A 45,194-nucleotide genomic window follows, 5' to 3' on the forward strand; every position below is an offset into this window, starting at 1 on the left:
TCCTCTGCGGAGCTCATCTTGGCAATATCTTCATAGAATATACTAAAGTTATTTGCATTCTGTGCTTTGCTGGAAAGTGCAGATTTTAGTGATGGACTCAATGCCAACAAACAATAAAATACTGCTGTCACAAGTGAAATTACAGATATTGCTGCGCATACCTTGGAGCAAGCCAATAGTAACGGATTAATTAACACGGTTGTATCAATATAAGAAAAAATCTTATCCGCGATATATACGAATGCAGCAGCTACAAATGCAAGTACAGTGCCAAATGTACCTATCTTTGAATCCGCACTTGCAATCCATCCATTCACAAGATCCAGGTTGTACCTGCTTAGCTCTGATTGATCGTTAATCTTCTGGATATCTGACATAGTCGATGGATCATGTTGTGTGTCTCTTTTTTTCTTTTCTGTACTCATTAATTCCCCTTTCTCCATGAGCATAAGAAATCAATTCCAAAGACTCCGATTGACCGCACTGATATTTCTCATATGCGGTCAACATATTATCTGCCGTTTTGACACACTCCAAAATCACATTTTTAAACTGTGAAAAAGACTCAGGCACTCCCACACAAAGCAATAGCGAACCATCTTGGCTAACACCATTAAAATGTTGATCTTTATCAGGAATCTTCTTTCGATCAATCCATTTTCCACCATAAACCAGACATCCTTTTTTATGATAATCATAAGGGATGATCACATGAAGCCGTCTGCTGTATCTTCCCAGAAAATCAACTTCGTTAGCCCCTGTCTGATTAATGACATCTGCTCTGACGGCAGTAATATCAAGTTCGATTGGAGAAGCAGATTTTGTCGGGAGTAGTATTCTCTTTGTAAAAGGATACTGTTCCTTTAATTCATTTATATCTGACACGACCGCCCTATAATACTCATTGAAGTCTACAGTGCGTTCAATCATGTGCTTTCCATGCTCCGTTATAATTTTTCTTGTTATTATCTTTTTGCAATTTAGCCTCTCGAGCTCTTCTCAAAAAGTCTGCATATCCATTTTCAGTAAAATACAGCCCATCAGTTTTAGGTCTAAACAGCTTTGCAAGTAATGGTCTCTCTGTGTGAATCCTGTCATAGATTTCTTTGGAAATTACAACTTGATTTTTCTCAGCATATACATCTTCGTTCTCATCTGCCTGAATAACCGTACGTCCTAATAAAATGTTATCTTTGGAACTACGTGCACCGATTTTCGTTGCAAACAAACGCCCACATGCTTGACCAACACCAATTGATACCTGGAATTCCTTGACCTTATCAACCATTTTCATTCCAGCTATAACAGCATCAGAGGCGCAGGAATAATCATTGTAATCATGAAATAACGCCATCTCACGATCACCCTGGAATTGTACATGAATACCTTTGCGCTCATTTACAATCTGATACATAGACATGAGGATATTCTGGGTTTTATGAGCCATTTCATCAAGATTTGCATCATCAGCATCAAATTGAGAAGTAAAATCTCTTATGTCAGCAAATACTGGTATTCCTTGTATCTTTTTACACTCAGTCTTTGATAAGTTTTCAAAAGACACCGGCTTAATTGCACGTCTAAACTGTATGTCCTGAAGATTAACACGCTGCGCTATCTCAGCAGCTCTGCTCAAATCTTTATCAAACGTATAGCTTGTAGACAGAGTACTAATTAACGCGTCAAAGTAATACGTCTGCTCATACTTTTTGACCACCTTTGATTCCACTTTGTGGAACATTGATTTCCGACGTTCCGGCAATTCATCAAATATCGATTCAGAAATCGTAATGTGCCCTACGGGAGCAAGCCCCTGAAGCTTTGCTGCATAATTACATGCAAAACCGATAGTGGTCAATTCTTCGACTTGTTCAGCCTTGAACGTAAATTCAAAAAAGCTACCGTAACAAGCACCCGCCTGAATCTGAAAACGGACTAACGTCTTATATTTACTTATGTTTTGGGACATGTAATAAACAAGTCTTTGACTATACTGCGTTATGGCTAATACAATTTCAAAGCACCTTATAATATCACTACTTGTCACATACATATGCAGCCGAGAGCCGGTAATCTTTTCTATGACAACCTCATTTTGATAATGTTTCTGACCATACCCTTCAACCGCTGAAAAGAATGTATCCAAAGCTTGAATACTGTGTCTGATCTCTCCTGTTTTTGCTTCCTCTTGCTCAATAACGTCATCAAGATTCTTAATGTTGATGTAGAAGTGAATTCCTTCGTTCCTTTCCAAAAATTTCCCTCCTTCGCACTATATATAGTATCTCTAACTCATAACAGTATTATATCATGTGCTTTGTGACTTGTAAGGCATTTCGTGTTGATTTTACAATCGATGAGTCCCGTATTTATCACTTACCGGAACCTATCGGTATTTTAAAACTCCTAGTATTTTTTAAAAGGATTTACTACCATTAGAAATTTTGAACAAGTAGAAAAATCGCTTGTTTGTCTGATAAAATCCGGAAATCTTTTTACCTATCTTGAAAGAGGCTGATGAATACCCAAGTCCTTATCCGGCGACAAATAATCGTATAGAAGGCGATGTAAATGCACAGCTTCGAGCGATGCTCAGGAACCATCGTAGATTATCTGTTGAAAGACGAATAAAAGCGGTTTCCTGGTGGTGTTACCTGCACTCACCGAAACCGCTTTTATTCTCAGAAATATCAAGGTTATGCCGACCGATAAAAGTATTTCTACTGTCTATAATAGCATGAATTTACAACAAAAACTGGCAGATTCAATCCCAGCCTGGGGTGATGCCATAATATGGGATGAATTCCATAATTCTGGATTTAGCTCCGTCATGACTGGGATTGATCATCACCACGTTCGTCACAGCCCCTTTCATCTCAAATAATCTATCCTATCTCTTTAGCTTTAAATATGAATCACTGCTCTCACCTTAAGAACCATCCGATTCCAATATCCAAGCCACGAGTCAAAATGACGATCTATAAACCTTTCAATATGCGGCTCAATATACTTACCTCTTAAGAAGTCTATCGCACTGCATACAATAAAGACGCCTAAAATCTTCGCTGCCCAAAATAATAAATAATAATCACTCGTTATATAATTCAGATTTGGGAATATATGATCCCATATGATACGTCTCATGAAGAAGTCATTATCATGAATCAAGTACACGCCAAGCACAGTTCCCGCTAACACGTTTATATACTTATTATAACGCATCTTCATTGTCGTAAATGTCAGGAACATTATAGTTGCAAGTGGTATGCCCACAACTTCTCCAAAATAGAGTGACGTTTTACTTATAATGAAATCAGGCCTGTTAAGAATATCTCCCATAACTTCCAATGAGCCTTTGCCAAGAAAAATGAGAATTAAAGCAAAAATCAATATACTCCTGTATTTTTTATGATAAATGCTCTTTATTTTATCCTGATAATGCAGCCGTAAATAGGCGCCAATAGAATAAACAAGAAAAAAGAACATCAATCTATTGCTATTTATAAAATTATTCATTCCGATAACAGGAAGTATTGCATATACGGTAAACAATATCAGCAAGAAGGAAAGATACCTGTCTTTGCTCAGGGAAGTCAAAAAACTATTAATGAACGGGATGAACAACGTGAAAAGTATATAGCAAGACACAAACCAGTCTAGACCATAAAAAATTGGAATTAGATTCATCTTTACGATATCCTTTGAGACCATCTCTGGAAATTCGATTTTAGCAAAAAGCAAGATAAGCCAAGAATAGAAAAACATCGTAGATAATAGCAGTAGAATCCTCTTGATATTAACTTTTTTATGAACCATGAAATAGCCGGTAATCAACATAAAAAGAGAAATTCCAACCCCTTCACAATCTAAGAGTTTAACAGTCATGACCTGCCAGCTAAAAATATGCTCCATTAATCCGGACGACTGTTTCAAAGGGGAAAGAATTAATCCGTGAGCACAAAAATGATGTGCAATAATAATCAATATAGCTATGATTCTTAATAATTCTATAGATGAATTCCTGACATGTGTATTTACTGCTTTATTCATGGATGAAAATACCTCAGAAAATTAATGTAGTAAGTTCTCAGATGTCTCAATAGCTGTGATAGCCTTCCATACCAATTTGAGCCTTATTGCTTTACCAATAAGCTCATGCTATCACATTTCTATACGTATAAACAATGGTTATATATCATTTTAGCAGCTTAAATGTATTCATACATTTCACGCAAATCTTATTTGTCCCAAATCCTACTCATGCTATACTGAAAAAAGAAATCATCCGCCAGAAAGGAATTACATCATGAACATCCAGATCTTCGGAACCAAGAAATGCTTTGACACAAAGAAAGCCATCCGCTACTTCAAAGAAAGAAACATAAAAGCTCAATTCATTGACCTGAAAGAAAAAGACCTCAGTATGGGAGAACTAAGGAGTATCAAACAAGCCGTCGGAGGCATCGACAACCTCATCGATCCCGATGCCAAAGACAAAGACGCTCTCGCCCTCATCAAGTACATCAGCGAAGACGCCAAGGACATCAACCTCATAGAAAATCCCCAGATCCTGAAAACTCCCATCGTAAGAAACGGCAAACAAGCCACCGTTGGCTACCAGCCAGATATTTGGAAAAACTGGAAATAACAAAAAAGGGGCTGTGACAAAATTCACTAAAATGCTGCTTTTTCCTTTTCTCGAACGAAGCTATATAAGTTTAAAACAAATGAGAACTGATTTCTTTTGTTGTTTCGCAGAGCTGTCTCCGTAGGAGAAAGTGCCCAGCCCATCATTTTTCTGATGCTGGGCGAAAGTGGTGCAGTTTATGAAAAGGCGAAGCATCATCGCTCAGGGTGTTGACCTTGCGCCGAAGGAGAAGGTCCTGGCGAAGCCGGGGAATACAGTAGTTCTCGAGCAAAGCTATATAAGTTCAAAACAAATAAGAACTGATTTCTTTTGTTTCTCATCGCCGAGCTTCCCCCAACGGAGGGAAGTGCCCGAAGGGCGATAGGGGTGCAGTTTATGAAAAGGCGAAGCATCATCGCTCAGGGTGTTGACCTTGCGCCGAAGGAGAAGGTCCTGGTGAAGCCGGGGAATACAGTAGTTCTCGAGCAAAGCTATATAAGTTCAAAACAAATAAGAACTGATTTCTTTTGTTTCTCATCGCCGAGCTTCCCCCAACGGAGGGAAGTGCCCGAAGGGCGATAGGGGTGCAGTTTCTAAAAAGGCGAAGCATCCTTTGAGGTTTTCAGATATAACCAATAAATACATTTGCTAGATAATCCTTTAATGGAATATTCCAATCGCAAAAGTGGCAGTGACGAAATGTTTACGCATTCCATCACTGCCACTTTTCATATTCCAAACCATTCATAAAAGAAAAATTAATACAAAAGGCCAAAGGCTAGCACCCGACACTATCAACACAATCACAAAAGGAATACAAATTATAAAGAAAAGTATAGAAAAAAGTACTTCGTACCATCTCGGTTGTTCTTCTATGAACCATGACAACATAGTAACGATTAAAACGAACGCGATAGGAACTAAGATATAAATCATGACCAAGGTTGGATAGAAAAGATCACTGATAAACTCTCTAATGACCATAAAGGACCCAATCCAAAGAGCAAAAAAGCCAAGAACGTACTTCATCCGCTCCACCCTCTCAAATAATCCCGATCAGCTTCCCTTCTATTTTTATTATAGGGTTAAATTCGGTGGGGAGCAATGAGACGGAATCAATACTGATGGTAAGAAATTGATAACAAAAGGGGAATAATTAAGACTGATTACACTCTTTCAAAATACTACTAATATTCCACAATGGAATCAGTAGAATTCCAATGTTTATCAAAATGATCAGCAGCATCATTCTGCACAAAGCATTCCTTTAAAAGATCTTTAATATTTTCTATTGTATAAAGTCCTGAATCCATAAAAATGTCATTCCGCGAATGTGAATTAACATTCAACATTTTTTTCAATCCATCCACTTTCTCCAAGAAATCTTCCTCTTTAATCCGATTAAAGTTAGTATAAGTTTCTATTATACATCGAGCTATATTCATCAAAAGATAACTCTTATTATCAGGCAACGTTTCACATAAAAAGCGAAAATCCCCCCATAGTGCATCATAATTGGTCCTAATATCATCATCAGGTTTTTTTATAATTTTTATGGTTGTACCTTCAGTACCTGGTAAGAACCTTATCCTTTGCCTGCTTCCATAGCCTCTATATCCATAATTCAAATCAATGTAAAAATGTGCATTATGTGTCATTACAACTAGCACATCTTTGGATTCTTGGGCTTTTATGAATCCAATCAATGAGTTAAGTTCTTCCATAATCAGGAACTGAAAGAAATCATCGTTCGAAGTTACAGGATCATCGAAAACAATAACCCTCTTTTGGTTAATATTATCTTTAATAATATTTCTGAGTTCTTCAATAAAATATAAAATAGCAATTACATTATGTTCTCCTGTGGATAACTGTGTTATATCACGAATTACATTAGTACTTTTATCACGAATATTATAATAGCCTTCCCCATTTGCAACAGATTGATCTTCAATATGCACCAATTCGAAATTAACTATGGTTGAAAGCTTTTTATTGATATGCTCTGCTAATATTTTCTCATTTTTCGTTTTAGCTTCTAAATTTTTGATATCATCCTCCTTTTGTTCTATCTTCTTTTCTAATTCGTCCCTCTCTTTCTTCTTCTTTTCTATCGGCTTATGCTTTTCCTCCCTTAAGGCTCTCGCAATATTAAGCTCTTCCTCTTTTTCTTTATAATGAGACTCCTTTAATTTGTCATAAACGTAATCTAATCTTAATTTTTCTTTTGCCAGCTCGATATCCTTGTTAAGGTCAGAAGCATTATTTTCTCTTACTAAGCTATTATATCTTTTCACGAGATTCGTTAAATCACTGGGAATGCCAGCATCGATGTCAATCATTGGTTTATAGATATCTCGTTCTTTTTCCTGAACTCCTGCCCGCAAGTTCTCCAAAAAATTTTCATACTCTTTTACCAGAGTGTTAATTGCATTACATAGTCTCAATGCTTCATTACTATACTTTGGATAGAACTCTTGGCTTTTAACCTGTATTTGCTCCAATACCTTGATTTTCCGATTAATATCATTCTCAATCCCGCTTATTTCAGCCTGAAATGCCCTTACATCATCCGCATCAAAATAACTTTTTAACTCACCTATTGTCGCTTCTTCAATTACATGCCCACAAAAGGCACAAACATCTCCCGCCTTATGTAATTCTAGTCCTTTCCTTGCAAATTCTCTTTTTTCACTACAATCGATTCTTTGAATCACTATCTGCTCTTGCACAAATTTTTCCCTAAGTTTATTAACTTTGTCAAGCAGCTCTTTTCCATTTATAGAAATTTGAATTATCTCTGAAGCCTGTCGTTTTCCTGTCTTCGCGGTTTCCTGATATTGCTTTTTCTCGTCATCACTTAAATGTGCAGCACGTTTAATATCTTTTTCAAAATCTTTTTTGTTATATATGAGTGATGCGATACGAGGGTTATCAAGTTCCTTGATAGATTTAGCTGATTCAGTGTAGATTTTATCGATATTACGCTCCTTCCGCTCAACATCATTGTTTGCATCATTCCATTCAGTCCATAAGTTTTGGCTCCCATCTCTTGGATCAACTATGGCTCTGTTAATCTCTTCTATTTTCTTTTGTAGATTTTGTATTTCTGAGTTGAGTAACTCAACCTTTTTATCGATTTCAGTATTTTCTTCACCAAGAACAACTGCATTTAATTTTTGGTTATCCCCCAGAATCCCTTCATAACCGTCAAATATACGACAATTAGAACCATCAGGATTATCAAAATAACACTTAATATATTCAGCAAGTGTACTTTTCCCTGTACCATTAGGGCCATATATAAAATTAACAGGTTTAAAAGAAATTTGATCATCAAGAAATATCCTTCGTTCTGATTGATTTAATGGGATAGTTAATAATTCTTCCGTTTCATTACTTGAATGATTCTTACTATTCCTCTTCGTCATAATTATTTCTCCTTAACACCGAATCATCTATCAATACTATACCTACCAAATGCTAACACTGAAGATACCCAACATTTATACAATCATGTTTTACAAAGCAGCATCTGAAATTCCTTTAGTTTATGACAAATAAAAACTACTTAAGCATAGAGACAATGACACTTCTGCTGAAATCCTGCTCTATAAAATTCATCTGGTCGCCCACCATCAAAGCTCTAAGCAAAAAATCCAAAGAATTAAGTATCTAACAAATAACACATAGTTCTCCCGGACATAGGAAACATTTACGTCCTCCTTCCTAATCATCAAAACTCGTATTCTTTGACCCACATAAAATCCGCGCAGAACAAGCTTATACAATTATTCTATCATCTTTTTATTTCTTATTCCTTGAAACAAGGATTAAGCCATCAAAAAAAGAAGTCCACCTTCAGACTTCATTTGAAGATGGACTTCTTTTTTCCTAATCTTACTTATATTTCAATAAATATTGCTTAACACTCACCTGTCCAAAATATTATATTACCTTAATATTATATTACCTTTCACTAATCACGTCATTTTCTCCATACTTCTTCCTCATTTCAGTGATAAATGTCCTTATTGCAAGGAATATAAATGAAGCAGCAAGAACAATGATCACACGTCTAAATGAAGTCTGCCATACATGATTAGTCTGCCAGAATTTGCGAACTATCCAGTCTAAATAATGGAATAAGAAAATTAAGAGGGAATGAATCCCCAAAATCTGAGTTGTCATTCTAACGAAAAAATTTGCAGCAAGCCCTTTAGAAATACAGCATACCACAAAAGAGCCACAAACAGCCTCAATAACAGTCAATAAGATGAAAGGGTATTGCCTAGTAGCCATCTCTATATAAAAGTGCAAATGAATACAAGTGACCCAGAAAATAGCTGCGAAAAGAAAGAGCGGAGTTTCCCATTTTTCAAAGAAATCAACATTCTCTCTCCATAGATATCCTAAATAAATGAAAAGAACAGCGACAAATGTTACATCCATATTTTGAGGAAGCCATTTCCCCTTTAAGCCAAGTGCTATTCCAAGAAGCCCCAATGATAGGCATAAATACCTAGCATATTTCCCCGGAAATAAGACATGAATGATATCAATAATTACTTTTGCCCAAAATAGAGAAACCAAAAACCATACCGCGCCGATTCCCGGGTGCGTTTTTACTGTTACACCAGATGCCCACCAAAGTTTTTCGGCTGTATTAAAAGCATCTGTTGCAAGAGCCTCTGCACTAATGTTCCCCCCCCATATGAATTCAAAACATAAATTAATTAATATAACAATTATGCTTGGTATAATTAGGTGCCTCAATCCCTTAATAAAATGTCTTTTGAAATCTCCCCTTGTTTCTGCAATCTTGAGAGTATAACCTGACAACAAGAAAAATAGAGGCATATGAAAAGAAAAGATTATGTTGCGTGAATTACTTCCGAATGGCACTGTATGCCCAATAATGACCAAGATAATTGCTATCCCCTTGGCCACATCTTCCCAAGCAATTCGCCTCGGATCAATTCTAAATATCGCCTTTACACACTCCATCAATGAATTCCTTCCCCTTAATTGCTTGCCTAGAACAAATTTTCTCAAAAGAGCCTCTGATTATATCGTCAAAATATCCTCCGTTTTAATACGCTCCCTTCCCTTTTAATACGATTCCTACTGTTCTCCAAAGAAGGACGATATCAAGCCACGGTTCCCAGTTATGGACGTACCAAACGTCCATTTGGACTCGTTCGGGATAGCTGATATCGCTTCTGCCGCTGACCTGCCAGAGCCCTGTAATGCCTGGACGAACCATATAATATTCCGCAATATACTGCTCATATCGAGGAACTTCTTTTTCCGTGATGGGTCTTGGCCCTACAAGACTCATATCACCTTTGATGACATTGATAAGCTGAGGCAGTTCATCAAGACTTGTCTTGCGAAGGAAATTTCCGATTTTTGTGATGCGGGGATCGTCTTTTAACTTATAGTATTCATTAAACTCTTTTCTCGCTTCCGGATTTTCTGCCAGAACTTTCTGAAGAACCTCATCTGCATTGACGACCATACTGCGGAATTTATAGACACTGATTGCTTTATGATTCTTTCCCACTCGCTGGCTTCTATAAACAGCAGGCCCTTTAGAATCTATTTTGACCGCTATGGCAATACCTGCTAAAACAGGCAAAAGCACAATGATGCCAATAATAGAAAGAACTACATCCAGCACTCTTTTAATCAATTGGTTAGAACGAAGTGCCAAGTTATTCTTAATTCGAAGAACCATGACCTTCTGGTCGAAGAAAGACTCTACGCTGACGTTAGTCATCGGGACACCGACAAGATTCGGAACGACACCGATACTTTCCGTAATGGACTGTGCACGGAAAATCAAATCGGAAAGCTGATTCTGAGGGAGCCCCGGTGCAGCTATCAGTACAGATTTGACGCCTGTATTCTGGACAACCTTCTCCAGATCATCAAAACCGCCGAGAATGGGATGTGATTTTACATACTCCGTTTTCGGCGTATGATCTTCCAAAAAGCCTACGATACGGTAACGCATCCCTGCATCTTTTTCAAGTTCCTGGACGACAACATCTGCTGTTTCCCCCGCTCCGACAATAAGGACAGGCGTCTGGAAGAAACTCATCTTCTTCATCATTTTGCTTATGATGACACGAATAACGCAGAGAAGGCTATATGCAAGAACTCCATAAAGGATGACGAATAAACGGGAAACATCTCCGGAAACGTGTGTAAAGAACATAAGAACGACAGCAAAGACTATACCGCCCAAAGAAGCAAAAATCAGCTTTTTCGTTATTTCATACGTCAGGTATCTCCATGAATAAAGACCCTCATAAAAAATAAACGCCATGAATACTAAAGGCACCCATACATAAAGATAAGCAGGCGATACATGGAATACCGTTCTTGTTATTAGCTCATTTCTAATAAAAAGCGATAAAACACCTGCCAAAACAAGAGCCATATAATCTCCTGCCATGAAAAGAAGTCCCTGGATAAAGATGCTTCCTGTCTGTTTACCTAATTTTACTGATTCCATACCACACTGAACTTTTGAATCCATATGATCCCCCAGATCAAATTTGTTTCGTTTTAAAATACAAATATAACAATTATAAGTATATCATAGCCAAAATAACATAGCATTATGCTAAAACTACACACTAAAAATTATATAAGCCTCTAGTCTTCCTCTCTCACGATATAGAGCTGCCTCTTCTTTGTTTCCAGATAAATCTTTGCAATATAAAGTCCAATGACACCAAGACTCATGAGGACAAGACCACCAAGGAGCGTAATAATGCAGACAAGAGATGGCCAACCTGCCACTGGATCGCCTTCAATCAATGCGCGAATGAAAATCAGAATAAGCGCCAGGAAAGATACCCCGCACATAGCGATTCCAAGGACAGACGACAGGTACAGAGGAATCGTTGTATAAGCAAGAATCCCATCAACCGAATATTGGAAAAGCTTCCAAAAAGACCATTTCGTATGGCCAGCGCTTCTTTCAATATTCTCATAGGAAAGCCATTTCGTCTTAAAGCCAACCCAACTGAAGATCCCTTTAGAAAAGCGGTTATATTCCCCGTCCGACACGATAGCATTCACCATCTGGCGAGACATCATACGAAAGTCTCTTGCTCCATCGACAATCTGCGTTTTAGAAAGTTTATTGATGATCTTATAAAATTGCCTGGCAAAGAAAGAGCGGATAGCAGGCTCTCCCTTCCTGGTTGTTCTCTTCGTCGCTACGCAGTCATAATCCTCGATTGGATCATGCAAGAGCCGCCACATATCCGGAAGAAGGGCTGGAGGGTCCTGAAGATCCACATCCATCGTCGCCACGTAATCCCCCTTAGCCATAGAAAGCCCTGCATAAAGTCCTGCTTCTTTTCCGAAGTTTCTGGAAAAAGAAACATAATGAACCCGGGAATCCTTCCTATGAAGATCACGAAAAATCTCTATGGTCCGGTCCGTACTTCCGTCATCAATAAAACAGAACTCCAGCTCCGCATCGATCTCATCCTCATACCGTATGACTTCATCATAAAAAGTCTGAATCGTAGCCTCCTCATTAAAACAAGGCACCACCAATGATAACAACTGCATGGCCATTCTCCTATATTTCCAAATCAGGATAAGCGCTCCTATAAACACTTCCTAATCAATCAATAAACTATTTTCATAAGTCATGTATTTATTATAAATGCACTTCACCATACTGTCATTCTGAAAAGTGAAATAAAAGGAGATTGAATTAGATCTACTTTGATAATATCGACAAGAATGAGTGCGGAAGGTTTTGACCTGCCCCAGCGGGGAAGAATGCTCCATGCAAAAGCCGCACTCTTTCGAGTGCGGCTGTGGTTCAATCATTTTTATTTCAGTATAGATTTCAGGAATGCTTTTGTTCTCTCACTCTTTGGGTGTTCGAAGACTTGCTCGTGAGTAATTCATATCACTCACTGACTGTAAAAAACTGATTACTCACACGTTGATAATTTCCCTCTTAATCATAAGAGGCATTTGTATATTATCAGGAATTTTTCCACTTAAAGAGGCAAAATGTCTGAAACTACTCATCACTACTTAATCTGCTATTATACAGACCATTTATTATTTTCAGGTATTCACTAGCTATGTGAGAACTACTATATTCCGAGGCAAACTTTTCCGCAGTAGCATCCAATTCTTCTTTAGAAGCTGGATTTTCAAAATAGTGTTCAATAGCTTTTGCTAATGCATCTGCATCATCTGCAGGTGCATAATATCTCAACAACCCAAAGCTTACATCTTTCAAACACATCCCTTCGCTGCTAAGAACCGGAGCTTTCATTAATCCTGCCTCTATATTCCCCCTGCCAAATCCCTCAAACATTGATGTATTTACGAACAACTCTGCCATTGAATAATATTTATACAGTTCTTCATCACTTATGTGTTGTAATATTTTTATTCTATTATCAAGACCTCTTTCTTGAATATATTGCTTTAGTACAGTAGGATCCCCATATCCGATTAAAACAAGATCATGTTCTATTTTATCTTTCAATCTGTCAAATGCTTTAACTAATGTAATTTGATTTTTCCAAGGGAAAAAGCTATTGACAGACAAAATTATTTTTCTTTTCTTCACATGCTCAGGTATAGCAGAAACTTCAACCGGATTTCCTATGATATGCAGTCGTTCTTCCTTAATATCTTTGTATGTGTTCTTGATGTCCTCTTTTACGAATTTAGATATAGCTACAATTGCATCCGCCTTACTTAGCGAATAGCCAATACGTTTTTTCATGATATTTCTTCTTAAGCAACTAAAAGCCTCTGGATGCCAATTAAAAGGAAGATCATGCACTACCAAAACATTTTGAGCCTCTGCACACGTTGCGGTTGAAACCTTCGTATAAGGTACTATATATACATCTAAATGAAGTTGTTCCAAAATCTTAGGTAAAAAGTAAAACTCTCGACTTAGTTTGGAAATAATAGGCATTTCCTCACATATTGCGGGAACTATCTCGAACTGAATATTATTATATTTATATAGTGAAGATATATAGTCATGCATTTTTCGAGAAGTTAAAATCACTAATTCTTTCGCATTGTTCTCAATAAGCCCATCTATTAACTGTTTAATGAATAATCCAATTCCACTATTTAAATCATTAATACTGTTAACAGACGCAAAGTTTACTCCAATTCTCATTTTTTCACTCTTCCATATTTATCATCAAACCGTACAATATCATCTTCTCCAAGGTATTTCCCATTCTGCACCTCTATGATTTCGAGAGGAATTTTCCCGGGGTTCGATAAACGATGCCTGGTTCCAATTGGGATATAAGTACTTTCATTTTCTCTGAAAATAACCGTCTTATCATCTAGTGTTAATTGCCCGGTACCATGAATGACAGTCCAATGTCCGCTGCGATGATAATGCATCTGGAGACTCAGGCTTCCTCCTGGCTTGATTGAGATTTTCTTTACTTTATATCCATCCCCTTCGGAAAGTATCGTATAACTCCCCCATGGACGATACATTGTTACATTTTCAGATACCTCTGTTCTCTTTTTGCGTTTCAGTTCATTGACCAGATCTTTAACCTTTTGCGATTCACCCTTTCGTGCAACTAAAAGAACATCAGGCGTATCGACAATCATAAGATTTTCCAGCCCAATCCCCGTGATAAGCCTCTTGTCACCAAGGATCATTGTTTGTTTGCAGTCTTCTGTTACTATATCCCCTTGAAGAACATTTCCTTCTTCATCTTCCAGCATTTCAGATATAGAATCGAAACTTCCAATGTCATTCCAATAAATGGATTTCATGGGAATAACCGCAATTCTATCAGATTTCTCGGCCACCGCATAGTCAATCGATATATCCGGCATTTCAGAGAAATGGTTCAATGTCTCTTCAAGGCCTTTTTCTGAAATACTTTCTATTTCAGGGGCATAATTGGTTAATTCTGCTTCCATCAAACCTATTGAGAACATAAACATCCCACTGTTCCAGTAATAATTTCCCTGCTTTAGATAATTGACAGCTGTCTCTAAATCGGGCTTCTCTTTAAATGCACTAACCTTCTTAGCTGCACCAATAGATCTGGTGCGGATTTGTTAATACAGACAAATAAATATCATAAAAAATCTAATCGTACTTTAATCTTAATCATGCAGCCATTGGAGCTGCGTTGAATACTTCCATTGGAGCTAAAAGATGTAATTTGCGCTGAATGCGTTTGTTGTTGTAGAAGTAGATGTAGCCGTTGATCATGCTTACCACTGCTTTACGGCTGGTGAATTTACGTGTGTAGTAACGTTCGCGCTTCAGCATTCCCCAGAACCCTTCCATCAGACCGTTGTCTGCACAGCAGCCTACACGGGACATGCTGTGAACCAGTCCTGCTTTTTCAACAATCTTATGGAATCCGTTGCTTGTATACTGGAATCCGCGGTCGGTATGAATCATTGGATGTTCTCCAGGATTCTCTTTAAGTGCCTTTTCCATTGTCTCAAAAGCCAGTGCAGTATTGTTCCTGTCGCCGATGACATAAGAGACAATCCGGCGATCATGGCCGTCAATAATCGCGCTTAAATATAACTTGTGCAAAACTCCATCAGCAGTTGTGTACTTGAATTCAGTGACATCCGTCATCCATCTTGCATTGGACACGCCGGCATCAAAGTCACGGTTCAGCAGGTTTTCAAAAATGTACTTTGGATCCTTTGCGTTACGAGTGCAACCATCGGTCTTGTACTTGATCACGGACTTAATATTAAGTATCCGCATGATACGAAGAACCAGACTGTCGCTTACATTTATATTGATGTTGTCATCCTTCTTGATCCAATCGTTAATCCGGCGGTATCCCATATCCGGATATTCCTGATGGGTTTTCATGACCTCCTGTGCGACCTTTTCTCTCAGCAGTTCACGGCCGCTCTTAATATGATTCAGCCATCCGTAATAAGCTGCCCGGGAGACCTTTGAGAGTCGGCAGAGACTTTCTATGGAGATGTTGGTTTCTTCATGGACTTCTTTTATGGCTTTAAAATCTCTGAGAAGGTGAGTAAGGCTGAATCCTTCGAGGAACGCAACCTTTCCTCTATCTCCATCTTTTTTTTTAGCAGGGCAATCTCTGCTATAAGATCCTTCTGTTCTTCAAGAAGTCTGGCATTCTCCTGACGCAGCTGTTCTTCTTCGGTCCGGGGCGTTTGGAGCCTGATCGGCTTTCCTCTGTAATCCTCAAGACCAACTTCGCCCATTTCCTTGAACTTTTTTACCCATGTGTAGAGCGTTTGGTAGGACATGTTGTACTTCTTGGCTATCTTGTTATAATCGCATCCACTGGCGATGCACTCCTGAACGATTCTGACTCGCTCTTCCTTGACCGATTGCTGGCGTTTGCCCATAAGATCTCCTCCTTCAGAAACGAGGTCTGTCAACTTATGCTCATTATACGCCTCAATCCATGTTTTAAGGGAGAGTGTGCCGGAAATTCTGTATTTGGCACAGACGGAAAGCATGGAAACACCGCCTTTAAGATATTCCTTTACGGCCTGGATCTTCATCTGATTGGAGTAGTAAGACAAATGCTGCCTGGGCCGCAATCCCTTAAAGCCCTCCTCTTTATACCGGAGGACCCATTTCCTGAATGTTATGCGGCTCATATGAAGATTTTCAGCTGCCTGGGTAATCGTAACACCCTGATAGAGATATGAAGCAATCTGGTCTAACATTTCCTCCGGGGACGCTTTGGTTTTACATGGCATAAGAATGACCTCCTAATATATTTATGATATTATTCTGTCTTTCTTGTTGAATCATACCAATCCTTCTCCCGCTTCAATATATCCATATCCGGTTTCTGGTTTAGTCGGTGTAATTCCTAAAGTAACAATAAAGCCCTTCACTGCCACTCGTTCACTCTCTTTAATAACTTGGCAGAATGCGTCTACAGGGCGAATAACGTGATCAGATGGACTGATAAAGATAATATCATCCTTTGTGCTACCCAGTTTTTCTTTACAATACTCCATTGCAAGAGCAATCGCCGGTGCTGTGTTTCTTCCCACTGGTTCCATAATAATGTGAGCATCCTCTGCGCCGATGGAACTTAGCTCCGCTTGTACCTGAAAGTAATACTGATCATTTGTGACAATAAGAATATCTTTAGCATCTACCAATTTCCGATATCTTTCAATTGTTTGTGCAAGAAATGATTTTTCCCCAGCAATATGCAGAAATTGTTTTGGGTAACAAGTACGACTTAACGGAAAAAGCCGGCTTCCACCACCACCTGCAAGAATCACAATCTTCATTTTAAACACTCCTCTATCATTTATTCATATTTTTCAGAGATGATAAAATATTTTGCTTCTAATCAAGAAATACTTAAATAATTTATATCAAAATTAACGTAAACGTATACTTTATTATACTATTCTATTCATCCATTTGTCATCGAATTAGCAAATAGAATTAGAATTGTTACACCCCTATATCAGCATATAAAAATAAATTATATGTATTTCTGCAGTAATTGATTTTTCCTAATGATATTTTCTGGTATCCGAACATAAAATTATTTCTATAAATATTAAAATGAGGCCTCACTTGAGACCTCATTCTTTATTTCAGTATAGATTTTAGGAATGCTTTTGTTCTTTCGCTCTTTGGGTGTTCGAAGACTTGCTCGCTGGTGCCTTCTTCTTCTACTCTTCCGTCTACCATGAAGAGGATTCTGTCGGAGACGGATTTGGCGAAGGCCATTTCATGGGTGACGATGACCATGGTCATGTTTTCGTCAGCCAGCTGCTGGATGGTTTTCAGGACTTCGCCTGTCAGTTCAGGATCGAGAGCGGATGTCGGTTCGTCAAAAAGCATGATTTCCGGATTCATGGCAAGGGCTCTTGCGATAGCAACTCGCTGTTTCTGACCGCCGGAAAGGCTTCCAGGATACATGTTTTTTTTATTCAGAAGACCTACTTTATCAAGAAGGTTCTCCGCAATAGGAAGAACTTCTTCTTTCTTCATGCCCTTGACGTAGATGGGAGCGGCCATAATATTATCCAGGACTGTCATATGAGGGAAAAGGTTGAAGGACTGGAATACCATACCCATCTTTCCCAAGATTTCCTTGGACTTCTGTTCATTGGCGTAAACGACTTCTCCATTCCTTTCTTCCGCAAGATAATCCCCATCGACGAGGATGGAACCTCCCTGGATCGTTTCAAGATGATTCAGACAGCGAAGGAGTGTACTCTTGCCGGCGCCGGAAGGTCCGATGATGGAGATGACTTCTCCTTTTTCAAGACTCATATTAACCTTATGAAGAATGGTGAGTTTGCCATAAATCTTCACGATATCTTTCATTTCAATAAAACTCATCGCAGTACCTCATCAATCTTCATAAACGGCATAGCGTTTTTCAATATATGCCAGAATCTTTGTCAGGATAGCCGTGCAGAGCAGATAGAAAACAGCTGCCACGAGGAACGGCGTCGTATCGAAGTCACGCTGAACGAAAGCACGGGTAACACGCATTAGGTCGTTCATAGCGAGGATGTAAACGAGAGAGGTATCCTTCAGGAGTGTGATGGTTTCATTGCCAAGAGGCGGGATGACGCGCTTGACGACCTGCGGAAGGATGATGTGCCACATCGTCTGCTTATACGTAAAGCCAAGAACCTTGGCGCCTTCATACTGGCCCTTACTGATTGACTGGATGCCGCCTCTGAAGATTTCAGCAAAGTACGCAGCATAGTTTGCTACGAAAGCCAGGATGGCTGCCGGAAAATCATTGATCTGGATATCCAGCATCAAAGGAAGGCCATAGTAAATGAACATAATCTGCAGCATCAGAGGCGTGCCTCTCATGACATAGATGTACATAGCGGCCAGACGGCGGAAAAGTCCCACCTTCGAAATGCGGACCATAGCCAGCAGCACACCGATTGGTAGTGACAGCACTATGGTAAAAAGGAAAATCTTGGCAGAAACGCCCAGACCTTGAATCATATTTGGCAAAATGTGAATGATATAATCCATCATCGGCTCCTTACATTCCGGAATATACGGCAGTGCCGTTTTTGATCATGTATGAATATCATACACTGACTTCATCCTTTTAACAAGATAGAGTAACAAAATTTACATACTGACTGGACAGGAACGAAGCAAGGCAGAACAGGAAACCTCCCGCTCTGCCTCTTCGCTCGTCCCTAAAGGGAAATTATTTCAGAATCACATCTTTGCCGAACCATTTTTCGGAAATTTTAGCAGCTTCGCCGCTTGCCTTTACCTTTTCAATGCCTTCATTCAGAAGATCGATCAGAGCCTGGTTGTCTTTCTTGACGCCGATAGCAAATGTATCTTTGGAAACAACGCCATCCAGTTCTCTGAATGTTCCAGGTTTCTTGGTCATGTAGTATTCAATCAGGACAGAGTCAGCAAGAATGGCATCGCAGCGTCCAGATTCCAGATCCATGAAGCAGGAAGCAAGATCAGGATAAGCCTTGACTTCAGAGAAGGAATTCTTCAGAGCCGGATCCTTATTCAGAGCAGCTTCAGCGGTGGAAGCTTCCTGGATATCCAGTTTCTTTCCTTTCAGTTCAGCCTGTGTCTTGATCGGGCTGTCAGCTAGAACGACATAGACCTGTGTGTTATCCATGTATGGCTTTGTGAAGCCGAGTTTCTTCTGTCTTTCCGGAGTCATCGTGAAGCCATTCCAGATGGCATCAATCTTACCGGAATTCAGTTCCGTTTCCTTGGAAGCCCAGTCAATCGGCTTGAATTCAATCGGAACACCGATTTCCTTGGATACAGCATTGGCCATATCAATATCGAAGCCTACAATCTTACCGCTGTCATCACGGAATCCCATCGGAGCGAAGGTATCATCCATACCTGCTACAATCTTTGTCGGCTTAGCGCCTGCAGCCGCTGACTTAGCAGCGCTTCCGGCAGACTTCTGAGCTCCGCCGCATCCAGCCATCAAACCAATAGCACCCAGTGCCAGAACCCCTGCTGCAAGAATTTTTTTAATATTCATGGTCATCTCTCCCTTAGCCTTCTTTAATTCTTTATCTCGTTAAAGAGTTATCTTGGCATTATATTACATGATAGGAAGATGCCTGTCAACACCTTTTTTGAAAATATTTGAAAAGAATCTTTCCGCCGTGCTTAGCAAATCCTCCCTCGTAGATAAACGGGAAACCAGAAAATTAAAAGCTCATAGATTTCCATCTGCCTGAACAGATATTGGGGTAGAAATCTATGAGCAATATTATATTAGCATAATATATAGGACATTGCTATAAATCTTCAAATAAATAGATTCTTTTTTGGTTCCCATCTTTTATTAATTAGAACTTAAATGTATCCTTAATTCCCAGCCACTTCTGGTCTTTATCACTAAGAATCAGTTCCGTGTCATCATCTAGGGCATATCCTTCTGCTGAGGGGCTTCCCTTATAATCACCAGTCAGATGCGGCCATTTGATTCCGATTTCAGGATCGTTCCAGGCAACGCCGCCTTCATCATTCGGATGCCAGAAATCATTAACCTTGTAGCAGAATTCCGCCTCATCACTAAGGACAAGAAATCCATGAGCAAATCCTTCTGGAATCAGGAACTGCTTTTTATTCTCTTCCGTCAGCTCAATGCCATACCATTTCCCATATGTGGAAGAATCCTTGCGAAGATCGACTGCTACATCGAAGACACTTCCACGTACAGCTCTGACGAGTTTGCACTGCGGAAAATGTTTCTGAAAATGCAGCCCGCGAAGTACGCCCCTTGTCGATTTGCTCTGATTATCCTGAACGAAATTGATGTGGAAACCAGCTTCTTCCATGTCATGCTGATTATATGTTTCCATAAAATAACCGCGTTCGTCCCCGTGAACTGCCGGCTCAATGACACAAAGCCCTTCAATTCCGCCTACATTCTTTGAAACTTTAATCTGCCCCATATTTAGATTCCTCTCTATATTCCCAATAAAGAATTTCTACTTTTTTAATTCTTCAAGATATCTGCTGAGTGCATCTTTCCAATCAGGGAGCGGCTGGAATCCATTTTCTACCAGCTTGCTTTTATCAAGTCTTGAATTAAATGGTCTGACTGCCTTTGTTACACCATATTCTTCTGTTGTCACAGGTGTGACTTTAACTGAAAGTCCTGCCTGACGGAAAATTTCACAGGCGAAATCATACCAGGAAATATACCCGCCCTCATTGGTCGCGTGATATTTCCCATATTTCTCTGTCACAATCATATCCGCCAGAAGTCTTGCCAGGTCTTTTGTATACGTTGGAGTTCCGATCTGATCATTGACAACCCGGAGTTCTTTATGCGTTTCTCCTAATTTCAGCATTGTCTTAACGAAGTTATTTCCATTCACTCCAAAGACCCAGGCAATGCGGACAATGAAATACCGGGAAAGCGTCTCTTCAACCGCTTTCTCCCCGGCAAGCTTTGTCTCCCCATAAACATTAAGCGGTGCATAGTCTTCACAGTCCGGCTTCCACGGTTCCATTCCCTGTCCGTTAAAGACATAGTCTGTGCTGATATACATCATGGAGGCATCAATCTTTTTGCATGCTCCTGCTATATAGCGGGTACCATCCACATTGACAGCTTTCACTGTTGCAAGGTTTTCCGGATCTTCTGCAGCATCTACCGCGGTCCAGGCAGCGCAGTGAATGACAGCATCCGGCTTGATCTCTGATATAACTGCATCAACCTGCTTTTTGTCCGTGATATCCATCATGCGGTAGGGCAGAGACTGCACTTCCCCTTTAGAACCATGATAAGCTGGCTTCGTCCCGGTCAAAACGACTTCATGTCCGCGATGAACCAGTTCAAGAGCTGCATCATGCCCAAGCTGACCATTAACCCCCGTTACCAGTATCTTCATGCTGCGCCCCTTATCTGTTTCCATACATCTTCTGATAATAATTCTGGTATTCTCCAGAAATAATGTCCTCCCACCATTTCTGATGCGTCAGGTACCACTGAATCGTCTTCTTGATGCCATCCGCAAATTTTGTTTCTGGAAGCCAGCCAAGTTCTCTGTGAATCTTTTCAGGATCGATGGCATATCTTCTATCATGTCCTTTTCGATCCGTCACATGGGTAATCAAACTCTCTGGTTTTCCAAGCTCCTTGCAGATCAGTTTGACGATGTCTATATTTCTCATTTCATTATGACCGCCGACATTATAGATTTCCCCGACTTTCCCTTTATGGATAATGAGGTCAATGGCACGGCAGTGATCTTCGACATAGAGCCAGTCACGGACATTCAAACCATCTCCGTAAACTGGAAGAGGCTTGTCATGGAGCGCATTGATAATTATCAGAGGAATCAGTTTTTCCGGAAAATGATAAGGGCCATAGTTATTCGAGCAACGGGAAATCGTGACAGGAAGTCCGTATGTCCTGTGATAGGCCATGACAAGAAGGTCTGCTCCTGCCTTGGAACTGCTGTAAGGGCTTGATGTATGAATAGGAGTTTCTTCTGTAAAGAAAAGATCAGGCCGATTCAGAGGAAGATCCCCATACACCTCATCTGTCGAAACCTGATGATACCTCTGAATACCATACTTTCTGCAGGCATCCATCAAGACGGATGTTCCAATAATATTCGTCTGAAGGAAAATTTCCGGATTTTCAATGGAACGGTCAACATGACTTTCTGCAGCAAAATTAATGACGACATCAGGCTTCTCTTTTTCAAAGAGTCCATAAACGCCATCACGGTCACAAATATCCATTTTCACAAACTGAAAATTCGGATGATCCATGACGTCTGCCAATGTTGAAAGATTTCCAGCATATGTCAGCTTATCCAGGCAGATAATCTGATCATTAGGATGTTCCCGCAGCATATAATGAACGAAGTTTCCTCCGATAAAACCGGCTCCTCCGGTTACGATGATTTTCATATTGTAATCTCCTTCTTTTCCGATTTAATCAAAGAGGACTTTCCCTTCAACTACCTTTTGCAAGTACTGTCCATATGGCGATTTGCCATACTTTTTGGCACTTTCCTTTAGTGATTCTTTATTTATCCAACCATTTGCATAAGCAATTTCCTCGGGCATGGAAATATGAATGCCGGAACGTGTTTCAACAGCACGTACAAACTCTGAAGCAGAATAAAGAGATTCCATTGTTCCCGTATCCAGCCAGGCATAACCGCGACCTAAAGTGACAACATTCAAATTGCCCTTTTCCAGATATATTTTATTGAGATCTGTAATTTCCAATTCCCCTCTGGCTGAGGGTTTGACCTGCTTTGCATATTCGCAGACATGATTATCATAGAAATAAAGGCCGGTTACCGCATAATTAGATTTTGGCTGTGCGGGCTTTTCTTCAATGGACATTGCCTTTCCATCTTTATCAAACTCAATGACGCCAAAACGTTCCGGATCATCGACGTAGTATCCAAAGACCGTCGCACCAACCTTATTCTCCGCTGCCGCTTTCAAATACTTGGTAAGACCTGCACCATAGAAAATATTATCTCCAAGTATCATTGCACAGGAATCCCCAGCAATGAATTCCTCGCCCAGAATAAAAGCCTGAGCCAGTCCATCCGGCGATGGCTGCACTTTATACGACAAATGAATCCCATAGCGAGATCCATCTCCCAGAAGTCTTTCGAAATTCGGAAGATCCGTTGGCGTAGAAATAATTAAGATATCCTTGATTCCTGCCAGCATCAGCGTGGACAGTGGATAAAAAATCATAGGTTTATCATAAATAGGAAGCAGCTGCTTCGACGTAACCATTGTCAGCGGATACAAACGTGTCCCACTGCCACCTGCTAAAATAATACCTTTCATATTAACTCCTTACAAAAGAAACTATATTCTTCACTCTGTTCCTATAAATAAATAGAAATACCGTATAAGCAACCGCATAAATGACCGTACAAAGCCAATTATTCAGGAACCACCCAGTTATCATAAATACGCCTGCCATAAGAAAGTCTGTGATTATTTCTTTCGTTAGTGATATATGCAACAATCCCTCCATAAAGTATTCTGCAAAAGTACACCGAAAAGCACTGACAATAACAATCGATAGAACAGCAGCATCTAAATCATGTAGAATCCCAACAGTAATTACAGTCAAAATAATTGATGTAATTACACTCACAGCATTGATCTGAAATATTAGAACCTCTTCTCTCATGCTTTTTAAGTAGCTATTTGCCAACAAACTCATTTTACTTTCAAATAAACATACGGGGAAAAGAATGCTCATATAAATCAAGCTATCCTCATACTTTGGCAGCCACCACCCAAGGATAAATCTCAGTGGATAATATCCAATCAAGGCCGCAAATAAAATGACCGTAAGCGCATCACGAATTTTTATATACATCTCAGAGCGCTTCTCATCATCCATGCTCTTAATAATAGGGAAAAAGACAACGCTCACAGAAGTTATAAAAACCATAAGAAAATTTGAAATCCCTAAAGTTAATGACACCCTTCCAAATGTCGCTACATCCCAGCCAATAGAGATACCATACCTGATAACACCTACAATCAACATTCCAGCAATGTTGGCAAACATAAGTTTACTTCCGACAGAAATATTGATCCTTGCTTCTGCCAGTATCCGGGGCAATGTATCAAAATCCGGTTTCAACAACGTACGACAAGTATATGCACCTATACAAAAAACCGCTGAAACAGACAGGAGCTTGGCATAATACATGTTAATGAAGCGAGCACTTCCTAATGTAATAACCAGCAACACACCAAAAAAGAACACGATTTGTTCTGTAAAAAGCATTTTGGCGTAGTCCTTGATGCGGTTCGTAATCTGCATGATGAAATTGCAAAGATTATTGAAGTTTACGATTGGCGCCAACCAGATAGCGCAGAACAACGCCAACCGCTTGACGGGATCCCCTACCAAAAATCTACCGCCTAACGTAACAAGTAGCGCCAGGACAATTTGCAACAGAAATATACTGTAAAATTGCCCCGACATAACTTTGACATTTAAATCCTTAAAGTCCTTTCCTGCATAGCGGAGATAGATGCCATCTTCCCATCCCAAGTGTAAAAAGCCTAAATAGGAGAAATAAAAGAGAAACAGTTGCCACAACCCATATTCATCCACCGATAAAAACTTTGGAACGAACATGACCATAAACACAGATACCAAAAGGGAGACCACATTGGCAGAAAGGGAATAGGATATGTTTTTAATAACTTCGTACTTTTGCAAATTTACCCCCTCCGTGTAGTCAAGTTAAATTGACAATGTTTCACTCTCAATATTGGAATTACTTCATTAAATTTAACAACTCTGTCACTCGTATTTTCATAAATTATAAATCAATTAACTATTAATCAATTTTACATTCATCTTCATACTTTCTAATCAAAGTTTTATGCGTCTATTCCAGATAAAAATATTTTATTATGATTCCATGGAAGAATAGACCTGTGGAACACATACAACTCAAGATCTTAAAGATATTACCAATTAGGCCCTCCATGGGAAATTCAAATATCTGCCAAACCTAAGTTAAATACCCTCATTGAGACAGAATCTATGCATTAGATAGACTAGCCCTAAATTATAATAAAGGGCAAAATCAAGATTACGGCTCAAAAATATATCATCATTAGTTGAAATAAACAGAGGTAACACTGTTAAAGCATATATAGCAATCCACACAGAGTTTTTTGCTCTAAATTTGATAATATCATAAAACGAAGTATAGGCCATTCCCATCAGGCACATTATTATATACATTCCCACGAAACCATAATCATCTATGTATCTCCTCATCGCCGTATAAACATTAGTGTCAATACCATAAAACTGAGTAAACTTAAGAAAGGTTGTACTGGGGGCAAGATTAAAACCTAAGTAGTTCAATTTTCTTGTAAAATCCGTAAGGGTGCTATTCCCAACTGAGGGCACTTCTAGATGCACCGAATCAAGATATACGGAAAAGGCTGGCATTGAGAGCCCCCCATAGTGGGCAATAATATCAACTGGGCTTCTTCCACCAATTGTTACTTTACCAGTGAACAAACCAAACCCAAGGAAAAAGAAAATAAATAGTATTCCTGCACCAACAAGTATGAAAATTGTTTTTTTCTTGGAATTGAAATTAAAATTATTATTCTTCTGATATAAAATTACTCCCGTAATTGCACAATAAACTATTAGAACTAACAATCCCAGTCTCCCACCTGATAGGATTAAAAATGGCATATAAAAAACAATAGTACTCAGGTATTTTAGATTTTTCAGGATTGATTGTCCACCGACATAAAAGCAATTATAGGCAAAAACGTAAAGAGAAACATATGTAAAAGATGAGGCAAAAATCTCCCTATATGTATACCAGCGAGAAAATATTTTCCCTCCGCCATGTTCTTGTGCCGATCTCACGGTGCCAATCATAGTGGCATATCCCCCTGTGTTCCCCAACTTGAGAGCCGTTTCATAGACTGTATAAAATTGAACTATGGCTAAAACGATCATTATACAAATTCCCGCGCCCAAAATAATCCAAGACATCATCAATGGTCTTTTAATCGGCCTCAGTCCTACACTTTGAGAATGAGTATTCCCCTTAAGGTACCAATCCCCCCATAAGCATCCAATACAAAAGACCAATAGTGAAGTCAATAACACTAAACCTGCAGAAATGCTAAAATGCAGATGCCAAGCTTCCGCTTTAGAATAAGCAAGAGCTAGACTAATAGTCATTGTAGTTGTCATAATAACCATTGGATGCATAATATCATATTCTGAAATAACAAACGTGAGTGCTAGTAATATAATCAAGCAGAACAACGTTATTCCAAATGCGGATCCATATCCGATCATTTGCGCTCTCCTACAAATTTAATAATTATAGCCAATGAGGCAAGCATCATTCCTAGGACAACGCCTATAATTCCATATTTTATTAAGGTCTTCTCCTTTGGAAGCTCTACCTGCTGCGGATATACATTTGAACGGCTGACTGAATCAATATTTGCATTCGGCTTAACTTCCCTAACTAATCTCTCAGATTGATTTTCAAAAATATTGATTACCTTATCATTATTATCTTTTAAATAAGACAAATTTTTAGGTGTGGATGCCGAATAATCAAATACGATTTCATATACTCCATTCTGCAATGATATTATATGAATATTTTTATTCAACCAGTCGATTTTATCCTTCAATGTCATCCTTTCCCAGTTTGCATTAAATCTTGACATGTTTACCCCACTGGGCCCATCAAGATCCTTTATAAAACTGGATAGATTATCAGTTGTTTTCATCAACGTATCATATTTGAATTCGTTAAAAACATTAACAGCTTCCGGATCTGTAAACTTAATAATATCCGTAGTATAACAGTCATCTGTCATGACTACAAAATCTGTAGTATACCATTTCTCCGCTATTAATGCCCCCCCTCCGATTGCACCACAAAGCAAAATAATAATGCCTTTACGATATAAGGAGGATATAATCCCTCTTATAAATCTGTCTTCCATGACTCTCTCCATTCTTCTATACTATAGACATCTGCTGAAATAAAATTAATTCTCTAGGTTTGATGTATTAACTACTAATATCAGAAATATTCCAATATAAATCAACCATCCATAAATTTAATTTCAATAGCTCTTCGAATCTTATGCACAGTAGCATAAAACGGCGGAAAGAAAACCAATCGTGAAGGATAAATCTTGAAGTTAATTTTCCTCCAAATGTTACGATACATTCTATCCATAGGGCTTTTTCCATGATTACTTTTTCTTCCATTTGATGAAACCACTGCGTAAATAGGTTCCGATAAGAAAAAGTTTACCTCTCTAAATAATCTATAATACAAAAGATATTTGTATAATATCTCTTCTATGCACAAGTAGGGGGTACAATAAACATACTTATGCAGGAAATGCTCTTTATAAAAGTTTGATGTTATATAAAACAAGTAGGTATCGGCCCACTTCTTATCAACATTTATATCCATCAGCAGATTTTTATCAGTCTGTCGCACCTGTTCAAGAATTTCAGGGAAATTTTCTATGATATATCTTCCACTTAATTTTATCCAGCTTTGTGGAGGATTTTTTTCATTCAGTATCCAATCGTCAAGCATCTTAAATTCTTGATACCCAATCGCATGCCTATCATTTTCATCTCTCGGAAATTTTCGGTAATTAACATTGGGAATACTTGTAAAAGCCTCATCTGATTCAATATCATATCCAGAATTTTCAAGGAAATAAATCTTTCCATACTGGCTGTAATAATTTAATGCTTTCAGGTATTCCAATCTACGTACTTTCCAATCCCTGTATTTTGAATATCTGGTCGTCGGAACTATAGTTCCGGTTAATACAAGTGCTATATCTTTATTGACTGTCATCTTATCCTCTTGCCTCATGGAATTATTTGTTTTAATATCAATACCACTTATTAAACTCTATTAGTAATATGCAGTACCTTTTCATAGACCATATCAGGTGTCACTTTCTTCATGCATTCTTTGATAGGCGCATCATAATAAAGTTCTGTCTCAAAACAATATTTATCTGGCGTAGATTCATCACTTTCTACAAAATGGGCTTTGGCTGAATACGCTCCATGAGTTTTAGGATTGGTCGGTCCAAATATAGAAAGTGTCTGTACTCCCAAAGCATCGGCAATATGCTGCATTCCAGTATCAACACCAACGCTAAGCACAGCATCTGCAATGAAGTCTATACTTTCTGATACATTCGTTTTTGCAACACAATCAAAAACATTATCTTTTTTTAGGACATCTGCATATAATGGCAGAAACTCTTTTTCAAGCGGTCCCCCTAAGAGACAAATATCATAAGGAAGATTCGAAAGTTTGTCTACTAACTCAACCATATATTCAGGAACCCAGCAGCGGGTAAAAACGTACTTTCCATTATGATAATTCTTATCTCCGCCGCCAATATTGACTATAATCTTCTTGTTTTTTATATGCAGTTTTTTATTTAGTCTCCTTGTCTCTTCAGAATTTGACAGCAAATGCGGTTGCCGATCAATTACGTCCCCAACTAACCCCTTAATCATATTCAAGTTGCGATCCACAAAATGGACTGTATTATCCAAATCGGGCCAATTCAACCCCTGATACTGTTCCCCATACAAGTTCTTAATTCTTAAAAATTTGAACAGCTTGATTCCTTTATCCTTTGGAGTCATGGTAGCAAGAATCCCGGTATCAAAATGTTTCACTTTCATTTGGATCACTGTCTTGATTGTCTCCCATATCGGGCGTCCCTTAAGACTTAGATAATAATACCGATTAACATAAGCTCCGCTTCGTTCAAAAATTTCTTTATTATTTTCTCCATTTACAATTATGGCTATATATGCATCTGGATATTTACGCCTTATTGCGGTAAGAACTGGAAGCATGCACACACAATCCCCCAGGCCATGCTTCATCTCAATTAGAATTTTTCTACTCATCTACCGTGTATCCCATCAATTCATAACAATTGGTTACCTTTTCTATTTCATCAGTAATTTCATATCCAGATGAAATAAATTCTTGCCAAGTATCAGAGCGTTCGTCTTTTGAAACTTCAAGAATCTTTTTTGCCCATTCCTTAGCCATCAACGACACATCCATAAAATAACACTTTTGTGTTATCTCCATTTCTTTTGGAATGACTATAGAAAATAGAGAAGGTAATCCAGCTGCTTGCGCCTCAATTCCAACGTTGCCCATCCCCTCGAATCTAGATGGTAAAATAAATACATCCATTGCCTGCATTAATTGGGGCACATCATGTCTGACGCCCAAGATTTTAACTTTCTTTTCTAGATTAAATTGAGCTATTTTTTCTTTAACTTCATTAAAGAAAGACTCTCCATTCTGCTTTCCGCCTATCAATAGCAAGCATGCATCCGAATGGCATTTTACCAATTCATTAAATATATCTATTACAAAGCTCTGATTTTTCTGGTATGAAAAACGTCCTATATGTCCAACACATATCGTAGAATCAGCTAAGCCAAGATTCTTTCGCATTTCTGCTCTGACCTTTTCGTTGTATCGATATCGACTGGAATCAATAGCATTTTTGGCAATAATTACTTTTTGGCCTTTCAATAGAGAATCTGGAAACATCCATTTGGCAGCAAGCTCTGAGCAAGCCCAATAATCTGTAGCTAGTGATGGCAGCCATTGTTTCCACACTCGATGCGCCATTTGTTTTGCTCTTCTCATGTTAGAACGTTTTTCATCAATATCTGTACTATGAGAATGCACAATAATACGTTTAAACCCAGCTCTTCTAGCAGCAATTATAGGAACTATATTTGCATATGACATATTAAAATGAATCGCCGTATAATTATTTTCTTCCTTAAGTGATTTTAATATATTCGTATATTCTAAAAAATGCGTAGGATGGGGCAGTCTAAAGAATTTCGCTCCCATATCTAAAAATTCTTGTTCAAAATCCAATTGATTCTCATAAGTAATGAAATCGAATTGAACACGATTTTTATCAATGAATCTGTAATTATTACATATATAACCGGTAAGCCCGCCCCCATCATTGCTGACGGTCGCTTGAAGAATACGAACTGGTTTTTGCATTCTTTATCTCCCCACCAATTTCCTTTTCAGGAAAGCAGTCCCCTTTTTCACCCAATCAATATGTTCCAGAAATACCACGGAAACTTCACATTCTCTGAGCTGCTTATGTTCAAGCCAGACGTTAAAGAGGCGCTCGGACATGAAGCCGTAAAGTCGTCTTTCATACGTATCATAGCCTGTCATATCTGTTCTCTTTTCCAGTTCGAAAAGGATATCAAAGAGCCACGCTGCATATTCGTCAAAGATTTCTTTCTTCATGACGAACATGTTCAGGATATGAAGTTTTCTTCGGTTCATGACTTTGGTGAAATCAGCACTATATTCCGGATACTTCTCCGCTATGATTTTTTCTGTTATATCGAGATCTTTTTTATAGTGGGCATGCTCATACTGGCTGCGGACGGTTTCAATATAATAGTTTCTCTTCTTTGGAAGAATGACATCATATTTTTTCAGGAGTTTCTCATAGTCCTCTCTATGAAAAATAGCCTGTTTTTTCTTTTCAATATCATCGGAATGTGTCTTCTTTCCAAAGTAACGTCTGTAATGGCAAAGGCCGATATAATCGCAGGAAAGATTCTTCCATGCCCAGTAAAGACCGGTCAGTTCACAGAATTCAGGATTCTTGATGGAAATATTGTCTCCCGTATTATCCGGCGTATATCCCAGATCTTCTTTTCCCTCTGCTCCGACCCGAAGCGGCAAATAGACGGAATCCTCCGGCATCCAGTATTTCTTATGCGCTGCAACTAAAATCTTAATATCCATATTCCTTCTTTATCCCTTATATCCATTCGGATTTTTCTTCTGCCAGTTCCAGGTATCACGGCACATATCCTCGAGAGAACGTCTTGCTTTCCATGCAAGAACCTCCTGTGCTTTGGAAGAGTCTGCCCAGAATTCAGGAAGGTCGCCGGCCCTTCTTTGTCCGATTTCATACTTGATCTTGACGCCGGATGCATCTTCGAAAGCATGGATAATATCCAGAACGCTGTATGGCGTCCCTGTACCAAGGTTGAAAATATTGACGCCTTTATTTTCAGCGGCAAAGCCTGCAGCGCTGACATGACCGTCCGCCAGATCCATGACATGGATATAGTCACGCCTGCAGGTGCCGTCCGGTGTCGGATAGTCTCCGCCAAAGACGGTCAGGTGATCTCTGCGTCCTACAGCGACCTGAGCAATGTATGGCATGAGGTTATTCGGAATGCCCTGCGGATCCTCTCCGATGAGACCGCTTTCATGAGCACCGATCGGATTGAAGTAACGAAGAAGGACGACGCTGAGACCTGGATCAGCCTTGGCGGCATCTTCCAAGATCTGCTCCATCATGACTTTTGTCCAACCATACGGATTGGAGCAGCTTCCTCGTTTCATTGTTTCTTTATAGGGAATCGGATTTTCTTCTCCATACACGGTAGCGGAAGAAGAGAATACAAACTGATGGACGTTTGCTTCCTGCATGCATTCCAGAAGTGTCAGTGTCGTATCGATATTATTTCTGTAATAACGGATCGGCTGGCTGACGGATTCTCCGACGGCCTTGAGACCTGCAAAGTGGATAACGCATTCGATCGGATCTTCAGCGAAAACCTTTCTCATACCATCTTTATTTTTTACATCCACTTCATAGGCCTTGACTTTCTTCCCCGTGATTTTCTCGATGCGATTGACAGCCTCAGGTGAGCTGTTGCTGTAGTCGTCTGCAATCACGACATCATAACCTGCTTCCAGAAGTGCCACTGCCGTATGAGAGCCGATATAGCCGGCTCCGCCTGCCAATAAGATTGCCATCATATCCCCCGCCTTTAAATTTCTTTTTCAGCCACGCGAAGTGCATCCGCAATGACCTGATCCATGTCGTAATACTTGTATTCTCCGAGACGTCCGCCGAAAATGACCTTGCTTTCCTTTTTTACCTTTTCCGCATATTGCTGGTAGAGAGCACCATTCTTTGCATCATTGACCGGATAGTACGGTTCATCACCGGGTTTCCATTCGGAGCTGTATTCTCTGGAAATAACTGTCTTTGGAAGGTCATGCCCTTCATCATCCTTACCGAACTGGAACCATTTATGCTCAATAATTCTTGTCCAAGGAGTTTCCCTATCCGTATAGTTCACGGCTGCATTTCCCTGGAAATTCGGCTTATTCAGTGTTTCTACCTCAAAGCAGACACTTCTGTATTCCAAAGGTCCTAAGTCATAACCGAAGTATGCATCAATCGGACCCGTATAGACGACGCGGTCCGCCAGAGCATCGAGCTCTTCCTTATGTTCCAAATAATCTGTATTCAGACGGACTTCAATGCCTTCCAGCATATTCTCGACCATTTTTGTATATCCGCCGATCGGAATCCCCTGGTAAAGAGCATTGAAATAATTATTGTCGAAAGTCAGGCGGACAGGAAGTCTTTTGATAATAAAGGATGGAAGTTCCGTGCAGGCTCTGCCCCACTGTTTTTCCGTATACCCTTTGATCAGCTTTTCATAAATATCTGTCCCAACAAGGCTGATGGCCTGTTCTTCCAGATTCTTCGGATTCGTAATACCGGCTGCTTTTCTTTGTTCTCCGATCTTGGCAGCTGCTTCCTCCGGCGTCACAACACCCCACATCTTATTGAAGGTGTACATATTGAAAGGAAGGGAGTAAAGCTCTCCATGATAATTTGCCACCGGAGAATTTGTGAAGCGGTTGAATACAGCATACTGATTGACATAATCCCAGACTTTCTTGTCGTTCGTATGGAAAATATGAGCGCCGTAAACATGGACATGAATGCCTTCCTTATCTTCGGTATAGACATTCCCCGCAATGTTTGGACGCTTTTCAACGATCAGCACTTTCTTACCCGCCTTGACTGCCTCTCTGGCAAATACAGCACCAAAGAGTCCGGATCCAACGATCAAATAATCATATTTCATGGAGATGCTCCTTTTAATGACTAATTCCTGTCTTTCTCTTTCAATAATAAAAACTGCCTTTGGATTCTTTCATGAAATCCTCCGGCCTCCTTCTTTTCCTTATATGATTCCTCACCGAAATCGTCATGAAAAATAGCGATACATACGCTTTTATTATACGTTTCCATGCTTTAAATAACAATGTATAAATGCTATTTAAAGAAGTAAAATTTTTCTTCTTTATTTTTGCTATAGGATTCTTTTTCTTATGCGATAACCTCGTTTTCCATTCATAACACAAATCATATTTATCTCAAGATAAGGAAAGTCTCTGTGTTATAATTGAAGTGAAAGCTGAGGAATCTACCATGAATACACCTATCATTTTCAACCTTTCAATCGGAGGCAAGAAGCCGCATTCTTCGACGCAGAAAATCTGCCCTTTCTGCCATCCTGAAACTTTAACAAACATCCTCGACAAGAAGGATGATATCATCTGGCTGATGAACAAGTTCCCTGTTTTCGAAGGAACATATCCGACGGTCATTGTAGAGACTTCTGACCATGATGCAGAACTGACGACGTACAGTAAGGAAAAGCTGCATGAAGTCATTTCCTTTGGCCTTGAACGCTGGGAAAAGATGGAGACGGACAAGCGTTTCAAATCCGTCCTTTATTTCCGCAACTACGGCCCTGGTTCAGGCGGCTCGCAGCGCCATCCTCATTCCCAGATCATCGGTCTTGATACGTATGACTACAAGGACAACATCGACCGGGAGAATTTCCTAGGTCCCGTCATCCATGAAGATGACGACTGCTACGCCACCGTATCGGACTATCCGATCAGCGGCATGGGAGAAATGAACGTCACTCTGAAGAAGGATGCTTCACCGGAAAAATTCGCTGACACGATCCAGACACTGGCCCGCTATGTCCTGAATGACTTCCCTCTCCCCTGCACGAGCTACAACATTTTCTTTTACCATTTCAAACATATCCGGGCGAAGATTTTCCCGCGCTACACGGCAAGTCCTCTCTACATGGGCTACCATATCACCCATGTCATGGATCCGGAAAGCCAGAAGCGCATGATGGAAATGCTTCATACCGAAAAGTATTTTGGAGAATGACACTGATGAAATTATATGCTTTCAGTGACTTCCACCTCTCAGGAGACCCGCCGACAAAACCGATGGACATCTTCGGACCTGCCTGGAACAATCACAGGGAGAAGATCATCCATGCATGGATGGAAACGATCCATCCTGAAGACACGGTCATCATGGCGGGCGATTTGTCATGGGCTCTTCATATCCAGGATGCTATTTCCGACCTGAAGATGCTGGGAAGCCTTCCGGGAAGAAAGATCATCGTCCGCGGCAACCATGACTACTGGTGGGATACCGTCACAAAAATGACCCGCATGACAGACGGCGCTTTTGAATTTATCCATAACTCCGCCCTCTCTGTCGGACCGATAGCCATCGCCGGCACAAGAGGCTGGATTGCAGAAACGTCCAGAAAGCTGACAGAGGCCGATAAGCCGATCATTTTACGGGAAGAAGGAAGACTGGAACGCTCCCTGGAGCTGGCCAGCAAGATGAATCCGGAAAGAATCATCGCCGTCCTTCACTATCCGCCTTTCGATGAACTCAGAAATCCGACCCATATGCTGCAGCTCATGACCAAGTACCACGTCACCGACTGCGTCTACGGCCATATCCACGGAGCCATGAATTTCCAAAACCTACCCGATGAGCTCGAAGGCATCCGCCTCCATCTCACCTCGGCCGACTATCTGGACTTCAAGCCTCATCTTCTTTATGACCTGGAGGATTTCCATGCTGAGAAAAACGACAGAGAGTAAACTCCTGGCAGGCTATATCTATGGAGACAACGTCACAAAAGAATACGTCTACCTCCCCGGGAGCGAAGTCGACACAGAAGAACCCATGCTCGTCTATGAAGATAACGGCAGAAGGGACGACGTAGGAATGGAACGAGCTTTGGAAGTCATAGAAAAAAGAAGCCTCAAACCAACCACACACCCAGTATTTGGAAAGAATACGATGGGATAATAAGCAAGAAAATAAAAAGAGCCGTGACGAAATGTGCAATCATTTCGCCACGGCTCCTTTTGTATCGGCAGATTCGATTAAAGGATTATCTAACACTGGTGTATAAGCTTTGTCTAGACACCAAAAACCTCGATGCGCTCGAAGGAAATGAACCTCCTCAGGCGCATACGCGCCAGCTCCCCCTACGGGGCGAGCTCTGACACCCTTAAGCCGAACTTCGTTCGAAAAAAGGAAAAACAGCATTTCTGCGGAATTTGTCATAGCCCTTTTTGTTGCTCTTCCAAACAAGAAACGTCTCTTTTATCACAGTTCCAATGTCTTCAGGTATTCTCTGAATCCTGGTCCAATATCCTCTCTTCTAAGAGCAAATTCTACCATGGCTTTGAGATAACCAAGCTTATTGCCTGTGTCGTAGCGTTTTCCTTTGAAGTTATAGGCATAAACGTTTCCATTTCTTGCCATGACGCGAAGGGCATCGGTAAGCTGGATTTCTCCGCCTTTCCCTGGTTTCGTTTGTTCAAGGATCTTGAATATTTCCGGAGTGATGACGTAGCGTCCAAGCGCTGCAAAGCGGCTGGGGGCTTCTTCGATAGAAGGTTTTTCTATCATGTCCAGAACTTTGACCAAGTCCGGATCTTCCGTTTTTACGCCATCAATGATTCCATAGGAGGAGACCTGGTCTTCTCTTACGAGCTGGCATCCAATGACAGCTCCGCCCGTCTTTTCATACTGGTCCATCAGCTGCTTCAGAGCCGGCTTTCCATCGCCATTATATACGACATCATCGCCAAGGATGACGCCAAATGGTTCTCCGTCCATGAATTCCTTAGCACAGAGAATGGCATCTCCAAGACCTCTCATGTACTGCTGGCGGGTATAATGCACTTTGACAGAAGCCACGTGACGAATCTCTTTCAGAAGATCCATCTTTCCAGATTCATACAGATGCTGCTCCAGCTCTGGAGACGAATCGAAATGATCTTCGATAGCTCTCTTCGCATGTCCTGAAATGATCAGGATCTGTTCAATCCCGCTCGCTTCGATTTCCTCGACAATATACTGGATTGTAGGCTTATCTACGATCGGAAGCATCTCCTTCGGCATCGCCTTCGTTTCCGGAAGGAACCGAGTACCAAACCCCGCTGCCGGAATCACTGCTTTTCTAATCTTCTGCATTTCATTCACTCCAAACGACTCATTCTATCCGACAAAACAACGATCAGAACAGTGAAGAATCACCATCCTGTCTCCACACGTTGTTTATGGCTTATTTAGGTAGTATATCATATATTTATTCTTTTGTTGGAGTTTAGTCATAGAGAAAGAGAATAGGCAGAACTCCTCATAGTATAAAATCCGCCCTCGTTCCAGTGGAACGAGGGCTTCGCTTTCTCCAAGAAAGTCAGGAAGAACACATCGTAATTGATAATAGCCGCTCACGTCGATGCGGAAAGTTTTGACCTGCCCCAGCGGGGAAGGAGCGGTCAGCCAATCACTTAACTGTTGCTGACGAAAGGGGTGCAGTATTCATCGGTTTTTATAAAAAGGTTCTGCGAGTGAAGCGAGGTTGGCTTGTTTTCCCATTCGCCATACTTGGCGGTTGTGAAGGTGTAATACCTAACAGCCTTCTTTTCCATATTTATTAAACTGAAAGCGTACCTTGGCTTTTTAGCGATGCTGCGGGCGCGGCGAGCAAGGATGATTAAACCACACAGCCGGCCCATGGCCTGGGAAATGCAACTCATCCCCCGGCTCCGTCGGTACCTTCCCTTCCAGGGCAAGGTTAAGACCGGCCTACGGCCCCTCTTTCCTTAACGGGACGCCTTTCCCGGTTGGCGTGTCTTCCCTTCCCCTACGCTTTCATCCATTTCCTTATTTTCCATACGAGCCCTAGCGGGGCGAGTCTGGTGCCTATGGCTGTGAGTTTGGCCATTTTCCCTGGGAGACTGACTGTTTTCCCGTGTCTTAGGTCTTCGAGGGCTTTTTTTACTGTGTCTTCGGCGGTGAGGATGCCCTTTTCTGAGACGCGGCCTTGGGCGCCTGCTTTTTCTATGAATTCAGTGTCTTTGATCCAGTAGGGGCAGAGGGCCATGATATGGATGTTTCTTTCTTTCATTTCTTCATTGACTGCTTGGGAGAGGGAGAGGAGGAAGGCTTTTGTCGCGCCGTAGACGGCGAGGTCCGGCAGCGGCAGAAGGCCTGCTACGGATGCTACGTTGATTATCCCTGCTCCTTCTTTCATATAGGGAAGGCAGAGTTTCATCATTTTTACGGGAGCCTGGCAGTTCAGACCGATCATGCTGACGGCGTCTTCGGTACTTTCTTCGTCAAAGGTGGTCATGGCGCCTCTTCCTGCGTTATTGATGAGGAGGTGGATGTCAGGCTTTTCTCTTTCCATTAGGACGGAAAGGAGACCGTAGAGGCCTTCGTCATCGAGGCTTGCCGCAAAGATGCGAAGGGGCGTCTTGACGGAAGAGGCGAGTTCTTCGAGTTTGTCTCTTCTTCTGGCAATGACCCAGATTTCATCCAGTTTTCCTTCTTCGGATAGCTGCTTGACGAATTCCCGTCCGAGTCCGGAGGAAGCTCCGGTGACGACTGCTGTCCTCATACGCGCATCTCCTTTTGAAACTTAATCCTCGAGCATCATGACGGCCATATGGCGTCCAGTCTTTCCTCCTGCTTTCCTGTAGGAGTAGAAGATATCGTCATGGCAGAAGGTGCAGATCCCGCAGTCTTCGATGTGATTCTCTGCAATGCCTGCTTTTCTCATGAGAACGTGGTTGCCTCCCGGCAGGTCGAAGAGAAATTTCCCATTTTCCTTCGTGCGGCTTAGCTTTTCCATTTCTTCATCCGTAAAGAGGTCTTTCATCGCTTCAATGACGTCGTCTCCGACTTCGAAGCATTCGAGACCAATGGCCGGTCCAATCGCAGCGCGGATATCTTCTCTCTTCGAGCCGAATTTCTCTTCCATGAGAGAAACGGTCTTTCCAACGATATTTCCCGCCGTCCCGCGCCAGCCTCCATGGGAAAGAGCAATGACTCCTTTGGGATCATAGAAGAATAGAGGTGTGCAGTCGGCGTAATTCATCGTGATCGGAACGTTCGCTTCATTGGTTATAAGGCCGTCAGTATCAGGGATCGCCGCATCAAGGGAGAGCGCCCCGCGTCCGCAGTCTTTCTTTCCCACGATTTCTATATGAGTCCCGTGCACCTGGCTGCAGTTGATGAGCGTCCTGCTGTCAGCGCCAAGCGCATCAAAGAAACGTTTCCTGTTCTCCACGACAAGGGAAGGATCATCCCCGACGTGGAGCCCCATGTTCAAGCTAGCGAAAACCCCCTGGCTGACGCCGCCGTCCCTGCAGGAGACGGCAGCCGTAAGGGGCGCGTTTTCAAATACATCAAAGGTCAAATATGAAACTCCGTTTTTCTTCTGAATCGTCATAAGCACCTCATAATTTGGAAATATCCAGATCAGGCCAGATATCCTTGATCAAAGATTTCATATCATCAGGAACAGGAGCTGTGAAATTCATTTTCTTTCCCGTCACCGGATGAGTAAATTCAACAGAATACGCATGGAGCGCCTGGCGCTGGATAAGATCCATCGAGCCTCCATAGAGATCATCCCCAAGGAGAGGATGATGCATATGTGAGAAATGAACGCGGATCTGATGCGTCCTTCCCGTCAGAAGGTGAACACGCACCAGCGTCGCCTTCCACGAGTGCGCCACGACCATGTACTCCGTCCATGCCGGCTTCCCGTCGTCACGAACCATCCACTCGACGATGCTCCCGGGCTTCCTCCCGATCGGATCATCAATGACCTTCTTATCCTTATCCTTCTCCTCCATCTCGATTTCCCCGCTCACAAGAGCCAGGTACTCACGATAAATCGAATCATGCGACTTCGAAAGGTCATACTGCACATTCGCCGACTTCGCCACAACAACAAGCCCCGTCGTATTCCGGTCCAGACGATACACAGGATGAATCCCCGCATCCTCGCCCTTCTTCTTGAAATACCCCGCGACAGCATTCACCAAAGTCTCCTGCGTCGACTTCGACGTAGGATGAATAATCATATGAGGCCCCTTATTCACCACAAGAAGCCAGGGATCCTCATACACAATATCCAAAGGAATATCCACCGGAAGAATATCATTCTCCTCCGACCAGATCAAAGTAATCTCATCCCCTGCATGCAGCGCCGTCCGTGCATTAAACACCTGCCTGCCATTAATCAGGATCGTCCCATTCCACTTGATCTTCTTCCAAAGCGAAGAGGAGAGATGCATATGTCCAAGCACAAAATGCCGCAGCTCCTTCCCCTCAAACCAAGGATCCACCACAACCTTCAAGTCCATACCATCACCCGCTCCCATTCAGCAAATATCTAAACTCTTTCATATATATTGTAACAGAAAAACAAAGAAAAGTTACAGGAAGAAATGAAGGGAAAGTTAAAAAGGCGATGTCAAAGCTTTCGCACTTGACCTTGCTCTGGAAGAGAAGGGCGTATGGTAGGGATAAGATTAAGAAAGGTTTCAAACAAATCAGATTGGAAATCTTTTCTTTATTCCTCTTGAGACCTGCCTCGGAGAGGAAGGGTGCCGCAAATGCGGCGGAAAGGAGTGCAGTTTCTAAGAAGAGAGTTGCATTTCTGCGAGCGGAGCGAGGTTGTGTGGTGTTAACCTTGCCTTCCCAGACGGGGAAGGTGAGCGGCCCCGTTGCTGATGCCGCTCGGATAGGGTTGATTATTCATTGGTCCTTATAAAAGGTTTCGACGAGTGAAGCGAGGTCGCGTGGTTTTGATTTTCCTCAAGGCAACGCCTTGGTTTAAGGGTGTCAGAGCTCGCCCCGCAGGGGGAGCTGGCGCGCATGCGCCTGAGGAGGTTCATCTCGTATGTACCGTCCGGTACAGTTGTACGGTTTCTATATAAAAGCTTATTGATATGAAAGCGTACCTTGGCTTTTTAGCGGAGATGCGGGATTGGAGTTAAAACCAAACAACCAAAGCTAACGCTTTGTAGAACTACATCTCATCCGACGCCTCCGGCGCCACCTTGGTATGATTCAACAAGAAAGACAGAATAATATCATAAATATATTAGGAGGTCATTCTTATGCCATGTAAAACCAAAGCGTCCCCGGAGGAAATGTTAGACCAGATTGCTTCATATCTCTATCAGGGTGTTACGATTACCCAGGCAGCTGAAAATCTTCATATGAGCCGCATAACATTCAGGAAATGGGTCCTCCGGTATAAAGAGGAGGGCTTTAAGGGATTGCGGCCCAGGCAGCATTTGTCTTACTACTCCAATCAGATGAAGATCCAGGCCGTAAAGGAATATCTTAAAGGCGGTGTTTCCATGCTTTCCGTCTGTGCCAAATACAGAATTTCCGGCACACTCTCCCTTAAAACATGGATTGAGGCGTATAATGAGCATAAGTTGACAGACCTCGTTTCTGAAGGAGGAGATCTTATGGGCAAACGCCAGCAATCGGTCAAGGAAGAGCGAGTCAGAATCGTTCAGGAGTGCATCGCCAGTGGATGCGATTATAACAAGATAGCCAAGAAGTACAACATGTCCTACCAAACGCTCTACACATGGGTAAAAAAGTTCAAGGAAATGGGCGAAGTTGGTCTTGAGGATTACAGAGGAAAGCCGATCAGGCTCCAAACGCCCCGGACCGAAGAAGAACAGCTGCGTCAGGAGAATGCCAGACTTCTTGAAGAACAGAAGGATCTTATAGCAGAGATTGCCCTGCTAAAAAAAAAGATGGAGATAGAGGAAAGGTTGCGTTCCTCGAAGGATTCAGCCTTACTCACCTTCTCAGAGATTTTAAAGCCATAAAAGAAGTCCATGAAGAAACCAACATCTCCATAGAAAGTCTCTGCCGACTCTCAAAGGTCTCCCGGGCAGCTTATTACGGATGGCTGAATCATATTAAGAGCGGCCGTGAACTGCTGAGAGAAAAGGTCGCACAGGAGGTCATGAAAACCCATCAGGAATATCCGGATATGGGATACCGCCGGATTAACGATTGGATCAAGAAGGATGACAACATCAATATAAATGTAAGCGACAGTCTGGTTCTTCGTATCATGCGGATACTTAATATTAAGTCCGTGATCAAGTACAAGACCGATGGTTGCACTCGTAACGCAAAGGATCCAAAGTACATTTTTGAAAACCTGCTGAACCGTGACTTTGATGCCGGCGTGTCCAATGCAAGATGGATGACGGATGTCACTGAATTCAAGTACACAACTGCTGATGGAGTTTTGCACAAGTTATATTTAAGCGCGATTATTGACGGCCATGATCGCCGGATTGTCTCTTATGTCATCGGCGACAGGAACAATACTGCACTGGCTTTTGAGACAATGGAAAAGGCACTTAAAGAGAATCCTGGAGAACATCCAATGATTCATACCGACCGCGGATTCCAGTATACAAGCAACGGATTCCATAAGATTGTTGAAAAAGCAGGACTGGTTCACAGCATGTCCCGTGTAGGCTGCTGTGCAGACAACGGTCTGATGGAAGGGTTCTGGGGAATGCTGAAGCGCGAACGTTACTACACACGTAAATTCACCAGCCGTAAAGCAGTGGTAAGCATGATCAACGGCTACATCTACTTCTACAACAACAAACGCATTCAGCGCAAATTACATCTTTTAGCTCCAATGGAAGTATTCAACGCAGCTCCAATGGCCGCATGATTAAGATTAAAGTACGATTAGATTTTTTATGATATTTATTTGTCTGTATTAACAAATCCGCACCACCTTCTCCTCCCGGAGCAAGGTTTCATAAGGAATAAAAATAAGATCACAATACTTATTTGTTTGAAACCTTTATAAATAAAAATAGCACTTACCTAAGTAAGTGCTATTTTCGCTTAATCAGCAGCTTCCTATCCTCCCAGGCCGCTTCCAGCCAAGTACTTTCGGCGTTTGTGAGCTTAACTACCGTGTTCGGCATGGGTACGGGTGTATCCTCACAGCTATCGCCACTGAATCTGAGAGTCTGTTCTCTCAAAACTATACAGAAGAAGTTCCGAAGGCTCTTTCAAGCCGGTCGTGCTTTTGTGAAATTTAAGTTAAGACCTCGACCTATTAGTACTGCGTCGCTCCAAGCCTTGCGGCTCTTCCACTCACAGCCTATCAACCTCATCGTCTTTAAGGGGTCTTACTCATTGCTGATGAGAAGTCTCATCTTGGGACGGGCTTCACGCTTAGATGCTTTCAGCGTTTATCCTTTCCGGATGCGGCTTTCCAGCCGTGCCATTGGCGTGACAACTGGTACACCGTCGATCCGTCCACTCCGGTCCTCTCGTACTAGGAGCAGCCTCCCTCAAACTTCTTGCGCCCGCGATGGATATGAACCAAACTGTCTCACGACGTTTTGAACCCAGCTCGCGTACCACTTTAATGGGCGAACAGCCCAACCCTTGGAACCTACTCCAGCTCCAGGATGTGATGAGCCGACATCGAGGTGCCAAACCTCCCCGTCGATATGAACTCTTGGGAGAGATTAGCCTGTTATCCCCAGGGTAGCTTTTATCCGTTGAGCGATGGCCTTTCCACGCAGTACCACCGGATCACTAAGCCCGACTTTCGTCTCTGCTCGACTTGTCTGTCTCGCAGTCAAGCTCCCTTCTGCCTTTGCACTCTTCGGCCGGTTTCTGTCCGGCCTGAGGGAACCTTTGGGCGCCTCCGTTACTCTTTCGGAGGCGACCGCCCCAGTCAAACCGCCTGCCTGAGATGGTCCGCAAGGTTGTTAATCTTCGCGTTAGAATCCCAGCAACAGAAGGGTGGTATCCCAACATTGGCTCCGCAGCAACCAAAGTCACTACATCAAAGCCTCCCACCTATCCTGTGCGTCTGCCACCGGGATTCAATCTCAAGCTGCAGTAAAGCTCCATGGGGTCTTTCTGTCCAGTCGCGGGTAACCTGCATCTTCACAGGTATTTCAATTTCACCGGGCCCCTCGTTGAGACAGCGCCCAAATCATTACGCCTTTCATGCGGGTCGGAACTTACCCGACAAGGAATTTCGCTACCTTAGGACCGTTATAGTTACGGCCGCCGTTCACTGGGGCTTCAGTTCAAAGCTTCGCTTGCGCTAACCTCTCTCCTTAACCTTCCAGCACCGGGCAGGCGTCAGCACCTATACTTCAGCTTTCGCTTTCGCAGGCACCTGTGTTTTTGGTAAACAGTTGCTTGGGCCTCTTTTCTGCCACCCTTTTCTGTTCCGTGCGTTTCTGCACTTCGCCTACTCAGGGCCATCCTTCTCCCGAAGTTACGGATGCAATTTGCCGAGTTCCTTAACGAGGGTTTTCCCGCGCACCTTAGGATTCTCTCCCCGCCTACCTGTGTCGGTTTACGGTACGGGCGGATTTCGTCTCGCTAGAAGTTTTTCTTGGCAGTGTGGGATCCATGAGTTCGTCATAATCGCTTATAACTCCCCATCATGTCTCTGCTTTCAGAATCGGGGATTTGCCTCCGATTCAACATACGCACTTGGACGCGCTCTTCCAGTCGCGCGATCATGTGCCCTCCTGCGTCACTCCATTGCTCAAATGACTCCATCCGGTACAGGAATTTCAACCTGTTGTCCATCGCCTATGCGTCTGTGCCTCGGCTTAGGTCCCGACTTACCCTGAGACGACGATCGTTGCTCAGGAACCCTCGGGCTTTCGGTGGAAAGGATTCTCACCTTTCTTTTCGATACTCATACCGGCATTCTCACTTCTTATGTGTCCACATCTCCTTACGGTAATGCTTCTTCCCCATAAGAACGCTCCCCTACCCATTGCATTAAGCAATGCCATAGCTTCGGTTCCGTGCTTGAGCCCCGGACATTTTCGGCGCAGCGTCTCTCGACCAGTGAGCTATTACGCACTCTTTAAATGGTGGCTGCTTCTGAGCCAACATCCTGGTTGTTTATGAAACGCCACATCCTTCGCCACTTAGCACGGCATTTGGGACCTTAGCTGATGATCTGGGCTGTTTCCCTTTTGACCACGGCCCTTATAAGTCGTAGTCTGACTCCCAGGTATAATTGCAGCCATTCGTAGTTTGACTGGGTTTGGTAACCGGGTAGGTCCCTCTCCTGATCAGTGCTCTACCGCCTGCAATCTTTACCCTGAGGCTAGCCCTAAAGCTATTTCGGGGAGAACCAGCTATCTCCACGTTCGATTGGAATTTCACCCCTACCCACACCTCATCCTAACCCTTTTCAACGGATATAGGTTCGGTCCTCCACACATTTTTACCTGTGCTTCAACCTGGACATGGGTAGATCACTGTGGTTTCGGGTCTATGCAGTCCAACTATTCGCCCTATTAAGACTCGCTTTCGCTTCGGCTCCGCATTTCCTGCTTAACCTCGCTGGACCTCATAACTCGCCGGTTCATTCTTCAATAGGCACGCCGTCGACCTGATATATATACGGTCTCCGACTGCTTGTAAACATACGGTTTCAGGTTCTCTTTCATTCCCCTCCCGGGGTGCTTTTCACCTTTCCCTCATGGTACTATGCGCTATCGGTCGATATCTGTGTTTTGCCTTGGAGGGTGGTCCCCCCTGCTTCCCACGGGGTTTCTCGTGTCCCGCGGTACTCTGGTACCGTCTGTTCCGCTTCCTCTTTCGCTTACATGGCTTTCACATCCTGCGGCGCTCCTTCCCAGAAGCTTCAGCTGGATTCCACGTTCGTGTGACGGCCCTCAACCCCGTAAAAGTTTCCTTCTGCGGTTTGGGCTTCTGCCCCGTTCGCTCGCCGCTACTGGGGGTATCTCGTTTGATTACTTCTCCTCAGGCTACTTAGATGTTTCAGTTCGCCTGGTTCCCTCCCATACTCAGAGGCATGGGTGACTGTGCATAACCACAGCCGGATTGCTCCATTCGGACATCTGCGGGTCAAAGGTCATTTGCACCTCA

General features: G+C 41.8%; 40 protein-coding genes, 2 rRNA genes and 1 pseudogene (2 of these 43 running past the window's edge). 7 read left to right on the forward strand and 36 right to left on the reverse strand.

The window, feature by feature from the left end; genetic code table 11:
• The 3 genes in view from OIM03_09980 to OIM03_09990 are tightly spaced (at most 10 nt apart) and all read right to left on the reverse strand, a layout consistent with a single transcriptional unit that may run on beyond the window.
• Positions 1 to 377, reverse strand: the 5' portion of a protein-coding gene (locus tag OIM03_09980; protein HJI74578.1) for a DUF5706 domain-containing protein. It extends 184 nt beyond the left edge of the window; the window shows 377 of its 561 coding nt (coding positions 1–377); its start codon is at positions 375 to 377; its stop codon lies beyond the left edge, outside the window.
• A 10-nt stretch (positions 378 to 387) separates the two neighbouring features.
• Positions 388 to 930 carry a hypothetical protein gene (locus OIM03_09985; protein HJI74579.1) on the reverse strand — a complete coding sequence of 181 codons (543 nt, stop codon included), beginning with the start codon at positions 928 to 930 and terminating at the stop codon, positions 388 to 390.
• Complete coding sequence (locus tag OIM03_09990; GenBank protein HJI74580.1) at positions 923 to 2,254, reverse strand: hypothetical protein; 1,332 nt, start codon at positions 2,252 to 2,254, stop codon at positions 923 to 925. Before OIM03_09990 ends, OIM03_09985 begins: the two co-directional genes overlap by 8 nt.
• Before the next feature lie 195 nt (positions 2,255 to 2,449).
• Between OIM03_09990 and OIM03_09995 the strand changes: the two are divergent.
• Positions 2,450 to 2,884 (forward strand): annotated as a pseudogene (locus tag OIM03_09995) (hypothetical protein).
• A 20-nt stretch (positions 2,885 to 2,904) separates the two neighbouring features.
• Here the strand turns inward: OIM03_09995 and OIM03_10000 are convergent.
• Positions 2,905 to 4,050 carry an acyltransferase family protein gene (locus tag OIM03_10000; GenBank protein HJI74581.1) on the reverse strand — a complete coding sequence of 382 codons (1,146 nt, stop codon included), beginning with the start codon at positions 4,048 to 4,050 and terminating at the stop codon, positions 2,905 to 2,907.
• Positions 4,051 to 4,306: 256 nt separating this feature from the next.
• Here OIM03_10000 and OIM03_10005 point away from each other — a divergent pair, with 256 nt between their 5' ends.
• Positions 4,307 to 4,648: an ArsC family transcriptional regulator gene (locus OIM03_10005; protein ID HJI74582.1), complete on the forward strand. Its 342-nt coding sequence runs from the start codon at positions 4,307 to 4,309 to the stop codon at positions 4,646 to 4,648.
• A 1,166-nt stretch (positions 4,649 to 5,814) separates the two neighbouring features.
• On the opposite strand, the gene OIM03_10010 is transcribed toward OIM03_10005, so the two are convergent.
• The 25 genes from OIM03_10010 to glf all read right to left on the reverse strand — a co-directional run bounded on the left by OIM03_10010 (position 5,815) and on the right by glf (position 33,189).
• Positions 5,815 to 8,058, reverse strand: coding sequence for an AAA family ATPase (locus OIM03_10010; GenBank protein HJI74583.1), 2,244 nt, complete (start codon positions 8,056 to 8,058; stop codon positions 5,815 to 5,817).
• A gap of 538 nt (positions 8,059 to 8,596) precedes the next feature.
• Positions 8,597 to 9,682, reverse strand: a complete 1,086-nt coding sequence (locus OIM03_10015; GenBank protein ID HJI74584.1) for an acyltransferase — start codon at positions 9,680 to 9,682, stop codon at positions 8,597 to 8,599.
• A 37-nt stretch (positions 9,683 to 9,719) separates the two neighbouring features.
• The gene (gene wbaP / locus OIM03_10020; protein HJI74585.1) at positions 9,720 to 11,174 is read right to left on the reverse strand and encodes an undecaprenyl-phosphate galactose phosphotransferase WbaP; all 1,455 of its coding nucleotides are present in this window, start codon (positions 11,172 to 11,174) and stop codon (positions 9,720 to 9,722) included.
• 119 nt (positions 11,175 to 11,293) lie between these two features.
• On the reverse strand, positions 11,294 to 12,271 hold the full coding sequence (locus OIM03_10025) for a glycosyltransferase family 2 protein (protein ID HJI74586.1): 978 nt from the start codon (positions 12,269 to 12,271) through the stop codon (positions 11,294 to 11,296).
• Between the two features lie 418 nt (positions 12,272 to 12,689).
• Positions 12,690 to 13,820, reverse strand: a complete 1,131-nt coding sequence (locus OIM03_10030) for a glycosyltransferase (protein ID HJI74587.1) — start codon at positions 13,818 to 13,820, stop codon at positions 12,690 to 12,692.
• Positions 13,817 to 14,716, reverse strand: a complete 900-nt coding sequence (locus tag OIM03_10035) for a sugar phosphate nucleotidyltransferase (GenBank protein ID HJI74588.1) — start codon at positions 14,714 to 14,716, stop codon at positions 13,817 to 13,819. Before OIM03_10035 ends, OIM03_10030 begins: the two co-directional genes overlap by 4 nt.
• A 70-nt stretch (positions 14,717 to 14,786) precedes the next feature.
• A complete protein-coding gene (locus OIM03_10040) occupies positions 14,787 to 15,629 on the reverse strand; it encodes an IS3 family transposase (GenBank protein ID HJI74589.1) in 843 nt (280 codons plus the stop codon).
• Between the two features lie 29 nt (positions 15,630 to 15,658).
• Positions 15,659 to 16,357, reverse strand: coding sequence for a helix-turn-helix domain-containing protein (locus OIM03_10045; GenBank protein HJI74590.1), 699 nt, complete (start codon positions 16,355 to 16,357; stop codon positions 15,659 to 15,661).
• A gap of 84 nt (positions 16,358 to 16,441) precedes the next feature.
• The gene (locus OIM03_10050) at positions 16,442 to 16,939 is read right to left on the reverse strand and encodes a sugar phosphate nucleotidyltransferase (protein ID HJI74591.1); all 498 of its coding nucleotides are present in this window, start codon (positions 16,937 to 16,939) and stop codon (positions 16,442 to 16,444) included.
• Between the two features lie 310 nt (positions 16,940 to 17,249).
• On the reverse strand, positions 17,250 to 18,008 hold the full coding sequence (locus tag OIM03_10055) for an amino acid ABC transporter ATP-binding protein (GenBank protein ID HJI74592.1): 759 nt from the start codon (positions 18,006 to 18,008) through the stop codon (positions 17,250 to 17,252).
• A 12-nt stretch (positions 18,009 to 18,020) separates the two neighbouring features.
• Positions 18,021 to 18,668, reverse strand: coding sequence for an amino acid ABC transporter permease (locus OIM03_10060; GenBank protein HJI74593.1), 648 nt, complete (start codon positions 18,666 to 18,668; stop codon positions 18,021 to 18,023).
• 184 nt (positions 18,669 to 18,852) lie between these two features.
• Complete coding sequence (locus tag OIM03_10065) at positions 18,853 to 19,671, reverse strand: amino acid ABC transporter substrate-binding protein (protein ID HJI74594.1); 819 nt, start codon at positions 19,669 to 19,671, stop codon at positions 18,853 to 18,855.
• A gap of 313 nt (positions 19,672 to 19,984) precedes the next feature.
• Positions 19,985 to 20,593, reverse strand: a complete 609-nt coding sequence (gene rfbC, locus OIM03_10070) for a dTDP-4-dehydrorhamnose 3,5-epimerase (protein ID HJI74595.1) — start codon at positions 20,591 to 20,593, stop codon at positions 19,985 to 19,987.
• Positions 20,594 to 20,629: 36 nt separating this feature from the next.
• Positions 20,630 to 21,562 (reverse strand): dTDP-4-dehydrorhamnose reductase, encoded by a 933-nt coding sequence (rfbD, locus tag OIM03_10075; protein HJI74596.1) that lies wholly within the window; start codon positions 21,560 to 21,562, stop codon positions 20,630 to 20,632.
• Positions 21,549 to 22,568: a dTDP-glucose 4,6-dehydratase gene (gene rfbB / locus OIM03_10080; protein ID HJI74597.1), complete on the reverse strand. Its 1,020-nt coding sequence runs from the start codon at positions 22,566 to 22,568 to the stop codon at positions 21,549 to 21,551. Before rfbB ends, rfbD begins: the two co-directional genes overlap by 14 nt.
• Positions 22,569 to 22,592: 24 nt before the next feature.
• A complete protein-coding gene (gene rfbA, locus OIM03_10085) occupies positions 22,593 to 23,474 on the reverse strand; it encodes a glucose-1-phosphate thymidylyltransferase RfbA (protein HJI74598.1) in 882 nt (293 codons plus the stop codon).
• A gap of 1 nt (position 23,475) precedes the next feature.
• Positions 23,476 to 24,876 (reverse strand): hypothetical protein, encoded by a 1,401-nt coding sequence (locus OIM03_10090; GenBank protein HJI74599.1) that lies wholly within the window; start codon positions 24,874 to 24,876, stop codon positions 23,476 to 23,478.
• 303 nt (positions 24,877 to 25,179) lie between these two features.
• Positions 25,180 to 26,499 (reverse strand): oligosaccharide repeat unit polymerase, encoded by a 1,320-nt coding sequence (locus tag OIM03_10095; GenBank protein ID HJI74600.1) that lies wholly within the window; start codon positions 26,497 to 26,499, stop codon positions 25,180 to 25,182.
• Positions 26,496 to 27,164, reverse strand: a complete 669-nt coding sequence (locus tag OIM03_10100) for a hypothetical protein (protein HJI74601.1) — start codon at positions 27,162 to 27,164, stop codon at positions 26,496 to 26,498. The genes OIM03_10095 and OIM03_10100 overlap by 4 nt, the downstream gene beginning before the upstream one ends.
• Positions 27,165 to 27,265: 101 nt before the next feature.
• A complete protein-coding gene (locus OIM03_10105) occupies positions 27,266 to 28,045 on the reverse strand; it encodes a hypothetical protein (protein HJI74602.1) in 780 nt (259 codons plus the stop codon).
• 50 nt (positions 28,046 to 28,095) lie between these two features.
• Positions 28,096 to 29,127, reverse strand: a complete 1,032-nt coding sequence (locus tag OIM03_10110) for a glycosyltransferase family 9 protein (GenBank protein ID HJI74603.1) — start codon at positions 29,125 to 29,127, stop codon at positions 28,096 to 28,098.
• A complete protein-coding gene (locus tag OIM03_10115) occupies positions 29,120 to 30,265 on the reverse strand; it encodes a glycosyltransferase (GenBank protein ID HJI74604.1) in 1,146 nt (381 codons plus the stop codon). Before OIM03_10115 ends, OIM03_10110 begins: the two co-directional genes overlap by 8 nt.
• A 3-nt stretch (positions 30,266 to 30,268) precedes the next feature.
• A complete protein-coding gene (locus tag OIM03_10120; protein HJI74605.1) occupies positions 30,269 to 31,033 on the reverse strand; it encodes a DUF4422 domain-containing protein in 765 nt (254 codons plus the stop codon).
• A gap of 9 nt (positions 31,034 to 31,042) precedes the next feature.
• Positions 31,043 to 32,062, reverse strand: a complete 1,020-nt coding sequence (gene galE, locus OIM03_10125; GenBank protein HJI74606.1) for a UDP-glucose 4-epimerase GalE — start codon at positions 32,060 to 32,062, stop codon at positions 31,043 to 31,045.
• Between the two features lie 11 nt (positions 32,063 to 32,073).
• Complete coding sequence (gene glf / locus OIM03_10130) at positions 32,074 to 33,189, reverse strand: UDP-galactopyranose mutase (protein ID HJI74607.1); 1,116 nt, start codon at positions 33,187 to 33,189, stop codon at positions 32,074 to 32,076.
• A 347-nt stretch (positions 33,190 to 33,536) separates the two neighbouring features.
• Here glf and OIM03_10135 point away from each other — a divergent pair, with 347 nt between their 5' ends.
• From OIM03_10135 to OIM03_10145, 3 genes are read left to right on the forward strand one after another with little or no spacing between them, the layout of a single operon-like run.
• Positions 33,537 to 34,298, forward strand: a complete 762-nt coding sequence (locus tag OIM03_10135; GenBank protein ID HJI74608.1) for a DUF4931 domain-containing protein — start codon at positions 33,537 to 33,539, stop codon at positions 34,296 to 34,298.
• Between the two features lie 5 nt (positions 34,299 to 34,303).
• Complete coding sequence (locus tag OIM03_10140; GenBank protein HJI74609.1) at positions 34,304 to 35,035, forward strand: metallophosphoesterase; 732 nt, start codon at positions 34,304 to 34,306, stop codon at positions 35,033 to 35,035.
• Positions 35,010 to 35,246: a hypothetical protein gene (locus tag OIM03_10145; protein ID HJI74610.1), complete on the forward strand. Its 237-nt coding sequence runs from the start codon at positions 35,010 to 35,012 to the stop codon at positions 35,244 to 35,246. The genes OIM03_10140 and OIM03_10145 overlap by 26 nt, the downstream gene beginning before the upstream one ends.
• Positions 35,247 to 35,549: 303 nt before the next feature.
• On the opposite strand, the gene galU is transcribed toward OIM03_10145, so the two are convergent.
• The 5 genes from galU to OIM03_10170 all read right to left on the reverse strand — a co-directional run bounded on the left by galU (position 35,550) and on the right by OIM03_10170 (position 39,610).
• Positions 35,550 to 36,422, reverse strand: coding sequence for a UTP--glucose-1-phosphate uridylyltransferase GalU (galU, locus tag OIM03_10150; protein HJI74611.1), 873 nt, complete (start codon positions 36,420 to 36,422; stop codon positions 35,550 to 35,552).
• A 320-nt stretch (positions 36,423 to 36,742) separates the two neighbouring features.
• On the reverse strand, positions 36,743 to 36,991 hold the full coding sequence (locus OIM03_10155) for a hypothetical protein (protein ID HJI74612.1): 249 nt from the start codon (positions 36,989 to 36,991) through the stop codon (positions 36,743 to 36,745).
• Between the two features lie 107 nt (positions 36,992 to 37,098).
• Positions 37,099 to 37,854 carry an SDR family NAD(P)-dependent oxidoreductase gene (locus OIM03_10160; GenBank protein ID HJI74613.1) on the reverse strand — a complete coding sequence of 252 codons (756 nt, stop codon included), beginning with the start codon at positions 37,852 to 37,854 and terminating at the stop codon, positions 37,099 to 37,101.
• Positions 37,855 to 37,875: 21 nt separating this feature from the next.
• The gene (gene pgeF / locus OIM03_10165; protein ID HJI74614.1) at positions 37,876 to 38,688 is read right to left on the reverse strand and encodes a peptidoglycan editing factor PgeF; all 813 of its coding nucleotides are present in this window, start codon (positions 38,686 to 38,688) and stop codon (positions 37,876 to 37,878) included.
• 7 nt (positions 38,689 to 38,695) lie between these two features.
• Positions 38,696 to 39,610 (reverse strand): RluA family pseudouridine synthase, encoded by a 915-nt coding sequence (locus OIM03_10170; GenBank protein HJI74615.1) that lies wholly within the window; start codon positions 39,608 to 39,610, stop codon positions 38,696 to 38,698.
• A gap of 792 nt (positions 39,611 to 40,402) precedes the next feature.
• On the opposite strand from OIM03_10170, the gene OIM03_10175 reads away from it, so the two are divergent.
• Together OIM03_10175 and OIM03_10180 are read left to right on the forward strand one after the other, a co-directional pair.
• Positions 40,403 to 41,101 (forward strand): helix-turn-helix domain-containing protein, encoded by a 699-nt coding sequence (locus tag OIM03_10175; protein HJI74616.1) that lies wholly within the window; start codon positions 40,403 to 40,405, stop codon positions 41,099 to 41,101.
• A 29-nt stretch (positions 41,102 to 41,130) separates the two neighbouring features.
• Complete coding sequence (locus OIM03_10180) at positions 41,131 to 41,973, forward strand: IS3 family transposase (GenBank protein HJI74617.1); 843 nt, start codon at positions 41,131 to 41,133, stop codon at positions 41,971 to 41,973.
• Positions 41,974 to 42,154: 181 nt separating this feature from the next.
• Here the strand turns inward: OIM03_10180 and rrf are convergent.
• Both rrf and OIM03_10190 read right to left on the reverse strand, forming a co-directional pair.
• Positions 42,155 to 42,271, reverse strand: a 5S ribosomal RNA gene (rrf, locus tag OIM03_10185).
• 78 nt (positions 42,272 to 42,349) lie between these two features.
• A 23S ribosomal RNA gene (locus OIM03_10190) occupies positions 42,350 to 45,194 on the reverse strand (it continues 81 nt past the right edge of the window).

The sequence above is a fragment of the Veillonellaceae bacterium genome, from assembly GCA_025992895.1.
Taxonomy (GTDB): domain Bacteria; phylum Bacillota; class Negativicutes; order Veillonellales; family Dialisteraceae; genus Dialister.

Coding starts and splice junctions, on each gene's coding strand:
- OIM03_10045 (HJI74590.1), bottom strand. CDS start 16,357: ATGTTAGACCAGATTGCTTCATATCTCTATCAGGGTGTTACGATTACC.
- OIM03_10060 (HJI74593.1), bottom strand. CDS start 18,668: ATGGATTATATCATTCACATTTTGCCAAATATGATTCAAGGTCTGGGC.
- OIM03_10160 (HJI74613.1), bottom strand. CDS start 37,854: ATGAGGACAGCAGTCGTCACCGGAGCTTCCTCCGGACTCGGACGGGAA.
- rfbB (HJI74597.1), bottom strand. CDS start 22,568: ATGAAAATCATCGTAACCGGAGGAGCCGGTTTTATCGGAGGAAACTTC.
- OIM03_09985 (HJI74579.1), bottom strand. CDS start 930: ATGATTGAACGCACTGTAGACTTCAATGAGTATTATAGGGCGGTCGTG.
- pgeF (HJI74614.1), bottom strand. CDS start 38,688: ATGACGATTCAGAAGAAAAACGGAGTTTCATATTTGACCTTTGATGTA.
- OIM03_10055 (HJI74592.1), bottom strand. CDS start 18,008: ATGAGTTTTATTGAAATGAAAGATATCGTGAAGATTTATGGCAAACTC.
- rfbD (HJI74596.1), bottom strand. CDS start 21,562: ATGGAAACAGATAAGGGGCGCAGCATGAAGATACTGGTAACGGGGGTT.
- wbaP (HJI74585.1), bottom strand. CDS start 11,174: ATGGATTCAAAAGTTCAGTGTGGTATGGAATCAGTAAAATTAGGTAAA.
- OIM03_10120 (HJI74605.1), bottom strand. CDS start 31,033: ATGGATATTAAGATTTTAGTTGCAGCGCATAAGAAATACTGGATGCCG.
- OIM03_10115 (HJI74604.1), bottom strand. CDS start 30,265: ATGCAAAAACCAGTTCGTATTCTTCAAGCGACCGTCAGCAATGATGGG.
- rfbA (HJI74598.1), bottom strand. CDS start 23,474: ATGAAAGGTATTATTTTAGCAGGTGGCAGTGGGACACGTTTGTATCCG.
- OIM03_10155 (HJI74612.1), bottom strand. CDS start 36,991: ATGAGTTGCATTTCCCAGGCCATGGGCCGGCTGTGTGGTTTAATCATC.
- OIM03_10135 (HJI74608.1), top strand. CDS start 33,537: ATGAATACACCTATCATTTTCAACCTTTCAATCGGAGGCAAGAAGCCG.
- OIM03_10100 (HJI74601.1), bottom strand. CDS start 27,164: ATGGAAGACAGATTTATAAGAGGGATTATATCCTCCTTATATCGTAAA.
- rfbC (HJI74595.1), bottom strand. CDS start 20,593: ATGGGGCAGATTAAAGTTTCAAAGAATGTAGGCGGAATTGAAGGGCTT.
- OIM03_10050 (HJI74591.1), bottom strand. CDS start 16,939: ATGAAGATTGTGATTCTTGCAGGTGGTGGTGGAAGCCGGCTTTTTCCG.
- OIM03_10105 (HJI74602.1), bottom strand. CDS start 28,045: ATGACAGTCAATAAAGATATAGCACTTGTATTAACCGGAACTATAGTT.
- galE (HJI74606.1), bottom strand. CDS start 32,062: ATGATGGCAATCTTATTGGCAGGCGGAGCCGGCTATATCGGCTCTCAT.
- OIM03_10065 (HJI74594.1), bottom strand. CDS start 19,671: ATGAATATTAAAAAAATTCTTGCAGCAGGGGTTCTGGCACTGGGTGCT.
- OIM03_10010 (HJI74583.1), bottom strand. CDS start 8,058: ATGACGAAGAGGAATAGTAAGAATCATTCAAGTAATGAAACGGAAGAA.
- OIM03_10000 (HJI74581.1), bottom strand. CDS start 4,050: ATGAATAAAGCAGTAAATACACATGTCAGGAATTCATCTATAGAATTA.
- OIM03_10145 (HJI74610.1), top strand. CDS start 35,010: ATGCTGAGAAAAACGACAGAGAGTAAACTCCTGGCAGGCTATATCTAT.
- OIM03_10175 (HJI74616.1), top strand. CDS start 40,403: ATGTTAGACCAGATTGCTTCATATCTCTATCAGGGTGTTACGATTACC.
- glf (HJI74607.1), bottom strand. CDS start 33,189: ATGAAATATGATTATTTGATCGTTGGATCCGGACTCTTTGGTGCTGTA.
- OIM03_10030 (HJI74587.1), bottom strand. CDS start 13,820: ATGAGAATTGGAGTAAACTTTGCGTCTGTTAACAGTATTAATGATTTA.
- OIM03_10170 (HJI74615.1), bottom strand. CDS start 39,610: ATGGACTTGAAGGTTGTGGTGGATCCTTGGTTTGAGGGGAAGGAGCTG.
- OIM03_10140 (HJI74609.1), top strand. CDS start 34,304: ATGAAATTATATGCTTTCAGTGACTTCCACCTCTCAGGAGACCCGCCG.
- OIM03_10095 (HJI74600.1), bottom strand. CDS start 26,499: ATGATCGGATATGGATCCGCATTTGGAATAACGTTGTTCTGCTTGATT.
- galU (HJI74611.1), bottom strand. CDS start 36,422: ATGCAGAAGATTAGAAAAGCAGTGATTCCGGCAGCGGGGTTTGGTACT.
- OIM03_10005 (HJI74582.1), top strand. CDS start 4,307: ATGAACATCCAGATCTTCGGAACCAAGAAATGCTTTGACACAAAGAAA.
- OIM03_10110 (HJI74603.1), bottom strand. CDS start 29,127: ATGAGTAGAAAAATTCTAATTGAGATGAAGCATGGCCTGGGGGATTGT.